The organism is Streptomyces mobaraensis (assembly GCF_020099395.1).
In the GTDB taxonomy this organism is placed as follows: domain Bacteria; phylum Actinomycetota; class Actinomycetes; order Streptomycetales; family Streptomycetaceae; genus Streptomyces.
The window spans coordinates 3,933,292-3,990,130 of the sequence record NZ_CP083590.1 but is presented as its reverse complement, the minus strand read 5'-3'; the positions used below and the strand labels follow the sequence as shown (position 1 = coordinate 3,990,130).

At 73.4% G+C, this 56,839-nt stretch carries 47 protein-coding genes and 10 tRNA genes (1 of these 57 cut by a window edge); 23 read left to right on the top strand and 34 right to left on the bottom strand.

All coding sequences use genetic code 11. From position 1 onward, the window contains the following. Positions 1–201: 201 nt before the first annotated feature. Positions 202–405 (bottom strand): cold-shock protein, encoded by a 204-nt coding sequence (locus tag K7I03_RS17430; RefSeq protein ID WP_004954428.1) that lies wholly within the window; start codon positions 403–405, stop codon positions 202–204. A 233-nt stretch (positions 406–638) separates the two neighbouring features. After that, positions 639–1,439, bottom strand: a complete 801-nt coding sequence (locus K7I03_RS17425) for a DUF6227 family protein (protein ID WP_185944405.1) — start codon at positions 1,437–1,439, stop codon at positions 639–641. A gap of 216 nt (positions 1,440–1,655) precedes the next feature. Between K7I03_RS17425 and K7I03_RS17420 the strand changes: the two genes are divergently transcribed. Beyond that, positions 1,656–1,985 (top strand): nuclear transport factor 2 family protein, encoded by a 330-nt coding sequence (locus tag K7I03_RS17420; RefSeq protein WP_224347091.1) that lies wholly within the window; start codon positions 1,656–1,658, stop codon positions 1,983–1,985. A 309-nt stretch (positions 1,986–2,294) separates the two neighbouring features. Beyond that, complete coding sequence (locus K7I03_RS17415; protein WP_185944403.1) at positions 2,295–2,666, top strand: winged helix-turn-helix domain-containing protein; 372 nt, start codon at positions 2,295–2,297, stop codon at positions 2,664–2,666. Between the two features lie 295 nt (positions 2,667–2,961). Here the strand turns inward: K7I03_RS17415 and K7I03_RS17410 are convergent. From K7I03_RS17410 to K7I03_RS17395, 4 genes are all read right to left on the bottom strand, one after another. Beyond that, positions 2,962–3,037 (bottom strand) — tRNA-Lys (locus K7I03_RS17410). Between the two features lie 159 nt (positions 3,038–3,196). Beyond that, positions 3,197–5,443: a DEAD/DEAH box helicase gene (locus K7I03_RS17405; RefSeq protein WP_185944402.1), complete on the bottom strand. Its 2,247-nt coding sequence runs from the start codon at positions 5,441–5,443 to the stop codon at positions 3,197–3,199. A 241-nt stretch (positions 5,444–5,684) separates the two neighbouring features. Continuing rightward, positions 5,685–6,245 carry a hypothetical protein gene (locus tag K7I03_RS17400; protein ID WP_185944401.1) on the bottom strand — a complete coding sequence of 187 codons (561 nt, stop codon included), beginning with the start codon at positions 6,243–6,245 and terminating at the stop codon, positions 5,685–5,687. Between the two features lie 286 nt (positions 6,246–6,531). Next, positions 6,532–6,882 (bottom strand): metallopeptidase family protein, encoded by a 351-nt coding sequence (locus K7I03_RS17395; protein ID WP_004947857.1) that lies wholly within the window; start codon positions 6,880–6,882, stop codon positions 6,532–6,534. A 174-nt stretch (positions 6,883–7,056) separates the two neighbouring features. On the opposite strand from K7I03_RS17395, the gene K7I03_RS17390 reads away from it, so the two are divergent. The 6 genes from K7I03_RS17390 (at position 7,057) to K7I03_RS17365 (ending at position 12,129) form a co-directional block, all read left to right on the top strand. Beyond that, positions 7,057–7,129, top strand: a tRNA-Glu gene (locus K7I03_RS17390). Positions 7,130–7,168: 39 nt separating this feature from the next. Continuing rightward, positions 7,169–7,243, top strand: a tRNA-Asp gene (locus K7I03_RS17385). Between the two features lie 24 nt (positions 7,244–7,267). Further along, positions 7,268–7,341: transfer RNA gene (locus K7I03_RS17380), tRNA-Phe, on the top strand. 244 nt (positions 7,342–7,585) lie between these two features. Beyond that, a complete protein-coding gene (gene hrpA / locus K7I03_RS17375) occupies positions 7,586–11,539 on the top strand; it encodes an ATP-dependent RNA helicase HrpA (RefSeq protein ID WP_185944400.1) in 3,954 nt (1,317 codons plus the stop codon). 116 nt (positions 11,540–11,655) lie between these two features. Continuing rightward, positions 11,656–11,730, top strand: a tRNA-Asp gene (locus K7I03_RS17370). Positions 11,731–11,919: 189 nt separating this feature from the next. Continuing rightward, complete coding sequence (locus K7I03_RS17365; RefSeq protein ID WP_185944399.1) at positions 11,920–12,129, top strand: DUF6274 family protein; 210 nt, start codon at positions 11,920–11,922, stop codon at positions 12,127–12,129. A gap of 500 nt (positions 12,130–12,629) precedes the next feature. Here K7I03_RS17365 and bldC read toward each other — a convergent pair whose 3' ends face one another. Together bldC and K7I03_RS17355 are read right to left on the bottom strand one after the other, a co-directional pair. Next, complete coding sequence (gene bldC, locus K7I03_RS17360; protein WP_003980577.1) at positions 12,630–12,836, bottom strand: developmental transcriptional regulator BldC; 207 nt, start codon at positions 12,834–12,836, stop codon at positions 12,630–12,632. A 475-nt stretch (positions 12,837–13,311) separates the two neighbouring features. Beyond that, positions 13,312–14,181, bottom strand: coding sequence for a hypothetical protein (locus K7I03_RS17355; protein WP_185944398.1), 870 nt, complete (start codon positions 14,179–14,181; stop codon positions 13,312–13,314). Between the two features lie 202 nt (positions 14,182–14,383). Here K7I03_RS17355 and K7I03_RS17350 point away from each other — a divergent pair, with 202 nt between their 5' ends. Further along, complete coding sequence (locus K7I03_RS17350; protein ID WP_274390177.1) at positions 14,384–15,517, top strand: Leu/Phe/Val dehydrogenase; 1,134 nt, start codon at positions 14,384–14,386, stop codon at positions 15,515–15,517. Between the two features lie 357 nt (positions 15,518–15,874). Beyond that, a complete protein-coding gene (locus K7I03_RS17345) occupies positions 15,875–16,129 on the top strand; it encodes a DUF3073 domain-containing protein (RefSeq protein ID WP_185944397.1) in 255 nt (84 codons plus the stop codon). A 76-nt stretch (positions 16,130–16,205) separates the two neighbouring features. Here the strand turns inward: K7I03_RS17345 and purM are convergent, their stop codons facing one another. The 4 genes from purM to K7I03_RS17325 form a co-directional block, all read right to left on the bottom strand. Further along, on the bottom strand, positions 16,206–17,303 hold the full coding sequence (purM, locus tag K7I03_RS17340; RefSeq protein WP_185944396.1) for a phosphoribosylformylglycinamidine cyclo-ligase: 1,098 nt from the start codon (positions 17,301–17,303) through the stop codon (positions 16,206–16,208). A 25-nt stretch (positions 17,304–17,328) separates the two neighbouring features. Beyond that, positions 17,329–18,846, bottom strand: coding sequence for an amidophosphoribosyltransferase (gene purF / locus K7I03_RS17335; protein WP_185944395.1), 1,518 nt, complete (start codon positions 18,844–18,846; stop codon positions 17,329–17,331). Positions 18,847–18,960: 114 nt separating this feature from the next. Further along, positions 18,961–19,794 carry a sterol carrier family protein gene (locus K7I03_RS17330; RefSeq protein ID WP_185944394.1) on the bottom strand — a complete coding sequence of 278 codons (834 nt, stop codon included), beginning with the start codon at positions 19,792–19,794 and terminating at the stop codon, positions 18,961–18,963. Between the two features lie 37 nt (positions 19,795–19,831). Next, a complete protein-coding gene (locus K7I03_RS17325) occupies positions 19,832–20,485 on the bottom strand; it encodes a TetR/AcrR family transcriptional regulator (protein ID WP_185944393.1) in 654 nt (217 codons plus the stop codon). A 79-nt stretch (positions 20,486–20,564) separates the two neighbouring features. Between K7I03_RS17325 and K7I03_RS17320 the strand changes: the two genes are divergently transcribed. Beyond that, on the top strand, positions 20,565–22,091 hold the full coding sequence (locus tag K7I03_RS17320) for an MFS transporter (protein WP_224347090.1): 1,527 nt from the start codon (positions 20,565–20,567) through the stop codon (positions 22,089–22,091). 147 nt (positions 22,092–22,238) lie between these two features. Here the strand turns inward: K7I03_RS17320 and purL are convergent, their stop codons facing one another. Genes purL through purS form a run of 3 tightly spaced genes read right to left on the bottom strand, consistent with a single transcriptional unit; the run spans position 22,239 to position 25,419 of the window. Continuing rightward, the gene (purL, locus tag K7I03_RS17315; RefSeq protein ID WP_185944392.1) at positions 22,239–24,488 is read right to left on the bottom strand and encodes a phosphoribosylformylglycinamidine synthase subunit PurL; all 2,250 of its coding nucleotides are present in this window, start codon (positions 24,486–24,488) and stop codon (positions 22,239–22,241) included. After that, complete coding sequence (gene purQ, locus K7I03_RS17310; protein ID WP_185944391.1) at positions 24,488–25,168, bottom strand: phosphoribosylformylglycinamidine synthase subunit PurQ; 681 nt, start codon at positions 25,166–25,168, stop codon at positions 24,488–24,490. Before purQ ends, purL begins: the two co-directional genes overlap by 1 nt. Further along, complete coding sequence (purS, locus tag K7I03_RS17305) at positions 25,165–25,419, bottom strand: phosphoribosylformylglycinamidine synthase subunit PurS (RefSeq protein WP_004947817.1); 255 nt, start codon at positions 25,417–25,419, stop codon at positions 25,165–25,167. Before purS ends, purQ begins: the two co-directional genes overlap by 4 nt. Positions 25,420–25,736: 317 nt before the next feature. On the opposite strand from purS, the gene K7I03_RS17300 reads away from it, so the two are divergent. The 8 genes from K7I03_RS17300 (at position 25,737) to K7I03_RS17265 (ending at position 29,051) form a co-directional block, all read left to right on the top strand. After that, a complete protein-coding gene (locus K7I03_RS17300) occupies positions 25,737–26,054 on the top strand; it encodes a histone-like nucleoid-structuring protein Lsr2 (protein ID WP_185944390.1) in 318 nt (105 codons plus the stop codon). Positions 26,055–26,300: 246 nt separating this feature from the next. Next, positions 26,301–26,372 (top strand) — tRNA-Gly (locus tag K7I03_RS17295). A 44-nt stretch (positions 26,373–26,416) separates the two neighbouring features. Further along, positions 26,417–26,491, top strand: a tRNA-Gly gene (locus K7I03_RS17290). Positions 26,492–26,532: 41 nt separating this feature from the next. After that, a tRNA-Gly gene (locus K7I03_RS17285) sits at positions 26,533–26,604 on the top strand. A gap of 78 nt (positions 26,605–26,682) precedes the next feature. Then, a tRNA-Gly gene (locus K7I03_RS17280) sits at positions 26,683–26,758 on the top strand. 36 nt (positions 26,759–26,794) lie between these two features. Continuing rightward, positions 26,795–28,342 (top strand): sensor histidine kinase, encoded by a 1,548-nt coding sequence (locus K7I03_RS17275; protein ID WP_224347089.1) that lies wholly within the window; start codon positions 26,795–26,797, stop codon positions 28,340–28,342. Positions 28,343–28,347: 5 nt separating this feature from the next. After that, entirely contained in the window at positions 28,348–28,944 is a 597-nt protein-coding gene (locus K7I03_RS17270; RefSeq protein ID WP_185944430.1) for a response regulator transcription factor, read from the top strand. A gap of 34 nt (positions 28,945–28,978) precedes the next feature. Next, positions 28,979–29,051, top strand: a tRNA-Gly gene (locus K7I03_RS17265). Between the two features lie 53 nt (positions 29,052–29,104). Here K7I03_RS17265 and K7I03_RS17260 read toward each other — a convergent pair. From K7I03_RS17260 to purD, 6 genes are all read right to left on the bottom strand, one after another. After that, positions 29,105–30,496 (bottom strand): HAMP domain-containing sensor histidine kinase, encoded by a 1,392-nt coding sequence (locus K7I03_RS17260; protein WP_185944389.1) that lies wholly within the window; start codon positions 30,494–30,496, stop codon positions 29,105–29,107. Next, positions 30,493–31,239 carry a response regulator transcription factor gene (locus tag K7I03_RS17255; protein WP_185944388.1) on the bottom strand — a complete coding sequence of 249 codons (747 nt, stop codon included), beginning with the start codon at positions 31,237–31,239 and terminating at the stop codon, positions 30,493–30,495. Before K7I03_RS17255 ends, K7I03_RS17260 begins: the two co-directional genes overlap by 4 nt. A gap of 111 nt (positions 31,240–31,350) precedes the next feature. Continuing rightward, entirely contained in the window at positions 31,351–32,253 is a 903-nt protein-coding gene (locus K7I03_RS17250; RefSeq protein ID WP_185944387.1) for a phosphoribosylaminoimidazolesuccinocarboxamide synthase, read from the bottom strand. Between the two features lie 68 nt (positions 32,254–32,321). Continuing rightward, entirely contained in the window at positions 32,322–33,686 is a 1,365-nt protein-coding gene (locus K7I03_RS17245) for a N,N-dimethylformamidase beta subunit family domain-containing protein (RefSeq protein WP_185944429.1), read from the bottom strand. A 537-nt stretch (positions 33,687–34,223) separates the two neighbouring features. Next, a complete protein-coding gene (locus K7I03_RS17240; protein WP_224347439.1) occupies positions 34,224–35,918 on the bottom strand; it encodes a hypothetical protein in 1,695 nt (564 codons plus the stop codon). A 490-nt stretch (positions 35,919–36,408) separates the two neighbouring features. Beyond that, on the bottom strand, positions 36,409–37,650 hold the full coding sequence (gene purD / locus K7I03_RS17235; protein WP_185944385.1) for a phosphoribosylamine--glycine ligase: 1,242 nt from the start codon (positions 37,648–37,650) through the stop codon (positions 36,409–36,411). Between the two features lie 295 nt (positions 37,651–37,945). On the opposite strand from purD, the gene K7I03_RS17230 reads away from it, so the two are divergent. After that, positions 37,946–38,662, top strand: coding sequence for an SLATT domain-containing protein (locus K7I03_RS17230; protein WP_185944428.1), 717 nt, complete (start codon positions 37,946–37,948; stop codon positions 38,660–38,662). 68 nt (positions 38,663–38,730) lie between these two features. On the opposite strand, the gene K7I03_RS17225 is transcribed toward K7I03_RS17230, so the two are convergent. From K7I03_RS17225 to K7I03_RS17210, 4 genes are all read right to left on the bottom strand, one after another. Next, on the bottom strand, positions 38,731–39,381 hold the full coding sequence (locus K7I03_RS17225) for a hypothetical protein (RefSeq protein ID WP_185944384.1): 651 nt from the start codon (positions 39,379–39,381) through the stop codon (positions 38,731–38,733). A gap of 146 nt (positions 39,382–39,527) precedes the next feature. Continuing rightward, on the bottom strand, positions 39,528–42,008 hold the full coding sequence (locus K7I03_RS17220) for a dolichyl-phosphate beta-glucosyltransferase (RefSeq protein WP_185944383.1): 2,481 nt from the start codon (positions 42,006–42,008) through the stop codon (positions 39,528–39,530). A 211-nt stretch (positions 42,009–42,219) separates the two neighbouring features. Beyond that, positions 42,220–42,891: a GntR family transcriptional regulator gene (locus K7I03_RS17215; protein WP_185944382.1), complete on the bottom strand. Its 672-nt coding sequence runs from the start codon at positions 42,889–42,891 to the stop codon at positions 42,220–42,222. A 120-nt stretch (positions 42,892–43,011) separates the two neighbouring features. Next, complete coding sequence (locus K7I03_RS17210) at positions 43,012–44,367, bottom strand: aspartate aminotransferase family protein (protein WP_185944381.1); 1,356 nt, start codon at positions 44,365–44,367, stop codon at positions 43,012–43,014. 427 nt (positions 44,368–44,794) lie between these two features. On the opposite strand from K7I03_RS17210, the gene K7I03_RS17205 reads away from it, so the two are divergent. Together K7I03_RS17205 and K7I03_RS17200 are read left to right on the top strand one after the other, a co-directional pair. After that, positions 44,795–44,998 carry a cold-shock protein gene (locus K7I03_RS17205; RefSeq protein ID WP_185944380.1) on the top strand — a complete coding sequence of 68 codons (204 nt, stop codon included), beginning with the start codon at positions 44,795–44,797 and terminating at the stop codon, positions 44,996–44,998. A 131-nt stretch (positions 44,999–45,129) separates the two neighbouring features. Beyond that, positions 45,130–46,920 (top strand): serine/threonine-protein kinase, encoded by a 1,791-nt coding sequence (locus K7I03_RS17200; protein WP_185944379.1) that lies wholly within the window; start codon positions 45,130–45,132, stop codon positions 46,918–46,920. 77 nt (positions 46,921–46,997) lie between these two features. Here the strand turns inward: K7I03_RS17200 and K7I03_RS17195 are convergent, their stop codons facing one another. Then, positions 46,998–48,284: an adenylosuccinate synthase gene (locus K7I03_RS17195; RefSeq protein WP_185944378.1), complete on the bottom strand. Its 1,287-nt coding sequence runs from the start codon at positions 48,282–48,284 to the stop codon at positions 46,998–47,000. A gap of 176 nt (positions 48,285–48,460) precedes the next feature. On the opposite strand from K7I03_RS17195, the gene K7I03_RS17190 reads away from it, so the two are divergent. Further along, positions 48,461–49,303: a diacylglycerol kinase gene (locus tag K7I03_RS17190; protein WP_185944377.1), complete on the top strand. Its 843-nt coding sequence runs from the start codon at positions 48,461–48,463 to the stop codon at positions 49,301–49,303. 171 nt (positions 49,304–49,474) lie between these two features. Here K7I03_RS17190 and K7I03_RS17185 read toward each other — a convergent pair whose 3' ends face one another. From K7I03_RS17185 to fbaA, 8 genes are all read right to left on the bottom strand, one after another. After that, positions 49,475–50,134, bottom strand: a complete 660-nt coding sequence (locus K7I03_RS17185) for a response regulator (protein ID WP_185944376.1) — start codon at positions 50,132–50,134, stop codon at positions 49,475–49,477. After that, positions 50,131–51,384, bottom strand: coding sequence for a sensor histidine kinase (locus K7I03_RS17180; RefSeq protein ID WP_185944427.1), 1,254 nt, complete (start codon positions 51,382–51,384; stop codon positions 50,131–50,133). Before K7I03_RS17180 ends, K7I03_RS17185 begins: the two co-directional genes overlap by 4 nt. Positions 51,385–51,468: 84 nt before the next feature. Beyond that, on the bottom strand, positions 51,469–52,254 hold the full coding sequence (locus K7I03_RS17175) for an alpha/beta hydrolase (RefSeq protein WP_185944375.1): 786 nt from the start codon (positions 52,252–52,254) through the stop codon (positions 51,469–51,471). Further along, the gene (gene kynU / locus K7I03_RS17170; RefSeq protein WP_185944374.1) at positions 52,251–53,447 is read right to left on the bottom strand and encodes a kynureninase; all 1,197 of its coding nucleotides are present in this window, start codon (positions 53,445–53,447) and stop codon (positions 52,251–52,253) included. Before kynU ends, K7I03_RS17175 begins: the two co-directional genes overlap by 4 nt. Beyond that, entirely contained in the window at positions 53,440–54,261 is an 822-nt protein-coding gene (locus K7I03_RS17165) for a tryptophan 2,3-dioxygenase (protein WP_185944373.1), read from the bottom strand. The genes kynU and K7I03_RS17165 overlap by 8 nt, the downstream gene beginning before the upstream one ends. A gap of 266 nt (positions 54,262–54,527) precedes the next feature. Continuing rightward, positions 54,528–54,941, bottom strand: a complete 414-nt coding sequence (locus K7I03_RS17160; RefSeq protein WP_185944372.1) for a DUF3151 domain-containing protein — start codon at positions 54,939–54,941, stop codon at positions 54,528–54,530. Between the two features lie 98 nt (positions 54,942–55,039). Continuing rightward, positions 55,040–56,539: a DHA2 family efflux MFS transporter permease subunit gene (locus K7I03_RS17155; protein ID WP_185944426.1), complete on the bottom strand. Its 1,500-nt coding sequence runs from the start codon at positions 56,537–56,539 to the stop codon at positions 55,040–55,042. Positions 56,540–56,737: 198 nt separating this feature from the next. Further along, positions 56,738–56,839 carry the end of a class II fructose-bisphosphate aldolase gene (gene fbaA / locus K7I03_RS17150; RefSeq protein ID WP_185944371.1) on the bottom strand. It continues 921 nt past the right edge of the window, so 102 of the gene's 1,023 nt are visible here — the last part of the coding sequence; the start codon falls outside the window, past its right edge; its stop codon occupies positions 56,738–56,740.

Below are 56,839 nucleotides of genomic sequence, written 5' to 3'. Positions count from 1 at the left end.
TTCCCTCAAGGGGGTGGCACGCCCGATGCGGGCTCCCACGTTCCGTATCCGGAGTGAGCCTGGGCGCGCTTGGTGCGGGGGGGGGGCACAATGGGGCCCGCACCCAAATGGTGCGGGCCCCATTGCGTGATGCCTCATGCGGGGCGCGTCCAGCGGTGTGGCGGGACGCGCCGCACGGAGAGCGGCCTAGGGCCGCGTGCGTCAGATGGTGACGATGTTCTCCGCCTGCAGGCCCTTCTGGCCCTGCGTGACGTCGAAGGACACCTTCTGGCCCTCGAGGAGCTCACGGAAGCCGGTGGAGGCGATGTTCGAGTAGTGGGCGAAGACGTCCGGGCCGCCGCCGTCCTGCTCGATGAAGCCGAAGCCCTTTTCCGAGTTGAACCACTTCACGGTGCCAGTAGCCATGTCTATCTCCTTAGGAATGGGATGGGCCCCACGCCGGAATAGACCGGCAAAACAAAAATGCGCCTTCGGCTACATGGCCGAGGCGCACACGAGTTCATGGGTACCACAACTGCAACTTCGTCGACACTAGCACACGCCGAACGGGCCGCGCTGTGACCCCGGTCTCACCCGGTACCGGCCGGGCGGGCGGGCGGCCCGGAACCGCCCACCCCTGCCGCTTCACCGCACCACGCCTATAACTCCACCCCCAGCGCCCGCGCGTGCCGATCCGCCGCCACTTCCGCCTCCGCCTCGTCCAGGTACACCTCGCACACCAGCCGCCCGTCGGACGTCATGTTGTGCTCCAGCTCCCAGAGCGAGACCTCACCCCCGCCCTCCAGCAGGAACGCGTGCTCGTAGAACCGGCACCAGGTGGCGTCCCGGTCGGGACCGCGCCGCCGCGGCTTGGTGATCAGCGCGATGTGGTGGCCCAGGGCGCCCCGCAGGATCTCGCCGACCACCTCGCCCGGCCCGTCCGGGTTCTCGGCCCGGCGCAGCAGCCGCCGGGCGTGGTCGGGGGACGCCTCGGAGACGTACTCGCGGCGGGGCCGCACCGGGCCCATGGCGAGCAGCAGCTCCTCGGCCAGCCAGGCCGGCAGTTCCTCGTCCTCGGCGCCGGGGCCGATGCCGCCGCCGATCCGCTCGTGGACCCGCCGCTCGGCCTCGTCGAGGGCGTCCTCGCGGGCGTACAGCTCGTACAGCAGTTCCCCGCGCGGCCCGGTGTCGTGCTCCAGCTCGTACAGCAGCAGGCTGCTGCCGTCCGCGAGGAGGAAGACGTGCCGGTACGTGTTGCACCGCAGCGGACGGTCGCCGTCGTTGCGCTGCCGGTACGAGCGGAGCTCGGCCTGGTGCATCAGCGCGGTACGCAGCCGCTCCAGCAGCGGCTCGGCGATCTCGAACCCGTTCTGCGCGCGTGCGAGCAGTCCGGCGACGTGCTCGGCGGGTGTCGGGCCACCACCCCGGTTCGCTCCCCCGCCCGTGCGCATCTGCTCCATGCCCCTCGACCTCCCGGCCTTCTCCTGCCCACCCCGCGCACTTACGGTAGCGGCGCGAACACGGGGCAGGGGCGGGTTCGCCGCATCCGCCGGGGCGCCCGTTTGACCGGCGAACGCGCGCCCCTCGGGCCCCCGGCCTACAGTCGAAGGCGTGTGCCGGGCACCGTGCGGGGCCCGTGGCACCGCCCACCGGGACCCGACGCGCAGGAGGCCGCCGTGACCGCCGCCCCGCCCCCCGAGGAACTCAGCGAGCCGGTCGTCCGCGCGCTCGTCGTCGCCATGCGCGACGGCGACCGGGACGCCTTCTACGCCGCCTTCGCCGCCAACGCCGAGCTCACCGACGACGGCGCCCTCCAGGACCTGCGCTCCTGGGCGGAACGAGAGGTGTTCGAGGCGCGCGGGCGGCTGGAGGTGGCGGAGGAGCGGCAGCACGGGCGGTACCTGCTCGGCCGCTTCCGCTCGGACCGGGCGGATCTGCACGGAACGTACTGGCACTTCCAGATCACCGACGGACGGATCACCCGGCTCGACGTCGGCCAGGGCTGAGAGGCCCGGCCAACGGGCCGGGGGCATCGACGAGCCGGGGACATCGACGAGCCGGGGACATCGACGAGCCGAGGGCACCGGCAGGCCGAGGGCACCGGCAGGCCGAGGGCACCGACGGACCGGAGGGCGCAGGCAGACCTAAAGGGCCCGGGCAGACCCGGAGAGCACAGGCGGACCCCGAGGGCACAGGACCCGCCAAGCGTGCAGATGTTGTGCACACGGCCGGCGCCGAGGCAACCCGCGCCCCGGCCCCCTCTTCTTACCGCCGGTGGGAGGCGACCGCCTTCCCGGGGTCAGAGGAGGACCGAGATGCCCCCGTACGAGACGCCCCTGCGCTCCCCGCGGACCCTCAGCCGTCCGCCGCGCCCCGCCGGCCACCGGGTCACCCTGGACTACCGGCGGCGCACGGCCGTCGTCGACGGCCGGGAACTGCGGCTCACCGGCCGGGAGTTCGAGCTCCTCGCGCATCTGGTCGGCCGCCCGGACCAGGTGCACACCCGGCGCCAGCTGCTGGCCTCGGTCTGGGGACCGACCTGCGTCGGCGGCGGACGCACCGTGGACGTCCACATCGCCCGGCTGCGCGGCAAGTTGGGGCCGGGGTACCGCGAGACGATCGTGACGGTGCGGCACGTCGGATACGCGTACGACCCGTCACGCGCGGCGGCGCCCGAGGTCCCGTGAGCCGGCGACCCGATGCCCGACCCGACGACCGGCCCGGCGACCGGGCGACCCGGCGCGGTGACGAAGTCCGTAAATCGCCGACCGTCACCGCGGAAGCGCGGGGCCTGTGCCGTGAATCACTCCCGGCCCCCGCGAAGGGCATTCGGACGGCGGCCCTCCGGAAGCCCGCCCGTCTCACCACCGCCGCCTTTGCCCGATCGTCGGCATTTCGGCCGGACATCGGACGGGACGACGATCCCGCCGGCCCCAATAACGCCACGAAGCCCAGGTCAGATGTCTCTGACCTGGGCTCCCGTGGTAGGCCGTGTGGGACTCGAACCCACAACCAATGGATTAAAAGTCCACTGCTCTGCCAATTGAGCTAACGGCCCGCACCCCGCAGCATAGCCCGGCGGGGCGCCGGATCCCGAGTCGTTATCCCCGGCACTTTTCCGGAAGGGCTCCAGGAAGGAGCCCTTCCGCTACCGGGGCGCCGTACGGGCCCTCAGTTCCGCTGGTGGGAAGGGTGCTTGCCCTTCCCGGCCGAATGATCAGCCGTTGCGCTTCCAGCGCGGCTTGTCGGCACGGCGGTCGAACGACGAGCCGGCGCCGCGGTGGTCGTCGCGGCGGCCGTAGGGGCGGTCACCGCCGCCGGAACGGAAGCCGGAGGACGGACGGTCGTCACGGCGGTCGCGGTTGAACGGACGGTCGCCGCCGCCGGAGCGGTAGCCACCGGACGGGCGGTCGCCGCCGGAACGGAAGCCGGAGGACGGACGGTCGTCACGGCGGAAGCCGCCGGAGTGCCGGTCGTCGCGACGGTCGCGGTTGAACGGACGGTCGTCACGGCGCTCGTCGCGGCGGAACCCGCCACGGTCGCCGCCACGGTCGCCGCCGCGGTCCTCGCGGTCGTCACGGCGGAAGCCACCGGACGGGCGGTCGTCGCGACGGTCGCGGTTGAACGGACGGTCGTCGCGACGCTCGTCGCGGCGGAAGCCACCCGACGGGCGGTCGTCACGGCGGAAACCGGAGGACGGACGGTCGTCACGGCGGTCGTCACGGCGGAAGCCGCCACGGTCACCCCGGTCGTCACGGCGGTCGTCGCGACGGAAGCCGCCACGGTCACCCCCGCGGTCGTCACGGCGGAACCCGCCCCGGTCGCCGCGCTCCTCGCGGTCGTCCCGGCGGAAGCCGCCCGAACGGCGCTCGAAGTTGCCCCGCTCGTCGCGGCGCTCGGTCTGCGCGGGCACCGCGGCGGCGGCAGCGGCCTGTTCCGCGATCCGGGCGGCCTCGGCGGCGGCCTCCTCGGCGGCGGCGGCCACGGCGGCCTCCGGGTCCTCGCCGCGCTCACGGGCGGCGCGGGCCAGCAGGCGGTCGGCCTCCTCGCGCAGCTCGGTGGCGCGGCGCTGGGCGCGCTCCAGCTGGCGGTTGAGGTCGGCCAGGTCGCGCTCCGCCTGCTTGGCGGCGTTCGCGGCCGAGTCGGCCTGCACCTCGGTGAGCGAGCGGGCGCCGGTGATGTCGGCGACCTCCGGGTCGAAGGCGCCGGCGCCGCCGACGATGTGGCGCGAGGCGTCCACGCCCGCGTCCTCCATCAGGCGGAAGATCTGCCGGCGCTGGTGCGGCAGGGCCAGCGAGACGACCGTGCCGGACTGGCCGGCGCGGGCCGTACGGCCGGAGCGGTGCAGGTAGTCCTTGTGGTCGCCGGCCGGGTCCACGTTGAGGACCAGGTCGATGCCGTCGACGTGGATGCCGCGGGCGGCGACGTCGGTGGCGACCAGGCAGTTGACGCGGCCGGCCTTGAAGTCCTCCAGGACGCGGGTACGGGCGCCCTGGGTCATGCCGCCGTGCAGCGCGTCGGCGCGGACACCGGAGTCGAGCAGCTGCTCGGCGACGCGGTCGGCGCCCATCTGGGTGCGGACGAAGATGATGGTGCGGCCCTTGCGGGCGGCGATGGCGGCGGTGACCGGCGCCTTGTCCTTCGGCTTCACGACGAGGACGTGGTGGGTCATCGTGGTGACCGCGCCGGCGGACGGGTCGACCTCGTGGGTGACCGGGTCGACCAGGTAGCGCTTGACCAGGGTGTCGATCTCGTTCTCCAGCGTCGCGGAGAAGAGCAGCCGCTGGCCGCCGGTCGGCACCAGGTCGAGGATCTCGGTGACCTCGGGCAGGAAGCCCATGTCGGCCATCTGGTCGGCCTCGTCGAGGACGGCGACCTGGACCTTGTCGAGCGAGGCGGCACCACGGTTGATGATGTCGCGCAGGCGGCCCGGGGTGGCGACGAGGATGTCGACGCCGCGCTCCAGGGCGTAGATCTGGTTGCCCATGGACGTACCGCCGCAGACGACCTTCATCTTGAGGCCGAGGACGTCGCCGTAGGGCTGGAGGGCGTCGGCGACCTGCATCGCCAGCTCACGGGTCGGGGTGAGGATCAGACCGCGCGGACGCTTCTTCTCGGTGTGACCGCCCGCGAGGATCGACAGCAGCGGCAGACCGAACGAGAGGGTCTTGCCGGAGCCGGTGCGGCCGCGGCCCAGGATGTCCTTGCCGGCCAGGGCGTCCGGGATGGTCGCCGCCTGGATCGGGAAGGGGGTGGTGACGCCGTTCTGGGCGAGCTTGCGGACGATGGCGTCGTCCAGGCCCAGGTCGGCGAAGGTGATCGTCGGCTCGGCGGCGACGTCGGTCGCGACGGCCTCGGCGGTCTCGACGAGCTCAGCGGCCTCGGCGGCCTCAGCGGCCTCAGCGGCCTCGACGATCGTCTCGTCGGCCTCGGGCATGACGGTCTGGTCAGTGGAAATGGACATGCGAAATGCGAAACCTTCCGGAGTTTCGGCACGCGCCCAAGCTCCGTGTCGGCTTCACAAATGACCGCCTCGATGCGGTCAGCCACGGCAAGGTAAGGAACGCGCCACACGGCGCGCATCTGACAGGCGCCGGGCAAATGGGATCAAACGATCTACCACCATACGCACTCGACACCGTCGAGCGCAACCCCACCCTCCCCCGCACCACCGTGACCCGCCCCACAGCGCTCCCGCCGCCCGCCTAGGCGACCGGCCCGGCCTGCGGCGTCGGATGCGGGGCGGGCGACTCGGTGGTGGGCGCGGGCGGCGACGGCGGAACCGGCGGATCCGGGTCGGGGGCCGGCCGGCTGGGCTGCGCGGGCGAGGCGGGCGGCTTCGCGGGGGCGGGGGACGCGCCCGGCGCCGGGGGCTTCTTCCGGTCGCCCGGCTTGGCGGGCTTGCCCTGCGGCGAGGGCGCCGCCGACCCCGCGTCCGCGCCGGCGGACGGAGCGGCGCTCGACGACCCGTCGCGCGCGTCCTTGACCCCCGGGCTCCCGTCGGCGCCCCGCACGCCCTTGGCGTCCGCCCGCTCCGGCCGGCCGTCCGGCGCCGTCTTCCCGCCGTCCGGCCGGGCCCCGGCCTCCCGCTGCCGCCCGGACGCGGAGGGCGTCGGCCGGCCGGGCTCGCTCACGCTCATGCAGCCGCCGAGGGCCAGGGTCGCCACGGCCACCGCCGCGAGGCGGGTGGCGGCCGACCGCAGCCGGCCGGACGCCGGGTGCACCCGGCCCGCGGGGGGTTCGGAGTGCACGGGAATCGCGCGCATGGGAGGGACCGCCTTCGGGACTCGCGGGGACAGGCTCCCTGCCCAACTGGCCCCACACCGCGCAGGACACGCGCCCCGCCGCACCGGCCCGAGACGGAACGCCCGCCTCCGGCCGTATACGCGCCGCGCGGCCCGCCGGAGCGGCGGAGAACACCACGGGCCGGGACGTACGACGCGCGTCCCGGCCGCCCTCGCGCCCGGCCGGCACCCCGCCCGGCCGGCACCCCGCGCGGACGACCGCGCCCGCGGCCGGCGCGCACCGCCGGTCCCGCGCGGCCGCCCGGCCTCAGCCGTACCCGAGCGCGTGCAGCCGCTCGTCGTCGATGCCGAAGTGGTGCGCCACCTCGTGCACCACGGTGACCTCCACCTCCGCCACGACCTCCTCCCGCGTCGCGCACATGCGCAACGTGGGGCCGCGGTAGACGGTGATCCGGTCGGGCAGCACCCCCGCGTACCACTCGCCGCGCTCCGTCAGCGGCGTCCCCTCGTAGAGCCCGAGCAGCTCCGGGTCGTCCGCCGGGGGCTCGTCCTCGACGAACACGGCGACGTTGTCCATCAGCCGCGTCAGCTCCGGCGGGATCCGGTCCAGCCCCTCGGCGACCAGCTCCTCGAACTCCTCGCGCGTCATCTCCAGCACGCTCGCCATTGTCCGCCACGGAGGGCCGCGGCGCGGGGCGCGCGCGGGGCCTTCTCCGGGCGCCACCAGCCCCGCCGCCCTTGGCCTCGGCAAACCGTTTTGGCGTTCGCTCCCGACATCCCATATGCTTCTCACGTCCCCGAGGCGCCGCAAAGCGCCCAGGTGGGCCATTCAGCCCTCATCGTCTAGTGGCCCAGGACGCCGCCCTTTCAAGGCGGTAGCACGGGTTCGAATCCCGTTGGGGGCACGCTGTACCGTGTGCGAGACTAGTGCTCGCACATAGCAAGGTCCTGTGGAGCAGTTTGGAGTGCTCGCCACCCTGTCAAGGTGGAGGCCGCGGGTTCAAATCCCGTCAGGACCGCTGCAAGCGCCTCGGTGCTTGCGTGGCTGGGTAGCTCAGTTGGTACGAGCGTCCGCCTGAAAAGCGGAAGGTCGCCGGTTCGACCCCGGCCCCAGCCACTGTGAGGCCCCCGTCTTCGGACGGGGGCCTCAGTGTTTGTGGTGCCCCGGTCCCTCCCCCCAGAGGGGCACCTCCATTCACCGTTTCCCGGGGAGGGCCCCGGACCCCCCGAAACCGCGCTCCGCGCGGTTGTCCTCAAACGCCGGACGGGCTGAAAACAGCCCGTCCGGCGTTTGAGGACGCCCCGGCCGCTCCTAAATGCGTTCGCCGCTTCGTCCCGCCTGGTGCGATCCTGGGGTCCGTATGTCTACGCAGCCTGCCCTCACCCCCGCCGGCCTCGCCGCGCGCCTGTCCGAGCTGTCCCTGCGCGACGCGCAGCGGCTGGGCCGCAGGCTGGACGGTGCCCGCCGGATCCGCAAGCCCGAGGCCCGGGAGGCGGTCCTCGCCGAGATCGACGCCGAGATCGGCCAGGCCGAGGAGCGCGTGGCGCGCCGCGCGGCCCGGGTGCCGGCCGTCACGTACCCCGAGCAGCTCCCGGTCAGCCAGAAGAAGGACGCGATCCTGGAGGCGATACGCGACCACCAGGTCGTCATCGTCGCGGGTGAGACCGGTTCCGGCAAGACCACGCAGATCCCCAAGATCTGTCTGGAGCTGGGCCGGGGCGTCCGCGGTCTGATCGGGCACACCCAGCCCCGCCGGCTCGCCGCCCGTACGGTGGCGGAGCGGGTCGCGGAGGAGCTGCGGACGCCGCTGGGCGAGGCCGTCGGCTGGAAGGTCCGGTTCACGGACCAGGTCGGGCCGGACACCATGGTCAAGCTGATGACCGACGGCATCCTGCTGGCGGAGATCCAGACCGACCGCGAGCTGCGCCAGTACGACACGATCATCATCGACGAGGCGCACGAGCGCAGCCTCAACATCGACTTCATCCTGGGCTACCTCGCCCAGCTACTCCCCCGCCGCCCCGACCTCAAGGTCGTGATCACCTCGGCGACGATCGACCCGGAGCGCTTCTCCCGGCACTTCGGCGACGCCCCGATCATCGAGGTCAGCGGGCGGACGTACCCGGTCGAGGTGCGCTACCGGCCGCTGCTGGAGGAGCAGTCCGAGGACTCCGACCGCGACCAGATCACGGCGATCTGCGACGCGGTGGACGAGCTCCAGCGGGAGGGCGACGGCGACATCCTGGTCTTCCTCTCCGGCGAGCGGGAGATCCGGGACACGGCGGACGCGCTGGAGAAGAAGAAGCTGAGGTTCACGGAGATCCTGCCGCTCTACGCGCGGCTGTCCCACGCCGAGCAGCACCGCGTCTTCCAGCGCCACACCGGCCGTCGCATCGTCCTGGCCACCAACGTGGCCGAGACGTCCCTCACCGTGCCCGGCATCAAGTACGTCATCGACCCCGGCTTCGCCCGGATCTCGCGCTACAGCCACCGCACCAAGGTGCAGCGGCTGCCGATCGAGCCGGTCTCGCAGGCGAGCGCCAACCAGCGCAAGGGCCGCTGCGGCCGGACGAGCGACGGCGTCTGTATCCGGTTGTACTCGGAGGACGACTTCCTCTCCCGGCCGGAGTTCACGGACGCGGAGATCCTCCGCACCAACCTCGCCTCCGTCATCCTTCAGATGACGGCCGCCGGGCTCGGGGACATCGAGAAGTTCCCGTTCATCGACCCGCCGGACCGCCGCAATATCAAGGACGGCGTCGACCTGCTCCAGGAGCTGGGCGCGCTCGACCCGCAGCAGAAGGATCCGAAGAAGCGGCTCACGCCCCTCGGCCGCAAGCTGTCGCAGCTCCCCGTGGACCCGCGCCTCGCCCGCATGGTGCTGGAAGCGGACCGGAACGGCTGTGTCCGCGAGGTGATGGTGATCGCCGCCGCGCTGTCGATCCAGGATCCGCGCGAGCGGCCGTCGGAGAAGCAGCAGCAGGCGGACCAGCAGCACGCCCGCTTCAAGGACGAGACGAGCGACTTCCTCGCCTTCCTCAACCTCTGGCGCTATGTGCGCGAGCAGCAGAAGGCGCTGTCGTCCTCGGCGTTCCGGCGCATGTGCAAGTCGGAGTTCCTGAACTACCTGCGGATACGCGAGTGGCAGGACATCTACACCCAGCTGCGCACGGTCGCGAAGTCGATGGGCGTGCACCTGAACGACGAGGACGCGGCCCCGGAGCGCGTCCACCAGTCGCTGCTCGCCGGCCTGCTCTCGCACCTCGGCCTCAAGGACACCGAGAAGAACGAGTACCTGGGCGCCCGCAGCGCCAAGTTCGCGGTCTTCCCCGGCTCGGCCCTCTTCAAGAAGCCGCCGCGCTGGATCATGTCGGCGGAGCTGGTGGAGACCTCCCGGCTGTGGGCCCGGGTGAACGCCCGGATCGAGCCGGAGTGGATCGAGCCGCTCGCCCAGCACCTGGTGAAGCGCACCTACAGCGAGCCGCACTGGGAGCAGAAGCAGGCGGCCGTCATGGCGTACGAGCGGGTGACGCTCTACGGCGTGCCGATCGTGGCGCAGCGCAAGGTCAACTACGGCCGGATCGACCCGGAGACCAGCCGCGAGCTGTTCATCCGCAACGCGCTGGTGGAGGGCGACTGGAAGACGCACCACCAGTTCTTCCACGACAACCGCAAGCTGCTCGGCGAGGTCGAGGAGCTGGAGCACCGGGCGCGCCGCCGGGACATCCTGGTGGACGACGAGACGCTGTTCGACTTCTACGATCAGCGGCTGCCCGAACACGTCGTGTCCGGGGCGCACTTCGACTCGTGGTGGAAGCACAAGCGGCGTGAGGAGCCGGGGCTGCTCGACTTCGAGCACTCCATGCTGATCAACGAGAACGCCGAGGCGGTCACCAAGGACGACTATCCGGACTCCTGGCGGCAGGGCCGGCTGAAGTTCCGGGTGACGTACCAGTTCGAGCCGGGGGCGGACGCGGACGGCGTGACGGTCCACATCCCGCTCCAGGTGCTCAACCAGGTCTCCCCGGAGGGCTTCGACTGGCAGATCCCTGGGCTGCGCGAGGACCTGGTGACGGAGCTGATCCGCTCGCTGCCGAAGCCGCTGCGCCGCAACTGTGTGCCGGCGCCGAACTACGCGCAGCGCTTCCTGGACTGCGCCTCTATCCCCGACGGGGGCCCCGTCCAGGAGCCGCTGACCACCGCCCTCGCCCGCGAGCTGCACCGGATGACCGCCGTCCGGATCGAGGCCGACGACTTCGACCCGAGCCGCGTCCCCGACCACCTGAAGATCACCTTCCGGATCGTCGACGAGCGCAAGCGGAAGATCGCCGAGGACAAGGACCTGGAGGCGCTGCGCACCCGGCTGAAGCCGAAGACGCAGGCGGCCATCACCAGGGCCTTCGAGAAGGCCACGACGGCCTCCGGGAGCGCCGCCGGGCCCGAGCAGCGGTCCGGGCTCACCCAGTGGACGATCGGGGCCCTGCCGCGCACCTTCGAGACCCGGCGCGCGGGGCAGCCCGTCAAGGCGTACCCGGCGCTGGTCGATGAGGGCGCCTCGGTCGCCGTCCGCCTCTTCGACACCGAGGAGGAGCAGCGGCAGGCCATGTGGCGCGGCACCCGCCGCCTCATCCTGCTCAACCTGCCCTCCAACCCCGCCAAGTTCGCCCAGGACAAGCTGAGCAACCAGCAGAAGCTCGCCCTGTCGCGGAACCCGCACGGTTCGATCCAGGCCCTCTTCGAGGACTGCGTGGCGGGTGCGGCGGACAAGCTGATCGCCGGGCACGGCGGGCCCGCCTGGGACGAGGAGGGCTTCCGGAAGCTCTTCGACGCGGTCCGGGCGGACATCGTCGACGTGACGCTGGACACCATCCGCAAGGTGCAGGAGGTACTGGCCGCCTGGCAGGCGTGCGAGCGCCGGTTGAAGGCCACCACCAGCCCCGTGCTGCTCACCTCCCTCACGGACATCAAGCAGCAGCTCGCGGAGCTGGTGAAGCCCGGCTTCGTGACCGCCCACGGCGTCCGCCGGCTGCCCGACCTGCTGCGCTACCTGGTGGCCGTGGACCGGCGGCTGACCCAGCTGCCCACCAACGCGGAGCGGGACCGGGCGCGGCTGGCCAAGGTCAAGGAGATGCAGGACGAGCACGCCTGGCTGCTGGAGCAGTTCCCGAAGGGGCGGCCGGTGCCCCAGGAGGCCCTGGACGTCCGCTGGATGATCGAGGAGCTGCGGGTGAGCTACTTCGCGCACGCGCTCGGCACGGCGTTCCCGGTCTCGGACAAGCGCATCGTGAAGGCCATCGACGCCCTCGCGCCCTGACCTCGGGAGAGCGTCGGGAAGGCATCGGGACGGCCTCGGGAAGGCGAGTTCGACCGCACCCCCTGACCTGCTGTAGAGTCTTGCCACGCAGCACCGCGAAGGCGGGAAAGCAGCAAGGTCCTGTGGAGCAGTTTGGAGTGCTCGCCACCCTGTCAAGGTGGAGGCCGCGGGTTCAAATCCCGTCAGGACCGCATCGGAAGAGGCCCGTTCTCCGCGAGGAGAGCGGGCCTCTTCACTTGCCACCGATGGCGTGCCGCGTGGCCGAAACCCGACCCTCCCCCGCCCTGCCGGCGGGTGGCCGACGCCGCCCTCCCCTCCCGTACCGCTCCTTGACGGCGACACGTGCCAGGGGTACCCAGTCAGTGGGAGGTGCGCGCCCGATGACCACGACCAGCCCGACCGCGAGGACCCGGCACGAGACCGGGGCGCTGCTGCGAGCCCACCTCTCGGCGTCCGTCCGCTACCGCCATCTGACCCGTCACTGCGCAGTCTGCCACCGGCTGCTGCGGCTGGCCCTGGAGACCGCGCCCGGCGCCCCCGGGGGCGCCCAGGGCGGCCCGGGGGACTCCGGGGAGGGCCCGGCGGCATGACGGACGGCGTGGGTCCCCGAAACGGCGGACGACCGGCCGTACGGTACGGACGTAGGACCGGCGGCGGCGCACCGCGGCCGGCCTTTCCCGGGAACAGACGGGACGGTCGGCTTCTCTATACCGGCCCGGTGACAGGCGGCAACCTCGGGATGCTGTGACGGGAGTCACCGAAAGAGTTACGGAGATGACGGAACTCACGCCCTGGTCATCACCGGTCAATTTAATATGTGCAATTGCACCGGCCGCTCAACCATTCCCGAATGGAAGCCGGCGGTACACCAGGGGGTTCCGCGGCACCGCGACGGATCCGGGAGCGCACAAAAAAAGACCGCGCTGGACCCGGCGGAGCCCAGCGCGATCGACGACGTCACCCGTTCCGGGCGCGGATCCCTGTTGGGGGCAGGTCTCCGCAGTCGTGTGGTGCCTGGTGGAACATGTGGAGCTGAGGGTGGGCGGTCACCGGGTTGGGGGCCCCGGAAAACGCCCGGTCATACGGTGGTTCAGGACTCGCTGCGCTGCTGCGGGATGCCTGCCAGCAGCGCCCGGACCTCCGCCTCGCGGTAACGGCGGTGGCCTCCGAGCGTACGGATCGACGTGAGCTTGCCTGCCTTCGCCCACCGCGTGACCGTCTTCGGGTCCACGCGGAACATCGTGGCAACCTCAGCCGGGGTCAACAGCGGCTCGGCATCAGGGGTGCGAGCGGTCATGAGCGGCCTCCTCGGGAGAACCGAGTTCAGGATCGGTTCTTTCCTCTAAATTCTGCACCTTGACCCGCGTTGCCCGAAATGGCGGACGCGGGCCGAGTCGGTTATAGGACGAACGGCTTGTCCTCGGCACTACAACTACACCATCTGTCCAGCCACGTCGGCCAAACCGATGGAATTGCCCTCTCAGGTGTTCAACCTCGACGGAAGCCGATGGACCATGCCATAGCGGACAGTCACGCCACCGTGACGATCAGTCACAGCGGGATCAGGGGTCACCAGACCCGCCAAGGAGTGCAATACCGATCCATCCACCCTTACTCGGACGGAAGGAGTCCTTCCCGGACTCCTTGTCCTATTTTGCCACGAGGGTGGGCGATGGGCGCAAGACCTGACGTAAGTGCGTTAGATCACGGTTGCGGCAATTGGCCGGATCAGGACCTAGGTCCTGGAATCGCCAAACTCCCGCCACCATCGCTCAGTTCGCGAACTGACGATCCCGCACCGCGCGCCAACGCTCCGTCAGCCGCTCGTACGCCTCGCCCGCCCGGACGCCGTCCCCGGCCCGGAGCGCGGCCAGCCCCTCCGCCGTGTCCGCCGCGGAGCGGTCGTCGGCGAGCCGCGCCTCCGGCACCATATGCACCAGCCCGCCGTAGTCCAGCTCCACCAGGGACCGCGGATGGAACTCTTCCAGCCATCTGCCCACGTCCACCAGGCCGTCGATCAAGGGGCCCTCCTCGATGGCGTCCCGCAGCGTGCGCAGCCCGCGGGCCACCCGCCGCCGGGCCTCCACCATCGCCGTCCGGTAGCGCAGCACCAGCCCCTCCCGCACCGGGCCGCCCGGACCGCCGGCCGTCTCCGACGCCTTGCCGTACTCGCGTTCCTCGTCGGAGAAGAGTACGAACCAGCGCAGCGGCACCTGCCAGGTGGCCGTCCTGATCCACGGCCGGGCGTCGGGGTTGCGCTCCAGCCAGCGGGCGTAGTCCGCCTCGGCCTGGCGCCGCACCACCGGCGGCAGGACGGCGTCGAGCACCGGCGCGGGGAACCGCTCGGCGAGCTCCTCCAGGGCCAGCCAGCCGCGCAGCCGGGTGCGCCAGGGGCAGACGCAGACGACGCCGTCCCGGACGGTCACGAAGGCGTCGCCGCTCTCGTGCACCGGCACCGCCACCGGCGGGGTGGGCAGCAAGTCGGCGAGCGAGCGCCGGAGTTCGTCCTGCGCGGTGGGGAGCGTCGCGCGCCGGGCGTACTCCTCCCAGTACCGGCGCTCGGCCCGCGGGAAGGCGCTCAGCGGCTCGTAGACCCGCAGATAGGCCGCGTACGGGACGGTCACCGACGACGCCAGACCCACGCTCGCTCCCTCAAGCAGCAGGACACCTCGGGGAGCCGTGCGGACCTCCCCGTACGGAGCGAATCGTCCCACGGGACGGGGGCCCGGGAGAGTGATCCTCGGCACCGGACCCTTCCGCGGGGCCGGCAGGCCCTACCCTCGTGCCAACCGGCCCTCCTCCACCCCCGGGAGGGCGAAGCGCGAGACATATGGAGTCACCACCGTGACTGACGTACGTCCCACCTCCCCAGCCGAGTCCGAGAGCGTGCTGCACACCCTGTTCGGCTCCGAACTCGGCGGGCACGAGCAGGTCGTGCTCTGCCAGGACCGCGAGACCGGCCTCAAGGCCGTGATCGCCCTCCACTCCACCGCCCTGGGCCCGGCGCTCGGCGGCACCCGCTTCCACCCCTACGCCTCCGAGGAGGAGGCCGTCCGCGACGCCCTCAACCTCGCGCGCGGCATGTCGTACAAGAACGCGCTGGCGGGTCTGGAGCACGGCGGCGGGAAGGCCGTGATCATCGGCGACCCGGACACGATCAAGACCGAACAACTGCTGCTCGCCTACGGCCGGTTCGTGGCCTCCCTCGGCGGCCGCTATGTCACCGCGTGCGACGTCGGCACGTACGTGCGGGACATGGACGTCGTCGCCCGGGAGTGCCGCTGGACCACCGGCCGCTCCCCCGAGAACGGCGGTGCCGGCGACTCGTCCGTGCTCACCGCGTTCGGTGTCTTCCAGGGCATGCGGGCCGCGGCGCGCACCCAGTGGGGCGAGCCCACGCTGCGCGGCCGGCGGGTCGGCGTCGCCGGGGTCGGCAAGGTCGGGCGCTACCTGGTGCGGCACTTGGTCGAGGACGGTGCGGAGGTCGTCGTCACCGACGTCAAGCAGGCCGCCGTCGAGGCGATCACCGAGAAGTTCCCGCAGGTCACGGCGGTTTCGGACGTCGACGTCCTGGTGCGCTCGCCGCTTGACGTCTACGCCCCCTGCGCCCTCGGCGGTGCCCTCGACGACGCGACGGTCGCGGCGCTCACGGCGACCGTCGTCTGCGGCGCGGCCAACAACCAGCTCGCCCACCCGGGGGTCGAGAAGGACCTCGCCGACCGCGGCATCCTCTACGCCCCCGACTACGTCGTGAACGCCGGCGGCGTCATCCAGGTCGCGGAGGAGCTCAAGGGCTTCGACTTCGACCGGGCGAAGGCCAAGGCGGCGAAGATCTACGACACCACGCTGGCCATATTCGAACGGGCGGCGGCGGACGGCATCCCGCCCGCCGCGGCGGCCGACCGGCTCGCCGAGCAGCGGATGGCGGAGGCGCGCGGAAGCCGGACGGCCGGGGTGCCGCGTCAGGTACGGCAGTGACGGCCGGGACGGCGGGGACGTAGTCGGCACTCACCCGGCCCGTTCGGGTGGTCGGGGCCCGCACAGTGGTCCCGACAGACCCGCCATCGGGGGCGGCAAGCGAGACATCGCTCACCACCCCTCGGCGGGTCGCCGGGCGGGACGGGTTAAAATCGCAGCTGACCAGCGGGGACGGGGCGCCCCTAAGGTTGTGCTCCGTGGCACGTCATGCGGGCGACGTACCGTATGGCCGCGGAAGCAGGTACCGTTGAAGTCCTACAGGCCGGATTCCTCTGCGGGAATCCGCTCTGACTCATGACAGTGAACGCGTGTCAAGACTCTGGGGCCGTCGAGCCCCGTAATTGAGGGGGTCGAGCCATGGGGCGCGGCCGGGCCAAGGCCAAGCAGACAAAGGTCGCCCGCCAGCTGAAGTACAACAGCGGTGGGACCGACCTCTCACGCCTGGCCAACGAGCTGGGCGCATCGCCGGTAAAGCAGCCGCCGAACGGTGAGCCGCTCGACGATGAGCTGGACGACGACCCGTACGCTCAGTACGCGGCGCGTTACAACGACGAGGACGACGACGACGAGCAGCACTCGTCCGGTCAGTCCGCCTACCGTCGCCGCGCTTGACGCGATAACGCGATAGCTTTCTCCGACCCGGTCCGGGGCCCCGCCCCGGACCGGGTTCTGTGCTGCCCGGGCCCGGTCAGGCCGTGCGGCCACCGTCGGTACCGCCGTCGCCGTAGTCACCGGTCAGCACCGCGGCCCCGGCACGGTCGCCGCGCCCGGTGATCTCGCCGGCGACCCAGGACTCGACGCCCCGGTCGGCCAGCGTGGTCAGGGCGGCGTCGACCGACTCCGCGGGCACGACGGCCATCATGCCGACGCCCATGTTGAGGGTCTTCTCCAGCTCCAGGCGCTCGACCCCGCCCACCTCGCCGACCAGGGTGAACACCGGGTCCGGCGTCCAGGTCGCGCGGTCGACCTCCGCGTGCAGATGGTCCGGGATCACCCGGGCGAGATTGTTGGCGAGTCCGCCGCCGGTGATGTGCGAGAAGGCGTGCACCTCGGTCGTCCGGGTGAGCGCCAGGCAGTCCAGCGAGTAGATCCGGGTCGGCTCCAGCAGCTCCTCGCCGAGGGTGCGGCCGAGCTCGGGGACCTCGCGGTCCAGCGACCAGCCGGCCCGGTCGAGGAGCACATGGCGTACCAGCGAGTACCCGTTCGAGTGAAGTCCGGAGGAGGCCATCGCGATGACGACGTCACCCTCGCGGACCCGGTCCGCGCCGAGCAGCCGGTCGGCCTCGACGACTCCGGTGCCGGCGCCGGCCACGTCGAACTCGTCCGCGCCGAGCAGCCCGGGGTGCTCGGCGGTCTCGCCGCCGACCAGCGCGCAGCCGGCGAGGGTGCAGCCCTCGGCGATGCCCTTGACGATCGCGGCGACCCGCTCGGGGTGGACCTTGCCGACGCAGATGTAGTCGGTCATGAACAGCGGCTCGGCGCCGCAGACCACGAGGTCGTCGACGACCATGCCGACCAGGTCGTGGCCGATGGTGTCGTAGACGCCCATGCGGCGGGCGATGTCCACCTTGGTGCCGACGCCGTCGGTGGCGGAGGCGAGGAGGGGGCGCTCGTAGCGCTTGAGGGCGCTGGCGTCGAAGAGGCCGGCGAAGCCGCCGAGGCCGCCGACGACCTCGGGGCGGGTGGCCTTCTTCACCCATTCCTTCATGAGTTCGACGGCGCGGTCGCCCGCCTCGATGTCGACGCCCGCGCTTGCGTAGCTGGCACCAGTGGTCTCAGGAGACATTGTCTTGAGATCTTTCGTGTCGTTCTTACGGGCGGCGCAGGGCGTCCGCGGCGTCGTGGCCGCCTGCGAGCTCGGTCTCCAGCAGGTGCTTGCCGAGCAGCTCGGGGTCGGGCAGGTCCATCGGGTACTCGCCGTCGAAGCAGGCGCGGCAGAGGTTCGCCTTGGGGATGGCCGTCGCCTCGATCATGCCGTCGATAGAGATGTACGCCAGGGAGTCGGCGCCCAGGGACTTGCCGATCTCGTCGACCGTCATGCCGTTGGCGATCAGCTCGGCGCGGGTGGCGAAGTCGATGCCGAAGAAGCAGGGCCACTTGATCGGCGGGGACGAGATCCGGATGTGGACCTCGGCGGCGCCGGCCTCGCGAAGCATCCGGACCAGGGCGCGCTGGGTGTTCCCGCGGACGATGGAGTCGTCCACGACGACCAGGCGCTTGCCGCGGATGACCTCCTTCAGCGGGTTGAGCTTCAGCCGGATGCCGAGCTGGCGGATGGTCTGGCTGGGCTGGATGAAGGTCCGGCCGACGTAGCTGTTCTTGACCAGGCCCGCGCTGTAGGGGATCCCGCTGGCCTCGGCGTAGCCGACGGCGGCCGGGGTGCCGGACTCCGGGGTCGCTATCACCAGGTCGGCCTCGGCCGGGGCCTCGGCGGCGAGCCGGCGGCCCATCTCCACCCGGGAGAGGTAGACGTTGCGGCCCGCGATGTCGGTGTCGGGGCGGGCGAGGTAGACGTACTCGAAGACGCAGCCCTTGGGGCGGGCCTCGGCGAACCGGCTGGTCCGGACGCCGTTCTCGTCGATGGCGACGAGCTCGCCGGGCTCGACCTCGCGGACGAAGGCCGCGCCGACGATGTCCAGGGCGGCGGTCTCGGAGGCGACCACCCAGCCGCGCTCCAGGCGGCCGAGGACCAGCGGGCGGATGCCCTGCGGGTCGCGGGCGGCGTAGAGGGTGTGCTCGTCCATGAAGACGAGCGAGAAGGCGCCCTGGACGGCGGGGAGGACCTTGGCGGCCGACTCCTCGACGGTCAGCGGCTTGCCGTCGTCGTCGGTCTGGCCCGCGAGCAGGGCGGTGACCAGGTCCGTGTCGTTGGTCGCGGCGACCTGGGTGGCCCGGCCGCCGTCGCGCGGCAGCGCGGCGACCATCTCGGCCAGCTCGGCCGTGTTGACCAGGTTGCCGTTGTGACCGAGGGCGATGGAGCCGTGGGCGGTCGCGCGGAAGGTCGGCTGGGCGTTCTCCCACACCGAGGCCCCGGTGGTGGAGTACCGGGCGTGGCCCACGGCGATATGGCCGCTCAGTGAGCCGAGGGAGGTCTCGTCGAAGACCTGGGAGACCAGGCCCATGTCCTTGAAGACCAGGATCTGGGAGCCGTTGCTCACCGCGATGCCCGCGGACTCCTGTCCACGGTGCTGCAGCGCATACAGCCCGAAATAGGTGAGTTTGGCGACCTCTTCACCCGGAGCCCAGACACCGAAGACGCCGCAAGCGTCCTGGGGGCCCTTCTCGCCGGGGAGCAGGTCGTGGTTGAGTCGTCCGTCACCACGAGGCACACCTCGAGTCTATGGCAGGGACGAGGTTCATCCGAACCGGGGACGACCGGGGATGGCTCACACCACGGACAGCAACGCCCCGTCACACAGCCCCGGATCGGGACGCACGCGCGCTCAGCCGAACAAAGGGAGTTGTCCGGACAGATCGGCCCGTTCGCCGCTCGCGGTGACCAGCGCGTCCTCGACGGCGGCGGTCCAGTCGGCGCGGCCTGAGGCCAGCCGGATCCAGGTCAGCGGGTCGGTCTCGACGACGTTCGGCGGGGTGCCGCGGGTGTGCCGGGGGCCCTCGACGCACTGGACGACGGCGAAGGGCGGGATCCGGACCTCCACCGAACCGCCGGGCGCCGCGCCGGCCAGCGCGTCGGCGAGCATCCGGGTGACGGTGGCCAGGGCCTGCCGCTCGTGGGCGAAGGGCACCCCGGTGGCCGCGGCGAGGTCGTCGGCGTGGACGACGGCCTCCAGCAGGCGGGTGAGCGTGTAGTCCGCGACGGTCATCGGGCCCAGCACGGTGGCGAGCGGCGCGGCGGGGTCGGCGGCCGCGACGGCGGCGGAGAGCCGGCCGGCGGCCTCGTCCAACCGGGCCGCCGCGGCGGCCGGTTCGTCGCCCAGGGCACGGGCGGCGGCCGGTGCGGCGGCGGCGACGGGCTCGGCCCCGGACCGCATGGCGGCCAGGTAACCCCGCAGGTCCACGCGGGGGTCGGCGGGGCCCGGCGCGGGCTGAGCGAGGCGGACGGGCAGGGACTCCAGGGCGAGGGCGAGGTGCGCGATCAGATCGCGGACGGTCCAGGCGCCCAGCCGGGTGGGCGCCGCCAGCGACGCGGCGGCGTCGGGGCCCGCGCAGAGGGCGGCCACCGCGCGGCGCAGGGCGGTCAACTGGCCGTCCAGGGCGGCCCGGACCTTGGCGGGGTCGTAGGTGCGGGGCTTCGGCTTGCGCTGCGCGGCGGTCATGGGCTGAGCGTAACCAGCGGGGGCCGCAGTGAGGTTTTCAGCCCGCCGTGTCCGGGCGTACCGCTCCGTAGTCGCCGAGGCCGAACTCCAGCATGTCGAAGGCCCGTTCCGCCAGCTCCCGGGCCTCGTCGGCGAAGGAGGCGGCGGACTCCCCGGCCAGCAGCCGCCGCTGGTTGAGGGCCACGAGGCCGTACCGCAGCCCGATGATCTGGCCGGCGAGGACGCGGGCCATGGCCGGGTCGCCGAAAGGGGCCAGTTCTTCGGCGAGCAGCCACTCGCTGCGGTGGGCGATCTCCCGGGCGCGGGCCAGCAGGACGGGGGTCTCGACGATGAGCCGGCGCAGCCGGAGGGCGAAGGGGGCGTCGGACATGCCGACCGCCGGGTCGGAGGCGTCGACGGCGGCGAGGAACTGCCGGCGGACCGCGTGCACCACGGACTCGCCGGGGGCGCGTTCGCGGACCGCGCGGGCGACGTCGTCGACGTGGTCCTCCAGGGCGCCGACGAGGATGTCCTCTTTGCTGCCGCAGTAGTTGAAGACCGTCATCTTCGAGACCTCCGCGGCGGCGGCGATCTCAGCGACGGAGACCTTGTCGTAGCCGCGTTCCTCGAAGAGCTCGACGGCGACCCGCATCAGCTTCTGGCGGGTCTGGAGCTTTTTGCGTTCCCGCAGCCCCGGCTGCCCTTGCGTCATAACGGAACTGTACCAGGATGAATTTTGAGCCGGGAAAAAGAATTGACCGAGTACACGTTCATGTCTCAGGCTGTCCCCCATGACCGCACCCATGTCCGCCGCCCGGCGGCGTACCGGCTTCGTCGTCTGCCTCGTGACGATGCTGCTGGCCGTACTGGACCAGAACATCGTCTCGGCCGTCACCGTCCCGATCGCCGAGGAGCTCGACCCGGCCCACGGCATCGACCGCATCCCCTGGCTGATCACGGCGTTCGCCCTCGCCGCCACCGCCGCCCTGCCGCTCTACGGAAAGCTCTGCGACAGCCTGGGGGCCAAACGCGTCTTCCTGGGCGCGGTGGCGGTCTTCCTCGTCGGGTCGGCGCTCTGCGGCACGGCCGGCTCGATGGAGCAGCTCATCGTCTTCCGGGCCGTGCAGGGCATCGGCGGCGGCGGGCTGATGAGCGTCACCATGGTCGTCATCGCCCAGCTGAAGGACCCCGCGAAGAAGGGCGCCGGCAAGGGCTCCGCCGTCGGCGGCCTCGTCGCCGGCGCCGGCATGGCCCTGGGCCCGCTGCTCGGCGCGTACCTCGCCGACCACGCCGACTGGCGCTGGATCTTCTACGTCAACCTGCCTCTGGGGGTCGCCGTACTGGCCGTCGCCACGGTGGTCCTCCGCCTCCCCGCGCCCGGCGCCCGGCACCGCATCGACTACCCCGGGGCCGCGCTGGCCGCCGCCTTCTCCACCGCGCTGCTGCTGGTCACCGAGTGGGGCGGCCGGGAGCACGCCTGGGGTTCGCCGGTCATCCTCGGGCTGATCGGCGGGGCGGCGGTGCTGCTGGCGCTGTTCCTGTGGCGACAGGCCACGGCCGCCGAACCGGTGCTGCCGCTCGGGCTGTTCCGGATCCGGACGGTACGTCTCGCGTTCGCGGTGCAGGCCCTCGCGGGGGTGGCCTTCATGGGCTCGATCGTCTACGTGATGCTCTACCTGCAGATCGCCCGGGGCGTCGCACCGACCGACGCCAGCCTCTTCATGCTTCCCCTGGCCCTCGGCATGACCGGCGTCGGCCTGCTGACCGCCCGGCTCGACCGGTCGCCGCGGACGACCGTGCTCTCCGGGACGGCCTGCGCCGGCGCCGCCATGGGACTGCTGGCGCTGTCCGGCACGGGTACGGACCTGTGGGCCGTGCGCGGCGAGATGCTGCTGCTGGGTGTCGGGTTCGGGCAGCTTCTCGGGCAGCTCATCGTCATGGTGCAGCAGGCCGTGCCGGTGCGGCGGCTCGGGGTCGCCACCACCGGCATCCGTTTCTTCCAGACGCTGGGCAGCGCGCTGGGGACCGCTCTGTTCGGGACGGTGCTCGCTCGGGTGTACGCGGCGGAGGGGCCGGGTGGGTCGGCTAGCGGGATCGCGGCCCTTCGCGGGGCCCAACGCGCCGATGCGGTCGAGGCGTTCACGTCCGCGGTGGACGTGGTGTTCCTTTGCGCGGCGGGGGCGATGGTGCTCGCTCTGGTCCTGGCGTCGCGGCTGCCGCGGGGTGCGGCCGTCGAGGAGGCGAGCCCCGGTCCCTCCCCTTCGCCGATTCCTGGGGCACACCCCGGACCCCGCAGCAACGCGGCTGCGCCGCGTTAGTCCTCAAACGCCGGACGGGCTGAGTGGCGCGCCCGGGCGCGAAATCAAGCCCGTCCGGCGTTTGAGGACAACCGCGCGGAGCGCGGTTCCGGGGGTGCGGGGGCTTGCCCCCGCAAGAAACGGTGAAGGGGCGGGGTTGGGGACCCCCTACCCGAACAGCCCCGGCAGCGTCGCCTCATGCGCCTCGCGCAGCTCCGCCAGCGGCAGCGTGAACTGCCCCTGGACCTCGACCGTGTCGCCGTCCACAACGCCGATCCGCGTCGCGGGCAGGCCCCGCGCCCCGCACATGTCCGTGAAGCGGAGCTCCTCGCTGCGCGGTACCGAGACGACCGCCCGTCCCGCCGACTCCGAGAAGAGGAAGGTGAACGCGTCGAGGCCGTCCGGGACGACCAGGCGCGCGCCCTTCCCGCCGCGCAGGCAGGACTCGACGACCGCCTGGACGAGACCGCCGTCCGACAGGTCGTGCGCGGCGTCCACCATCCCGTCCCGCGACGCCGAGATCAGGATCTCGGCGAGGAGCTTCTCGCGGGCCAGGTCCACGGCCGGCGGCAGGCCGCCGAGGTGGTCGTGGATCACCTGGGACCAGGCGGAGCCGCCCAGTTCGTCCTTGGTGTCGCCCAGGAGGTAGAGGAGCTGGCCCTCCTCGGCGAAGGCCATCGGCGTGCGGCGGGCGACGTCGTCGATGACGCCCAGCACGGCGACGACCGGCGTCGGGTGGATGGCGGTCTCGCCGGTCTGGTTGTAGAGGGAGACGTTGCCGCCGGTGACGGGCGTGCCGAGCTCCAGGCAGCCGTCCGCGAGGCCGCGGGTGGCCTCGGCGAACTGCCACATGACGCCCGGGTCCTCGGGGGAGCCGAAGTTGAGGCAGTTGGAGATCGCCAGCGGGCGGGCGCCGGTGGCGGCCACGTTGCGGTACGACTCCGCCAGCGCCAGCTGCGCGCCCGCGTACGGGTCGAGCTTGGCGTAGCGGCCGTTGCCGTCCGTGGCGACGGCGACGCCGAGGCCGGTCTCCTCGTCGATCCGGACCATGCCGGAGTCCTCGGGCTGGGCGAGGACCGTGTTGCCCTGGACGAAGCGGTCGTACTGGCCGGTGATCCAGGACTTGGACGCCTGGTTCGGGGACGAGACGACCTTCACCACCTGGGCGCGCAGCTCCTCGGCCGTCTCCGGCCGGGGCAGCTTGTCGGCGCCGTCGGCCTGGAGGGCGTCCTGCCACTCGGGGCGCGCGTACGGGCGCTCGTAGACCGGGCCCTCGTGGGCGACGGTGCGCGGCGGGACGTCGACGATCTGCTCGCCGTGCCAGAAGATCTCCAGCCGCTCGCCGTCGGTGACCTCACCGATGACGGTGGCGATGACGTCCCACTTCTCGCAGATCTCCAGGAAGCGGTCGATCTTGCCGGGTTCGACGATCGCGCACATGCGCTCCTGCGACTCGCTCATGAGGATCTCCTCGGGCGAGAGCGTGGCGTCGCGCAGCGGGACGGTGTCCAGCTCGACGCGCATGCCGCCGGAGCCGGCGCTGGCCAGCTCGCTGGTGGCGCAGGAGAGGCCGGCGCCGCCGAGGTCCTGGATGCCCTCGACGAGGTCCTCGCGGAAGAGCTCCAGGGTGCACTCGATGAGGAGCTTCTCCTGGAAGGGGTCGCCGACCTGGACGGCCGGGCGCTTGGCCGGGCCGGTCGAGTCGAAGGTCTCGGAGGCGAGGACGGAGACGCCGCCGATGCCGTCGCCGCCGGTGCGGGCGCCGTAGAGGACGACCTTGTTGCCGGTGCCGGACGCCTTGGCGAGGTGGATGTCCTCGTGCTTCATCACGCCCACGCAGAGCGCGTTGACCAGCGGGTTGCCCTGGTAGCAGGGGTCGAAGACGACCTCGCCGCCGATGTTGGGCAGGCCCAGGCAGTTGCCGTAGCCGCCGATGCCCGCGACGACGCCCGGCAGGACGCGCTTGGTGTCGGGGTGGTCGGCGGCGCCGAAGCGCAGCGGGTCCATCACGGCGACCGGGCGGGCGCCCATGGCGAGGATGTCGCGGACGATGCCGCCGATGCCGGTGGCCGCGCCCTGGTAGGGCTCGATGTACGACGGGTGGTTGTGCGACTCCACCTTGAAGGTGACCGCGTAGCCCTGGCCGACGTCCACGACGCCCGCGTTCTCGCCGATGCCGACGAGGAGCGCGTCGTTTGCGGGGGCCTTCTCGCCGAACTGGCGGAGGTGGACCTTGCTGCTCTTGTACGAGCAGTGCTCGGACCACATCACGGAGTACATGGCGAGCTCGGCGCCGGTGGGCCGGCGGCCCAGGATGGCGCGGATGCGCTCGTACTCGTCCTGCTTGAGACCGAGTTCGGACCAGGGCTGCTCGACGTCGGGGGTCTCGTTGGCGTGCTTGACGGTGTCGAGAGTCATCAGGCGTTGACCAGCTTCTTGAGGATCGACGTGAAGAAACCGAGGCCGTCGGTGCGGCCCGTGCCGATCAGCGGCTCGACCGCGTGCTCGGGGTGCGGCATCAGGCCGACGACGTTGCCGGCGGCGTTGGTGATGCCGGCGATGTCGCGGAGCGAGCCGTTGGGGTTGCCGTCCAGGTAGCGGAAGACCACCCGGCCCTCGGCCTCCAGCTCGTCCAGGGTCCGCTCGTCGGCCACGTAGCGGCCGTCGATGTTCTTGAGCGGGACGGAGATCTCCTGGCCCGCTTCGTAGTCGGCCGTCCAGGCGGTGTCCGCGTTCTCGACGCGGAGCTTCTGGTCGCGGCAGATGAAGTGCAGGTGGTTGTTGCGGAGCATCGCGCCGGGCAGCAGGTGGGTCTCGGTGAGGACCTGGAAGCCGTTGCAGATGCCGAGGACGGGCAGGCCGCCCTTCGCCTGCTCGATGACGGTCTCCATCACCGGAGAGAAGCGGGAGATGGCGCCGGCCCGCAGGTAGTCACCGTAGGAGAAGCCGCCGGGCAGGACGACCGCGTCGACCTGGTGGAGGTCCTTGTCGCGGTGCCAGAGGGGTACGGGCTCCAGGCCGGCGATGCGGACGGCGCGCTGGGTGTCGCGGTCGTCGAGGGTGCCGGGGAAGGTGACGACCCCTACGCGTGCCGTCACGAGCCGGCCTGCTCGACTCGAACGGTGAAGTCCTCGATCACGGTGTTGGCGAGAAACGTTTCCGCCATCTCGTGGATCCGGGCGAGGGCGGCGTCGTCGACCGGGCCCTCCACCTCGAGTTCAAAGCGCTTGCCCTGACGGACGTCGGCGATCCCCTCGAAGCCCAGGCGTGGCAGCGCGCGCTGCACCGCCTGCCCCTGCGGGTCGAGGATCTCCGGCTTGAGCATGACGTCGACTACGACGCGTGCCACTGGCACTCCCGGTGGTGTGGTGCGTGAGCTGAAGCGGTGAAGCCAGCGTACCCGCCCGAAAAATCTACGCGGGTAGATATCACGGGCGGTCCGAGCGCTTTACCGCACCCTCTCCCCCGGGTCCCACCGAAAAAATCCGGGAAAAACCCCGGAAGACCACACGGTTCCCATTGCACCCGGGCGGGCGGACGGAATTAACTGGGCCCCGTCAGGCAATACCCTTTGCGGAACCTCGGAAAAGGCATTGCCCGAGAACCACCTAAACCCATGCATCGCCGCAGGTCAGCGCGGCGGTACAGGCTGAAAGGACCCATTCCGTGGCGCAGCGTGTGGTAGTGACGCTCTTTGATGACATCGACGGGGGCGAGGCCGCGGAGACCGTCACCTTCGGCATCGACGGCAAGTCGTACGAGATCGACCTCAGCACCGCCAATGCGAAGAAACTCCGGCACGCGCTGGAGCCTTACCTGGACGCAGGACGGAAGCGCTCCCGCTCCGGGAAGGCGTACCGCCGCACCTCCGTCGAGCCGGACCCGGCGGCCGTCCGGGCCTGGGCCCGCTCGCACGGCATGGACGTGCCGCCGCGGGGCCGGATCCCGAAGAAGGTCTACGAGGCGTTCGAGGCCGCGAACTGACGAGCGGGGCGCTCGGCGTTCGGGGGATGGCGCGGCCGGCGTCCGGGGCGGCGCGGCCGGCGCCGTCCCCTGCCGGGTACCCCCCGCAGGGGTGAACCGCGCCCCCGCCCCCCGGGCCGGGCGTCCGGATCCGGCCACCCCTCAGATTCCGGCCCCCGCACCGGATTTGCATTCCCCCCCGCATGATCCGCTAGAGTCTGGAACACGCCGAGGGGCGAGGCCGAAAGGCCGAACCCCACGAGACGCGCGGGTGTAGCTCAGTAGTAGAGCGCCCCCTTTCCAAGGGGGAGGCGCAGTGTGCGATCCCTGTCACCCGCTCTCGCCGTTCATCGGTCCGCTTCGGCGGCTCGATGGGTGGACGCGCGGGTGTAGCTCAGTAGTAGAGCGCCCTCTTTCCAAGAGGGAGGCGCAGTGTGCGATTCCTGTCACCCGCTCCAGCCGTTCACCGGCCCACGTTCGTGGTCCGGAGGATGGTCTCGCGGGTGTAGCTCAGTAGTAGAGCGCCCCCTTTCCAAGGGGGAGGCGCAGTGTGCGATCCCTGTCACCCGCTCTCATCACTCGTCCCGACCACCCCGGTGGATCAGGTAGAGTGGTGTTCGCACCGCCCGGTGAAGCCGGTCGGGAGCATGCGGACGTAGCTCAGTTGGTAGAGCGCAACCTTGCCAAGGTTGAGGTCGCGAGTTCGAGCCTCGTCGTCCGCTCCAGAGAAAGACCCCGGTCCCCGTGGCCGGGGTTTTTTCATGCCCGACGACAGGGGGTCGATCATGGGGGCCGCGGGGGCCAGGGGCGTCACAGGGGTACGGACGCGCGTCGGCGGCTGGCGGGGGCGGAGCAGGATCGCCCAGGTCGACAGCTATATGCGCTGGACGCTGTACCTGCTGCCGGGCCTCTTCCCGCTCACCCCCACCCTGGCCCTCTTCGGCGGCTCCGGCGGCTTCCGGGCCGGTGACCTCGTCCTCCTGTTCCTCGGCTGGGCGCAGTGCGGTGTGGGCGCGGTCCTGTTCCGGCGGGCGCTGGAGCACTACCGGACGCGGCACCCCGCGCCCTGGCGGTGGCTCGCCCTCTCCGGCGCGCTTCTCTTCCTCTCCGTGGTGCAGCTGGTCGCCCTGGTGCGGGCGGACGGGCCGGAGCACCTCACGTCGCGGCCGATGGTGCTGATGGGCGGGGCGCTGGTCTTCTTCGGCGCGCTCAGCCTGGTGGCGCCCCGGGTGCGGACGTACCTGTGGTGGTGCCTGCTGGGCGGTGTCGCGGCGGCCGTCGCCATCCTGCCGTTCGGCGGCCGGGCCGCCGGCGCGGCGATCACCATGGTGATGGTCTGGTTCGCCGCCCTGTGGGCACTGGCCACCGTGCGCAGTACGGGCTGGATGCTGGCGGTGATGTGGGAGGCGGAGAACGCCCGGACCGTCCAGGCGCGGCTGGCCGTCGCGGAGGAACGGCTGCGCTTCGGCCGGGACATGCACGACGTCCTCGGCCGCAACCTCACGGTGATCGCCCTCAAGAGCGAGCTCGCGGCCGAGCTGGCCCACCGCGGCTCGCCGGCCGCGCTGGAGCAGATGGCCGAGGTGCAGCGCATCGCGCGGGACGCGCAGCGCGACATGCGCGAGCTGGTGCGCGGCTACCGGCAGGCGGACCTGCACACGGAACTCGTCGGCGCGCGCGGCGTACTGGGCGCGGCGGGGATCGCCTGCCGCATCGAGGACGCCTCGGGGGACGCGCTGCCGGACGCGGTGCAGTCCGTCCTGGCGTGGGTGGTGCGCGAGGGCACGACGAACGTGCTGCGGCACGCGGAGGCGCGGCGCTGCGCGGTACGGCTGCGGGTCGGCGGGGCCTCGGCGGTGCTGGTGATGGAGAACGACGGGGCCTCCTCGGGTGACCGGTGCGACTCGGGTGGCACGGGTGGTTCAGGTGGTTCAGGGCTGGCCGGGCTGCGGGAGCGGGTGACGGCTCTCGGGGGCACGTTGGAGGCCGGGCCACGGGGTCGGGGGACGTTCCGGCTGACGGTGGAGGTGCCGCTGGCGGCGGTGGAGGGGCCGCCGGTGGTGGAGGAGGGGCCTGCGGGGGGCGTCGCGGGAGCGGACATCGCGGGAGTGGACGTCGCGGGTCCGGACGTTGCCGGACCGGACGTTGCGACGGTGGCCGGTGCCACGACGACCGGTGTGGCCGTACCGACGGCCGTCGCCCCGGCGGCCGTCGACGGTGGGCCGGACGCGCCGGCCGTCGGGGCACCCGACGGAGAAGGGCCGCCCGAGCCCGCCGCCCTCAGCCGGGACCGAGGAGGAAACGCGTGATCACCCTGCTGCTTGCCGACGACGAACACCTCATCCGGGGGGCGCTCGCCGCCCTGCTGGGCCTGGAGGACGACCTCCGGGTGGTCGCGGAGGCCGCCTCGGGAACGGAGGCGATCGCCATGGCGCGGGCGCACCGGCCCGACGTGGCGGTGCTGGATCTCCAGATGCCGGGGGCGGACGGTGTGACAGTGGCCACAGCCCTGCGGGCCGAAGTCCCCGGCTGCCGCAGCATGATCGTGACGGGGCACGGCCGGCCCGGGCATCTGAAGCGGGCCCTGGAGGCGGGGGTCCGGGGGTTCGTCCCGAAGACCGTCTCGGCCCGGCGGCTCGCCGAGATCATCCGTACCGTGCACGCGGGAAGCCGTTATGTCGACCCGGAGTTGGCGGCCGACGCGATCAGCGCGGGTGATTCGCCGCTGACCGCGCGGGAGGCCGAGCTGCTGGAGCTGGCGGAGGACGGGGCGCCGATCGCGGAGATCGCGGAGCGGGCCCGGCTGACGCCGGGGACGGTCCGGAACTACCTCTCGGCGGCGGCGGCGAAGCTGGGTGCCGAGAACCGGCACGCGGCGGCGCGCATCGCGCGGTCTCAGGGTTGGCTATAGTGGTACCCGCACCGCACGGAAACGCGCGGGGCATGCGGACGTAGCTCAGTTGGTAGAGCGCAACCTTGCCAAGGTTGAGGTCGCGAGTTCGAGCCTCGTCGTCCGCTCAGAGTGAAGGCCCCGGTCCTGGTGACCGGGGCCTTCGTCGTGTGTCCGTGGTTCACTCCGCGGCCGGGAAGCGGAGGCGGAAGAGCGCGCCCGGGCCGCTCTCCGGCCGTTCCGCCGTGAGTTCGGCGCCGTGGGCGCGGGCGATCTGCCGGGCCATGGCCAGGCCGAGCCCGGAGCCGGGCAGCGCGCGGGCCTGCCGGGAGCGGTAGAAGCGGTCGAAGACGTGCGGCCGGTCCTCGTCGGAGATGCCCGGTCCGTGGTCGCGGACGGTGAGGTCGACCGCGTCCGGGCGCCGGTCCAGGCGGACCTCGACGGTGGCGCCGGGCGGGCTGAACTTGGCGGCGTTGTCCAGCAGGTTGGCCAGCAGCCGGGCGAGCCGGGCGGGGACGCCCGGCACGGTGACGTCCGTCACGTTCCCGGTGTGCAGGGTGAAGGGTGTGGCCGGCCAGTGACCGCGCGCGGCGGTCACGCAGCTCTCCGTGAGCAGGTCGAGCCGTACCCGCTCGACGAGTTGGCGCGGCTCCTCGTCGCGGGCCAGCTCGATCAGGTCGTTGACGAGCCCGGTCACCTCGCGGAGCTGGCGGCCCAGGGCGCCGGCCGCGCGGTCGCGCTGGGCGGGGGTGAGCCGTTCGGCGCGGGCGAGGAGTTCGGCGTTGGTGCGGAGGGCGGTGAGCGGGGTGCGCAGTTCGTGCGAGGCGTCGGCGACGAGGCGGCGCTGGGCGGCGACCGCGTCCTCCAGTTCGGCCAGCATGGTGTTGAAGCTGGTGGCGAGCCGGGTGATCTCGTCCCGCGAGTCCTGGGGCAGCACCTCGTCCGGCGGCAGGGCGATCCGGTGGGCCGGGTCGCGGGTGGCGGCGATGCGTTCGGCGGTGGCGGTGAGCCGGGAGACCGGGCGCAGGGCGGTCCGGGACGCGGCGTAGCCGAGGCCGGCCGCCAGCAGCACCCCGGCGCCGCCGACCGCGCCGAGCAGCAGCCCGGCCTGTTCCACGCCCTTGTCGACGGTGTCCGAGCGGACCGCCACCTGCAGGGCGCGGCCGTGGCCGAGCGGGGAGGTGAGCATCCGCAGCGAACGGCCGTCGCGGACGATGTCGCTGTAGTAGGCGCCGAGGGTGCCCGCGGCGACGCGGCGGGTGGCGCCGGTGACCGGCAGCACCAGGCCGCGCTGTCCGGGCGCGCCCGGGTCTGCGGGGACGACCTGGGCGCAGGCGGGGGCGGCCAGCCAGGCGCACTCGGCGTAGAGCACGCCGGTTCCGCTGCCGCGCGCCTGCTGGGCGAGGGTGCCGGACTGCTGCTTGAGCTGGAGGTCGAGCTGGTTCCTGATCTCGTAGCGGATCACCACGTACGCGGCGGCGAGCACGCCCAGCGCGACGAGGGCCACGGCGGCGGAGGTGACGACGGCCAGGCGGGTGCGGAGCGGGCGGCGGCGGAACGCTCGGGGGATCACCGGTCGGCCAGCCGGTAGCCGATGCCGTGCACGGTGTGCAGCAGGCGGGGGGCGCCGCCCGCCTCCAGCTTGCGGCGCAGGTAACCGATGTAGACGGAGAGGGAGTTGGACTCCGGGCCGAAGTCGGCGCCCCAGACGTGCTGCTGGATGGTGTCGCGGGGCAGCACCTGGCCGGGGTGACGGAGGAACAGTTCCAGCAGGGTGAACTCGGTGCGGGTGAACTCCAGGGGCGTTCCGCCGCGCTCGCCGGAGCGGGTGGCGGGGTCGACGGTGAGGTCGGCGTACCCGAGCCGGCCGGGCGCGTCCCCGGGTCCGTCGGCCGCGCCGGACGGGCCGGGGGCGGCGCGGCGCAGCAGGGCGCGCAGCCGGGCCAGCAGCTCGTCGAGGGCGAACGGTTTGACGAGGTAGTCGTCCGCTCCGGCGTCCAGGCCCGCGACCCGGTCGGAGACGGCGTCGCGGGCGGTGAGGACGAGGATGGGCGTGCGGTCGCCGAGTTCGCGCAGCCGGCGGCAGACGGCGAGGCCGTCGAGGACGGGCATGGCGAGGTCGAGGACGATCGCGGCGGGCGGGGCGGCGGCCACGGCGGACAGGGCCGCGAGCCCGTCGGCGGCGTCGCGGACGTCGTAGCCCTCGACGGCGAGGCCGTCGACGACGGCGGCGCGGACGTCGGGGTCGTCGTCGACGACGAGCACGGCGGGGCCGACGGGACCGGCAGGACTGACGGGAGGGACAGGAGCGGCCATGGTGTCCCACTGTGGCAGAGGGAGTCTGAGAGACCTCTTAGGACTCTGCTGTAGTGGCCGGTCCGGGCGGGCCCGGATGAGCCCGCCCGCGTCCGTCAGCCCGTCAGCCCGTCACGCCCAGCGGGTGAGCGTCAGCCGCTCGTACGCCTCCACGTAGCGGGAGCGCGTCTGCTCGACGACGTCCTCCGGCAGCGGGGGCGGCGGCAGTTGGCCGTGCCGGTCCCAGCCGGCGGCGGGCGAGGTCAGCCAGTCGCGGATGTACTGCTTGTCGAAGGACGGCTGCGGGCGGCCCGGCTGCCACTGGTCGGCCGGCCAGAAGCGGGAGGAGTCGGGGGTCAGGACCTCGTCGGCGAGGACCAGCTCGCCGTCCTCGGCCCGGCCGAACTCGAACTTGGTGTCCGCCAGGACGATGCCGCGGTCGCGGGCGATGCCGCGGGCGCGGTCGTAGACGGCGAGGGTGATCTGGCGGAGCTCGGCGGCCGTCTCGGCGCCGACGCGCCGGGCCACCTCCTCGTAGGACACGTTCTCGTCGTGCTCGCCGACCTCCGCCTTGGTGGCGGGGGTGAAGATCGGCGAGGGGAGTTCGGCGCCGTCGGTCAGGCCCTCGGGGAGGGCGAGGCCGCAGACGGTGCGGGTCTCCTCGTACTCGCGCAGCCCGGAGCCGGCGAGGTGGCCGCGGGCCACGCACTCGACGGGGAGCATGTCGAGGGAGCGGCAGACGAGGGTGCGGCCCGCCCAGTCGGCGGGGGCGCCGGGCGGCAGCTCGGTGGAGAGGACGTGGTGCGGGACGAGGTCGGTGAGGCGGTCGAACCACCAGAGGGAGAGCTGGGTGAGGATGCGGCCCTTGTCGGGGATCTCGGTGGGCAGCACCCAGTCGTAGGCGGACATGCGGTCGCTGGCGACCATCACCAGCCGGCCTTCCGCGTCGCGGTAGAGGTCGCGCACCTTGCCGGTGTGCAGATGCACAAGGCCCGGCACCTCTACGGGTTCGGGCTTCTCGACGAATCCGGACACGCGTCCTCCTGGTGGTTTGTCCAAACGCCTCGATTCTGCCGTATACGCCTGCCCGGCCGGAGCGGGGGTCAGGCCCGTTTGCAGATGTGGTCCAGGAGGTTGGCGGTGGCGCGCTGGACACGTGGGTCGGCATGGCCGGGACGGTCCAGGGCGGGAGCCCAGCCGGAGGTGCCGGAGGCGAAGACCAGGGCGCCGCCTGGGGCCCGGTACAGGGAGGTCTCCTGGTGGCGGCGGACCCCGTCGGCGTCGCGGTACGGGGAGTGGGCGAGCAGGATGCGCTCGGTGTGCGGGGGGAGGGCGGTGCGCGGGTGGTAGCGGTCGGCGTCGCCCGCGACCAGGCCGGGCAGCTCGTCGCCCTCGGCGGCGCCGGTGCCCTCCCACAGCCAGTGGTCGGTGTTGCGGACGACGAGGGGGGCGGGCCGGGGGACGCGGCCGGCGTGCTGGATGCCGAGCAGCTGCTGCTCGGGGGCGATGTCGCGCCAGGGCGCGGCGCGGCTCCCGGAGCGCTGTCTGCGGCAGGTCAGCAGCCGGTCGGGGCCGGCCGGCGAGGGCGCGGTCACGACCTGCCGGGCCAGGGCGCCGGCGCCGAGGAAGACGAGCGAGGTGCCGGCGTCGCGGGCGGCCTCGACGGCTCGGCGGAGCGGGGCGGTCCAGTACCGGTCCGGGCCGGGGAAGACCAGGCCGCGGTAGCGGGTGGGGTCGACGCGGCCGGCGTGCAGGTCGGTGGCGTGGGCGTAGCCGAGGTCGTAGCCGTAGCGCTCGGCCCAGCGGATGACGTCGTAGACGGGCCCGGCGTCGGGCGGCAGCCCGGTGCCCGCGTACGGGCGGTCGGCGCTGACCGTGACGGCCGCGTCCGCCTCCCCGAGCAGCCGCCCGCGCTCGTCCCAGGCGTGCCGCAGCCCGGCGCCGGTGCGGCCGTCCTCGGGGTAGACGTTGTGCGCCTGCCAGGTGAGGTCGGGGAGGACGAGCAGCAGGTCGGCGGCGGTGCCGTCGCGGACGGTGAACGGGACGTGCGCCCGCTCCCCGTCCGCCGCGGCGAGGACGGCGACGTACGCGCCCGGCGGCCAGTGCGGCGGCACGTCCAGCCGCCAGGACAGCCACCAGTGGTGACAGGCCACGGCCCGCCCCGCCACCAGCGGCGGCGGCTGGGTCAGCCCGTCCAGCGGCGGGCTGACGGCCATCCGCGCGGCGCCGTGGCCCGCGTAGTGGCCGACGCGGTACACCTCGACGGTGAACGGGCGCGGCGGCTCCACGGTGACCCGGAACGCCACGGACTCGCCGGGGGCGACGGCGGCGTCGGAGGTGAAGCCGCGGATGGGGCGGTGGACGTCGTCGGCGGCGGCGTACCAGGGCCGGGAGTCCGCCGCCGGGGAGCCGGCCGCCAGCCAGGTGAGCGGGGGCTCGGGGAAGGGATCGGCGGCGGCGCGGGCCAGGGCGGCGGATTCCCAGGCGCGGCGGGGGCCGCGGGCCGCGCCGGCCGGGCCGGTGGGGCCGTTCGGGCCGTTCGGGCCGGGCGCGGCCGGCTCGCGGGTGTCCGCGACTCGGGCGTCCGGGACTCCGGTGTCCGGCCTCCGGGCGTCCGGGACGCGCGGGCGGCGCCGGGTGCGGGCGGGCGTGGCGGGCGTGGCGCGCCCGGGAAGCCGCCGGGCCGGCCGGGCCGCCTCGCCCGGCGGGACGCGGTCCGCGCCGGGCCGGCTGCCGTCCGGCGGTGGGGGCTCCGCGGCGTCGCGGGCCGGGCCGGAGTCGGACAGGTGGGGCGGGCGTGGTTCCCGGGCCGTTCGGCCGGAGGTGCCGTCGGACAGGTGGGGCGGGCGTGGTTCTTGGGCGGTTCGGCCGGGGGTGGCGTCGGGGGCTCGGTTCCGGGGGGGCCTGCGGGACTCGTCGGTCTTCCGTGCGGCGCGGCCCCGGTGGTCTTCCCGGTCGTCCGGGCCGTTCGGGCCCCCCTGGTTCACGCCGTCCCCCTCGCGTCCTCAGCCCAGCCGTACGGGTTTTTCCGGGCGGACCCCGACCTCGCCCAGCCAGGCGCGCAGGGGTTCACCGTCGCCGTCCTCGACCAGGGAGAGGACGGTGCGGGCCAGGTCGGCGCGGCGGGTGCCGCCGACGAGGAGGGCGGGGCCGTCGAGCCAGTCCAGGCCGGGGGTGGCGCCCGCGGTGTCGACGGCGGCGCAGCAGATCATCGCCGTCACGTGGTCGGTGAGCAGCTCGCGGCCGCTGCGCGGGGGCTGGAGCGGGAACAGCGGGGCGAGGCCGTCCAGGCCCGGTTCGCAGCTGGCCGGCGGGGTCTCGGGGCCGGCGCCGGCCTCCCGGGCGAGCTCGGCGCTGAGCCGGTGGCCCAGCCGCTCCCCCACGCCCGGGCCCGCCGGGCCGGTGAGGCGGTCGAGGACGCGGTCCACCGTGGGCGGGACGGGTGGAACGGGTGGGATGGGAGTGGCGGGCCCTTCCTGGGCGGGCGGGAGGGCGGGCGCGGTGCCGGGGGCCGTGACGTCGTCGAGGACGTCCTCCAGGACGCGGTGCAGCCGGGCCGCCTCCACCCGCCATTTGCGGTCCACGACCTCCTCCGGGTACTGGCTCCAGCTCACCGGGGACCAGTCGGGGCCCGGCTCCGGGGGCCCGCCGTGGAACAGCCGGGCGGCCAGCAGGGAGGCGGCCTCGTCGATGACGCCCGGTTCCTCCAGGAGGTCGCAGGCGGGCCGCTCGCCGAGGCGGGAGGCGAAGCCCTCCGCGAGCCGGTCCCGGCGGGACAGCTCGGTGAGCGCCGAGACGACGCCCGCGTCCAGCCGGGACGGCCAGCGGCCCATCCGCCAGGCGGGCAGGGCGACCCGGTTGAGCAGCCGGTCCCAGCCCGCGTAGGCCAGGCCGACCTGCTCCTGGGCGACGACCCGCAGCCCGTAGTCGACGGTCTGGGCGCGCTCGGACGCCGCCGCCGCGACGCCGCGCTCCATCTCGGCGGCGTGCTCGCGGCAGGACCGCAGCAGGAGGCGGGCCGTCCAGCCCACGAAGGCCAGCAGCGGGCGGCCCGCGGCGACCGCGACGGCCGCGTCGAGGCCGCGCACGAAGCGGCGGGCGGCCGCTATGTCCGGGTGGGCGGCCGGGCCCGTGCCCGCCACCACCGGGGCCAGCAGGGCGCGCAGCTCGGCGACGCGCATCCACCACAGGAACGGCGAGCCGATCACCAGGACCGGCGCGGCGGCCGTCCGGCGGCGCGGCAGCGCGCCGGTGCGTCCGGCCCCGGGCACGGCGGCGCGGTGCGCCGGGTGGGTGCGGTCCTCCAGCCAGCTGTCGCAGTCCGGGGTGAGCGCTATGGCCGAGGGGGCCGGGACGTCCATCCGGTCCGCGAGGTCGCGCACCAGGCGGTAGAGGTCCGGGGCGGTCTCCTCGGGGATCGGCACGGTGGGGCTGAGCGCGGGCCGGGCCCGGGCCACCACGGCGGCCACGATGCCGGCGACGGCCAGCGCGGCGAGGGCCGCGGCGACGACGGCGGGACGGGCCGCGTCCCCGACGCTGCCGTCCGGGATCCGGCCCATGAGCGTGCCGGCCAGCAGCACCACCGCTGCTGCCGCGGGCAGCAGGGCGACGGCCAGCGCGGTGCTGCGGACGCGCAGGACCGCCAGGGCCCTGAGGCGCGCGGTGTGCGCGCCGGCTTCCGTACCTGCCACGAGACCGATCACCCCCAGTCGCCTGTAGTGCTCCGGCCGCCAGTTACCACCCCCCACTGTGGCACCGGCCTCTGACATCGCAATGCCGGTGGGCCAGTTGCCGGACGTCGCGGCGGGTGGCCTGCGCGGCACCCTAGTGGGGCGTGGGGCGTTCGTCAGCCGGTTGGCGGATCGGTCACTCGATGGAATGGCTTTGCCCAAGGGTTGGGGCAGGGGGCGGGGCGCCTGCGACGGGCGGCGCCCCGGTCCCTCCCCCAGAGGGGGGACCCCCACTTCGCCGATTCCTGGGGCTGCGCCCCAGACCCCCTTTTTCGCGGCTCCGCCGCTCGTCCTCAAACGCCGGACGGGCTGAATAGCGCGCCCTGGCGCACCACTCAGCCCGTCCGGCGTTTGAGGACAACCGCGCGAAGCGCGGTTGCGGGGGTGCGGGGGCGGAGCCCCCGCAAGAAACTGGGGGCACCTCCCAGCGGTAGCTGGGGGAGAAAGGGCGGGGCCGGGACTACTCCTTACCCGCCGCGATGTCCGTCCGGTACTGCGCCCCGCGCATCCGCACCCGCGCCACCGCTTCGTAGACCCGCTCCCGCGCCGCGGGAATGTCGGCCCCCGTGGCCGTCACGGACAGCACCCGCCCCCCGGCGCTGACCACGGCGCCCGAAGCGTCGCGCGACGTCCCCGCGTGCAGGACGTACGCGTCGGAGACAGCCGCCGCCTCCTCCAGCCCCTCGATGACGTCACCGGTACGCGGCGTACCGGGGTAGTTGTGCGACGCGACGACGACCGTGACCGCCGCGTCGTCCGCCCACCGCAGCGCCGGGAACGAGCCGAGCGTCCCGGTCGCGGCCGCATGCAGCAGCCCCGCCAGCGGCGTCTTCAACCGCGCGAGCACCACCTGCGTCTCCGGATCGCCGAAGCGCGCGTTGAACTCGATCACCCGCACCCCGCGCGAGGTGATCGCCAGCCCCGCGTAGAGCAGGCCGGAGAACGGCGTGCCGCGCCGCCGCAGTTCGTCGACGGTCGGCTGGAGGACGGTTCGCAGGACCTCGTCCACCAGGCCGGGGTCGGCCCAGGGGAGCGGGGAGTAGGCGCCCATGCCGCCGGTGTTCGGTCCCTGGTCGCCGTCGAGGGCGCGCTTGAAGTCCTGGGCGGGCTGGAGGGGGACGACCGTCTCGCCGTCGGTGACGGCGAACAGGGACACCTCCGGGCCGTCCAGGAACTCCTCGATCACCACCTGGTCGCAGGCGAGCGCGTGGGCGCGGGCCACGTCGACGTCGGGGGTGACGACGACGCCCTTGCCGGCCGCGAGGCCGTCGTCCTTGACGACGTAGGGGGCACCGAACGCGTCGAGCGCGGTGTCGATCTCGGCGGGGGTGGTGCAGACGTAGCTGCGGGCGGTGGGCACGTTCGCCGAGGCCATGACGGACTTGGCGAACGCCTTGGAGCCCTCCAGCCGGGCCGCCTCGGCGGACGGCCCGAAGGCGGGGATGCCGCGCGCGCGGACGGCGTCGGCGACCCCGGCGACCAGCGGGGCCTCCGGGCCGACGATGACGAGGTCGGCTTCGAGGGAGGCGGCCAGTTCCGCCACCGCCGAGCCGTCGAGGGCGTCGACCGGGTGCACCTGGGCGGTCTCGGCGATGCCGGCGTTGCCGGGAGCGCAGTGCAGGGCGGTGACGTCGGGGTCGAGGGACAGGGAGCGGCACAGGGCGTGTTCGCGGGCGCCGCCGCCGATGACGAGGACCTTCACGGGTGTCACCCTATTGCCTTCCGGAACGATCAACGCCGTGCGTCCCGGCTCCCCCACCTCTCCCGTCAGGCCTCGTCAGAACGTTTCGCCGCACCCGCCCCGTCACGTCCACACAGGCCACCCACTCTTTCGGGTGAGGGGGATATCGCCCCCTATACCCGATTCCCTGGCACTTACGGGCGGCAAAGGAGCGATCCGGTGCACAAGGCCAACCGTTCGGCGGTAGGAAAGAGGCGGTGACAGGGGTACGGAGCAGCAGCGGTGTAGAGGGAGTGCAGGGGTGAGCCAGCCTGAGATGCAGCCCGAGGGGCTCCCCAAGGAGCAGGACGGGAGGCACCGGGGAGATCTGCGCGGCCGGACCTTCCCGCTCGGCGACTGGGGGGAGCCCGCTCAGCGACTCGACGAGCTGTACCGGTGGGTGGAGAGCGGCGCGCTGCTCCTGGCCGACTGGTATCTCGCCGACCGCGCCTGGAAACGCCGTTGGGCCCGCGCCCTGCGGGTGGCCGCCGCGGTCTTCGCCGTGGTCGGCGCCGCGCTGCCGCTGCTGGAGCTGACAAAGGCCATCCGCACCGGTTCCACCTGGGCGTTCCTCGCCCTGCTGGGCGCCGTCGCGTGTGTCGCCTGCGATCGCTACTTCGGGCTGACGACGGGCTGGATGCGCGCGGTGTCCACGGCGCAGGCGGTGCAACGGCGGCTGGAGGCACTGCAGTTCGACTGGGCGTCGGAGTGCGTGCGCGAGGTGCTGGGCCCGACCGAGGGGACGGCGAGCGAGGCGGCCGAGCGCTGCCTGACCGTGCTGCGCCGCTTCTCCGAGGACGTCTCGGAGCTCGTCCGCGCCGAAACCGCCGACTGGATGGTGGAGTTCCGGGCCGGCCCGGCGCCCCTGCTGACGCAGTCGCTGGTCGCCTGGGGGCCGCGCGGGGAGAACGGCGGGCCCGTCGGCCGGTTCCCGCTGCCGCCCGGCTCCCGGCCGAACATGCCCCGGCAGCGCCCGCCGGAGTCACCGCGCTGAGAAGACGGCACACGTCCGGCCCGGTACGTCAGTACCGGGCCGGACCGTTTCCGCCAGGGCCCGGCGGGTCAGCTGAACACGATCATCGAGCCCTGCCCCAGGCTGCGCGTGACCGCCGCGTGCAGCCCCAGCCAGACGTGCCGTTCCCGGGCGAACGGGCTGTCGTCCGCCGGCCCCGGCGCGGCCCGTTCGTCCAGGGTCGTGGGCTGCCGGGGGGCGGCGGGCGCGGCCGGCGGGTTGCCGGGGTCGATGCCGAGCACCGGTGCCACGCTGAGGAGTTCCCGCAGCAGACCATGGCTGGATCCCAACGGTCCGCCGCCCTCCAGCAGTTCGTCGCTCGTCAGCGGATGCGCGAAATCGACGGGCACGTAGGCGCCCGCGTGGTCGTAGTGCCACACCAGGTGCGACTGCTGGGCCGTGGTCTCGAACATCTCCAGCAACTGCTCGTAGTCCCCGCCGAGTTCGTCGACCGGCGTGACGGTCAGCCCGCACAGGTTCAGCAGATGGGCGCGGCGCAGGAAGTGGAGCGCGTCGTAGTCGAAGCCCGCGACCGGGGCCACGTCCCCGGACAGGCCCGGCATATAGCCGAAGACGGGGACGGGGGGCAGTCCGGCCGCGCCGAGGGCCCGGTCGTAGACGGCGATCTCTTCGGCGAAGGGGTTGTCGGGGCTGTGGCACAGCACGTCGACGAGGGGGACAAGCCAGAGGTCACATGCCACGTGAGCTCACTCTCTGTTCGCCTTCAGTGCGATGGTCGGGCCAGGGTAGTGCCGCTCAGCTGGTTGTCACACAGGGGCGACGGACATGGAGGAGCGGATTCCGTCCGGTTTCGGGCACGCCCCGATCCCCTCGGGGACAACCGGGTTCACACCCCCGGCACCCCGTCCCGCACGTCCCACACCCAGACGCCGCCCACCCGCTCCGGCGCCCGCCCGGTCAGCCGGTGCAGGGTCTCCCGCAGCGGAGCCCCCTGCTCCTGCGGCGGCAGGACGATCGCGTCGGCCCGCCAGGTGGCCAGGTCCCGGCCGAAGGCGCGCCGCGTCCGCTCGTCGACGTCCGCCGTCCGGCCGGTCTCACGGACCTTCTTCAGCAGCTCGGACGTGACCGTGGGCACCGGGCCGTAGATGCCGCGCCGGTCCGGCCCGTAGGGCCCGTTGAAGTAGCCGCCGGGCAGCGCGAAGCCGAAGTCCGCCCGCACCTGCCAGTCCAGCGCCGCGACCTGCCCCGGGTCGGGCACCGGTACGGGCACCAGCGTCCGGCCGGTCCGGACGTAGTCCCGCCAGTGCCCGTCCGCGACGAACGCCGGGACCGGCGCGCGCTCGACGGTCCGGTACGGCGTCGGCAGCAGCGGCACCAGCGCCGCGGCCAGCGCCGCCCAGGCCAGCATCCGGCGGCTCCGCTCCCGCTCGCCGCGCGGCCGGCGGGCCGCCGCCCGGTCACAGGCCAGGGCGAGGAGGATGCCGAGGGCCGGGACGCAGACCATGGCGGTACGGGACTCGATGACGGACTCGAACAGCGGCAGCTCGCCCACCACCCGCCAGGGTCCGGGCAGCGTGTGGACCGTGCCCGGCAGCGGGATGTCCCGGCCGAGCGACAGCACGGCGGCGGCCAGGGCGGTGAACCCCAGGGCGCGCACCAGCGGCAGCCGCCGCATCCGGACGACGAGGACGGTCGCGAGCAGCACCAGCGGCCAGCCGAAGAACGCGTTCTCCTCGGTCCGGTTGAGGGACAGGGCCGCCGCCTTGTGCTCGTCTCCGGCCAGCGACCGGGTCGCGAACTCCAGCAGCGCCATCGGGTTGTTGCCGACGGACCCGTGGAGCACGCTGTGGTAGCTCTGCGCCCCGAAGAACTGCCGGTACAGCGGCACGGCCAGCAGCGGCACCGCCACCGCGGCCGCGATGCCCAGCCCGCGCAGCAGCGGCCCGGCGGCCGCCCGCGCCGCCGAGGGCGCGGCGACGGCGTACCCGAAGGCGAACAGCAGCAGCCCGGTCACGGCCAGCAGCAGCACCTCCTCGCCGAGGAAGACCTGGTAGACGAGGAGCAGCCCGAGGATCACCCCGTCGCGCCGGATCCGCCGGCCCGCGCAGAGCCGCAGCGCCCGCTCGATGATCAGCGGGATGACGAACAGGACGGCGAAGTTGGGGTGCGCGGTGCCGTGCGAGACCATCGGCGGCGCGAAGGCGCAGAACCCGCCGCCCAGCGCCGCCGCCCACCGGGCGCGGACGAAGCGTTTCGCCAGCAGCCGGTACCAGGCCCAGGCCGTGGCGGCCACCCCGCCGGTGAGCACCACCGCCCAGGTGACGTGCGGGCCCAGGGCCAGCGTCAGGGGCGCGAGGGGCACGGAGACACCGAGCATGGCCGTGTTGGCCATGAGGTTGACGCCGTAGGGATGGTTCTGGAGGTCGGTGAAGAGCGGATCGCGCAGGTGGGCGACGTTGTCCGCGGTGACCGCGAAGAACCACTCCCACTGCTGCTGGTCGGAGGCGGAGTCCACGAGGTACGCGGCGTTCGGCGCGGCCCACAGCCCGCCGTACAGGAAGAGGGCGAGCAGCAGGTAGAGGCCGGCGATGGCGGGCCCGGCCGGGTGCACCGCCCGGATCCGCAGCCGGACCAGGTCGCCGAGGACGGCGGCGTACGCCGGCGGGCGCACCTTGGAGCCGGGCCGGTGGTCCCAGCGGACGGGCACCTCGGCGACCGCCCAGCCGCGCTGGCGGAAGAAGCGCAGGATCTCGACGTCGAACGCCCAGCCGTTCAGCCGGGACGCGGCGAACGCGATCCGCGCCCGCTCGCCCTCGAAGAGCTTGAACCCGCACTGGGTGTCCCGCACCCCGGGCGCGGCCAGGGCGCGGATGACGCCGGCGCCCGCCCGGCCCATGGCCTCGCGCAGGGCGTGCTGGCGGATGCCTATGCGCGAGCCCGGCAGCGCCCGGGAGCCGACGGCGGCGGCGGCGCCCTCGTCCAGCCGGGCGGTCAGGAGCGGCAGCTCCGCGATGGGCGCGGCCAGGTCGGCGTCGGTGACCAGGACGCGCCGGCCGCGCGAGGCCAGCACGCCGGTGCGGACGGCGTGCCCCTTCCCGCGGTTGGCGGGCGAGCCGAGCAGCCGGACGCGCGGGTCCTCGGCGGCGGCGGCCCGGACCACGTCGGCCGTGCCGTCCGTCGACCCGTCGTCGACGACGATCAGTTCCCAGGTGTCCGGTCCCTCCGCGTCGAGGTGGGCGCGGATCGCCTTGAGGCTGGGGGCGAGGCGGTCCTCCTCGTTGTAGGCCGGGACGACCACGGACAGGCCGACGGAGCCGGCGGCGGGAGGTCCGTCGGCGGGCGGCGGCGGAGGGTTCTGGGACGTCATGCTTTCCAGACGTGTCCGGGTGATCGTTGGGTTGCACACCCAGATGCGATCGGCCCGGAAAAGTGACCGAAAATACTCGTCACGCCGGGCGCTTCGCCCGGGAGTGTCCGAAATTCGCCCCTACGTCGGCTCGCGTCCCCTGCCCCGCCCGCGCTCCTCACGACGCCCGCGTCCCTCACGACGCCCGCGCCCCGCATCCCGCCCACGCCCCTCACCCCGTCAACGACCTGATCAGCGTCAGCGCGTGCGTGTTGTACCCCGTGATGATCCGCTGCACCGCCCGGCCCTCCTGCCGGGCCAGCGCCTCCACCATCTCGACGTGCCCGCACCACAGCCGTCCGCGCAGGTCGCCGACCCGGCGCAGCAGCGGCACCATGAAGACCCAGCACTGCACCCGCACCCGGTCCAGGAAGTCGGAGATGTAGGGGTTGCCGACGAGGGCCGCGAACTCCCGCCAGAAGCGGAGGTCGTAGCCGATGAGGATGTCGAGGTCCCCGGCGTTCGCGGCCCGGGACGCCTCCTCGGCACGCCGCCGGACAGAGGCCAGCACGGCCGGGGTCGCGGCGCCCAGGGCCTGCTCGGTGGCGTGCCGGAACATCCCCTCCAGCATCATCGTGCGCGCCTCGACCATGGCGAGGAAGTCCGCGTACGAGAACTGCCGCACCCGGTAGCCCTTGTGCAGCTCGACGTGGAGCAGGCCCTGGGAGCACAGGTCGAGCAGCGCCTCGCGGACGGGGGTGGCCGAGACCCCGTAGCTCTCGGCTATCTCCTTGACGGTGAACTGCCGTCCCGCCGGGAGCCGGCCCGCGATGACCTCCTCGCGCAGGGCGTCGGCGATCTGTGAGCGCAGCGTCGTGCGCTTGACAGCGTCGCTGCCGGGCATGGTGTCCGTCTCCCCTTCCGTGACCGCGCGCCGGCGCGCGAACGGCCCTCGCAACAAGATAGGCGAGGGCCGCCGGGGAGCGTACCGGCCCGTCCGTGCCCGGAGGGGTCCCGGTGCCCGTCAGCCGGTGTGCGCGTCGGCCACGGTGAGCGCCTCGTCCAGCAGGGCGAGGCCGTCCTTGGCCTCCGTCTCGGTGACGGTGCACGGCGGGACGGCGTGCGTCCGGTTCATGTTGACGAACGGCCACAGCCCCGCCGCGCGGCAGGCGGCGGTGAAGGCGGCCATCGGTGCGTTGTCCTCGCCGGAGGCGTTGTACGGCACCAGGGGCTCCCGGGTGGCGCGGTCGCGGACCAGCTCCAGCGCCCAGAAGACGCCGGTGCCGCGCACCTCGCCCACCGACGGGTGCCGCTCGGCGAGCTCGCGCAGCCCGGGGCCGAGGACCTCCTCGCCGATGCGGGCGGCGTTCTCGACGATGCCCTCCTCGGCCATCGCCCCGATCGTCGCCACGGCGGCGGCACAGGCCAGCGGGTGCCCGGAGTAGGTGAGGCCGCCCGGGTAGGGGCGCCGGTCGAAGGTCGCGGCGATCTCGGCGGAGATCGCGACGCCGCCGAGCGGGACGTAACCGGAATTGACGCCCTTGGCGAAGGTCAGCAGGTCCGGGACGACGTCCCAGTGGTCGGCGGCGAACCAGCGGCCGGTGCGGCCGAAGCCGGCCATCACCTCGTCCAGGACCATGACGACGCCGTACTTGTCGCACAGCTTCCGCACCCCGGGCAGATAGCCGGGCGGCGGCACCATGATCCCCGCCGTGCCGGGCACGGTCTCCAGGACGATCGCCGCGACGGTCTGCGGCCCCTCGAAGACCAGCACGTCCTCCAGGTGCCGCAGGGCCCGCTCGCACTCCTGCTCCTCGGTCTCCGCGTGGAACGGGGAGCGGTAGAGGAAGGGCGCCCAGAAGTGCACCACCCCGGCGGAGGCGGTGTCGGACGGCCAGCGGCGCGGGTCGCCGGTGAGGTTGATCGCGGCGGCGGTCGCGCCGTGGTACGAGCGGTAGGCGCTGAACACCTTGGTCCGCCCGGTGTGCAGCCGGGCCATGCGGACGGCGTTCTCGACGGCCTCCGCGCCGCCGTTGGTGAAGAAGATCTTGTCGAGGTCGCCGGGCGTCCGCTCGGCGATCAGCCGGGCCGCCTCCCCGCGGACGTCGACGGCGAAGCCGGGCGCGATCGTGCACAGCCGCGCGGCCTGCTCCCGGACGGCCTCGACGACCTTGGGGTGCTGGTGACCGATGTTGGTGTTGACGAGCTGGGAGGAGAAGTCGAGATAGCGGTTGCCGTCGTGATCCCAGAAGTACGAGCCCTCGGCGCCCGCGACGGCGAGCGGGTCGATGAGGGCCTGGGCGGACCAGGAGTGGAAGACGTGGGCGCGGTCGGTGGCCTTGACGGCGGCACCTCGGGACGGATCGGGCTGCGTGCTCACGGGCGGCGACCTCGGCGGTTCGGCGGTTCACTGGCGGGGCTCCCATGCGATGCCGGCCATGGGGCTGTCCTGCGCTGACGCGGGCCCAGCGTACGGTCCCGGCACGCCCGGAGGCACCGGCACACTGTCCGGAACCCGGCACGCGCGGCGACACACTGCCGGACCCGCGCACCCCGTACGAGCCCGCCGCGGCCCCGCGAATCACCGCTCCGGAAATCCCGATTCGCCTCGGTTTCGCATGCTACGTTCGTCGCGAGTTGCAGTGGTGGTACCCATATGACATGTGCGCCCGACGGTCTGTGACCTCGGGCGCACTTCTCTTTCCGGACCCCGGCCCCCGGCCCTCCGGAACCCCCTCCCAGCCCCCGTCCCCCCGGAATTCCGCGCCGTGCGGAAATCCCGCGCACCCACCTATCGAGGAGTCACCTTGGCTACCGGCATCGTGAAATGGTTCAACTCGGAGAAGGGCTTCGGCTTCATCCAGCAGGACGGCGGCGGCGCCGACGTCTTCGCGCACTACTCCAACATCTCGACCACCGGCTTCCGGGAACTGACGGAGGGCCAGAAGGTCACCTTCGACATCACCCAGGGCCACAAGGGCCCGCAGGCGGAGAACATCATCCCCGCCTGAACCGGCCGCACCCGGAACAGAGGGCCGGAGCCCCGCACTTTCCCGCGCGGGGCTCCGGCCCTCTTGCCGTACGACTATCCTCCGGCTCTGGAACAACGGGGGAAATCACGGGGGGAAGGAGTGCTGACGGCATGGATGCCCTGTCGCCCGAAGACCCACGCACACTCGGCGCCTACCGGCTGCTCCGCCGGCTCGGCGCGGGCGGCATGGGCCGGGTCTATCTGGCCCGCTCGGACCGCGGCCGTACGGTCGCGGTCAAACTCGTCCAGCCGGAGCTGGCCGGTCAGGAGGAGTTCCGCGACCGCTTCCGGCGCGAGGTGCGGGCGGCCCGCCGGGTGGGCGGGGAGTGGACCGCCCCCGTCCTGGACGCCGACACCGAGGCGGCGGTCCCCTGGGTCGCCACCGGCTACATCGCCGGGCCCTCCCTGCGACAGGTGATCGGACGCGACTACGGGCCGCTGCCCGAACGTTCCGTCCGGATCCTGGCGGCGGGGCTCGCCCGCGCCCTCCAGGCCGTCCACGCCGCGGGCATCGTCCACCGCGACCTCAAGCCGTCCAACGTGCTGATCACGCTCGACGGGCCGCGCGTCATCGACTTCGGCATCGCGCGCGCCCTGGAGACCGTCACCGACGGGGACGGCCTCACCCGCACCGGCGCCGCCGTGGGCTCCCCCGGCTTCATGTCGCCCGAGCAGGTGCGCGGCCGCGAGGTGACGCCGGCCAGCGACGTGTTCTGCATGGGCTCGGTCCTCGCCTACGCGGCGACCGGGCGGATGCCCTTCGGGACGTCCGACAGCGGCGTCCACGCCCTGATGTTCCGGGTCGCGGAGGAGGAGCCGGACCTCGCCGGCGTTCCGGAGCCGCTGCTGCCGCTGATCACCGACTGCCTGGCCAAGGACCCCGCCGCCCGGCCCACCACCGAGCAGGTGCTGGAGCGCACCGGCGCCCGCGAGGAGCTGGCCGACCTGCGGTCCGCCGAACCGTGGCTGCCGGCCGGACTCGTCGCCCAGCTCGGCCGGCACGCGGTGGGGCTGCTGGACGCCGAGGACCCGGTGGAGGCCGAGCCGCCGTCCGGCTCCATACCCGCGTCCGAGCGGCCCACGGACGTCGTCCCGCGGCCCACCCCCGGGAACACGCCCCCGCCCGCCCGGCCGCCGGCGGACCCGCCGACGATGACGGCCGTCACCACCTCCACCGGCTCTCACACCCCCCACACCCCTCACACGGCCCCCGGCCCCTTCGGCCAGCCGCCTCCGCCGCCGCCCGGCTACGGCTACCCGCAGCACCCCGGCCCGTACGGCCCGCCGCCCGCCGGATACCAGCATCCGCCGGCGTCCCGGTCCCGCAAGCCGCTGGCCCTCGTCGCCATCGCGGCGGCCGGGCTGCTGGCGGGCGCCGGGACGGTGTACGTGGTGAAGCACCAGTCCGGGAACCAGGCGTCGCCCACCCCGACGACGGCCCCGCCCGCCCCGAACAGGGGCGGCACCGGCAAGCCGGGCCCGACCACCGGCACCACGCCGACACCGTCCACCAGCCCGTCCTCCACCCCGGAGGCCACCGGCGTGGCGCGGTACAAGGGCGTCTGGCAGTCGGAGTTCGGCGGCGACGGACGCCGCAACAAGCGCGTCCTCTTCGTCCAACCGGGCGTCTCCGGCTCGCGGGTCGAGATCACCGGCGACGGCGTCCTGGACGACGGCACCAGCTACCACTGCGTCTGGCAGGCCTCCGTGACCGGCGGCGCCAACGCCACCGTCCCGGGGCCGCTGCTGCTCGGCCCGTCCACCGTCACGGAAGCCCAGCCCAAGTCCGCCTGCCAGCCGGGCTCCTCCTCGGAGCTGGTCCTGCAGCCGGACGGCCGGATGCGCCGCGACTTCATCGACTCGGGGACGAAGGACGCGTCGCTGGTGTACACCAAGCAGTGAAACGGAAGCGCCCCGGTGGTCACGGTGACCACCGGGGCGCTCTCGGGCGTTTCGCCTGCGTCCGCCCTACGTCCGCCCTACGACAGGAACGAGTTGATCTCGATCGTCTCGGTGCGGCCCGGGCCGACGCCGATCGCGGAGATCGGGGCGCCGGACATCTCCTCCAGCGCCTTCACGTACGCCTGCGCGTTCTTCGGCAGGTCGGAGAAGGTCTTGGCCTTGCTGATGTCCTCGGACCAGCCCGGCAGCATCTCGTAGACCGGCTTCGCGTGGTGGAAGTCGGTCTGGCTGTAGGGCAGCTCCTCGACGCGCTTGCCGTCGATCTCGTACGCGACGCAGACCGGGATCTGCTCCCAGCCGGTGAGCACGTCGAGCTTGGTGAGGAAGAAGTCCGTGAGGCCGTTGACGCGGGTCGCGTAGCGGGCGATCACCGCGTCGAACCAGCCGCAGCGGCGGTCGCGGCCGGTGGTGACACCGCGCTCGCCGCCGATGGTGCGGAGCTTCTCGCCGTCCTCGTCGAACAGCTCGGTCGGGAACGGTCCGGCGCCCACGCGGGTGGTGTACGCCTTGAGGATGCCGATCACCCGGTTGATCTTCGTGGGGCCGACGCCCGCACCCGTGCAGGCGCCGCCCGCGGTCGGGTTCGAGGAGGTCACGAAGGGGTACGTGCCGTGGTCGACGTCCAGCAGGGTGCCCTGGCCACCCTCGAAGAGGACGACCTTGCCCTCGTCGATGGCGTTGTTCAGGATCAGCGTGGTGTCGGCCACGAACGGCTTGATCCGGTCCGCGTAGCCGAGCATCTCCTCGACGATGCGGGCCGGCTCGATCGCGCGGCGGTTGTACAGCTTCGCCAGGATCTGGTTCTTGAAGTCGAGGGCCGCCTCGACCTTCTGGGTCAGGATCGACTCGTCGTAGAGGTCCTGGACCCGGATGCCCACGCGGTTGATCTTGTCGGCGTAGGTCGGGCCGATGCCGCGGCCGGTGGTGCCGATCTTCCGCTTCCCGAGGAAGCGTTCCGTCACCTTGTCGACCGTGGTGTGGTACGGCGTGATCAGGTGCGCGTTACCGCTGACCAGGAGCTTCGACGTGTCGACGCCGCGCTCGTTCAGTCCGCTCAGCTCGGAGAGCAGGACCGCCGGGTCGACGACGACGCCGTTGCCGATGACCGGGGTGCACCCCGGCGAGAGGATCCCGGAAGGGAGGAGATGCAGCGCGTATTTCTGGTCACCGACGACCACCGTGTGACCGGCGTTGTTGCCGCCTTGGTAACGCACCACATAGTCCACGGAGCCACCGAGCAGGTCGGTGGCCTTTCCCTTGCCCTCGTCACCCCACTGAGCACCGAGCAGCACAAGTGCGGGCACAGGCGTACACCCCTTCCGGGCGGGGCATGTCCAACGTGCGACGGGTGGCGTAAGCCCATGTTTCAGGGCGTCCACCACCGCGAGAGCCGTCGAACCGGTGCCCCGGATAGACGAAGCCCCTGGCGCAACAGCGACAGGGGCTCTTGCACCGAGAGGTTACCTGAGGAAGGACGAACGTGTCGGCTGCAGACCCGACTGGACAGCAGCTGCTGATCGTCGTCGACCCGGTCGCGCGGCGCGTGGACGGTGAATCCGTGCGGATCGCCAAGGACGTGCTGACGGCCGGGTCGATGGCCAGAATCTGCCTCCCGGACGGCCCCGGCGAGGTCGCCAGGGCAGTCGCCCGGCGCGGCCGACGGCGGATGGTCGTCGTCGGCGACGACCGCGCCTTACTGCGGGTCGTCGGGCTGCTGCACCGGGAACGGGAGCTGATGGACGCGTCCCTCGCCTGGGTGCCCGTCGGCCCGCTCCCCGCTCTGTCGGTCGCCCGCGCGCTGGGCGTCCCCCTGGGCGCCGTGGCGGCGGCCCGGGCGGTGCTGGACGGCGTCGAACGGCGGCTGGGACTGCTGGCCGACGAGGACGACGGCGTGGTGCTCGGCGGGCTCTGGGCGCCCGCGGAACGGCCGCGGACCCGGACCGGCTACCCGGCGACGGCCCGCCCGGCGGCCCGCCCGTGGTGGTCCCCCGCCGCGCGGACGGCCCGCACGGCGCTGGCCCTGCTCTCCCGCCCGGCGGCCCGGCCCGTGACCGGCCCGCGGCTGCGGGTGGAGGCGGACGGGGTGCTGCTGGCCGACGAGGACCATCCGCTGGAGCGGGTGGCTGTCGCGGCGGTCGGGGGCTTGGCGGAGGTGTCCGTGCAGCCGCAGGGAGCTGCCGGGCCGCTGCGCTGCCGCGCGCGGTCCGTCACCCTGTCCGGTCCCGACTTCCGGTACCGGGCCGACGAGCGGTTGCGGGGGCCGGTGGGGGAGCGGACGTGGACGGCGGTGGGGGAGGCGTGGCGGCTGACGCTGCCGGGGTGAGGGGCCCCGGTCCCGCCCTTTCGCCGTTTCCTGGGGCTACGCCCCAGACCCCGTGATCGCGGCTTCGCCGCTCGTCCTCAAACGCCGGACGGGCTGAGAAATCAGCCCGTCCGGCGTTTGAGGACAAGGGGGTCTGGGGGAGGGTCCGGGGCACCCACCCACCGCAGGCGCCTACCCACCCGGCGTGATCAACCCCGCCTCGTACGCGAACACCGCGGCCTGCGTCCGGTCCCGCAACCCCAGCTTCACCAGGATCCGGCTCACATGCGTCTTCACCGTCGACTCCGCCACCACCAGATAAGAGGCGATCTCCGCGTTCGACCGCCCCTGGGCGACCAGTACCAGCACCTCCGTCTCCCGCTCCGTGAGCTCCCCGATCCGCTCCTGCGTCGGCTGCCGGGGCGTGCCGAGCCGGGAGAACTCGTGGATGAGCCGCTTGGTGACGGTCGGGGCGAGCAGGGCCTCGCCGGCGGCGACGACGCGGACGCCGTCGGCGAGCTGCCGGGCGGAGGCGTCCTTGAGCAGGAAGCCGCTCGCCCCGGCGCGCAGCGCCTGGTAGACGTATTCGTCCAGGTCGAAGGTGGTGAGGACGAGCACCTTCGCGTCCGCGTCCGCGGCGACGATCTCGCGGGTGGCGTCCAGCCCGTTGAGGCCGGGCATCCGGATGTCCATGAGGACGACGTCGGGCCGCAGCTCGGCGACCTTCTCCAGCGCCTGGTGCCCGTCCACGGCCTCGCCGACGACCTCGATGTCGGTCTGGGCGTTGAGCAGGACGGAGAAGCCTTCGCGGACCATCATCTGGTCGTCGACGATCAGCACCCTGATGCTCATGCGGCGGCCTCCGCCCGGACGTCGACGGGCAGGAAGGCGCTGACCTCGTAGCCGCCGTCGGCCGTCGGCTCGGCCGTCATCTCCCCGCCGAGCATCCCGACGCGTTCGCGCATGCCGAGGACGCCGTGACCGGCGCCGGGCGACGGCTTGGCGGTGCGGTCGGGCGGCCCGTTGACGACGCGCAGGCCGAGCCCGCCGAGGACGTACGCGACCTCGACGCGCGCCGTGGAGCCGGGCGCGTGCCGCAGGACGTTGCTCAGCGCCTCCTGGACGATCCGGTACGCGGAGAGTTCCACGCCCTGCGGCAGCGGCCGCACCGCGCCCGTGACGACGTGCTCGACGGTGAGCCCGGCCTGCCGGACGTTGGCCAGCAGCCCGTCCAGCGCGTCCAGGGTGGGCTGCGGGGCCTCCGGGGCGTCGAGGACGTCGGAGCTGTCGGAGCGGATGACGCCGAGGACGCGGCGCAGCTCGGTGAGGGCGGCCACGGCGTTCTCCCGGATGGTGGCGAACGCGGCGGCGAGCTCGGGCGGGGTGTCCTGGACGCGGTAGGGGGCCGCCTCGGCCTGGATGGCGACGACGGACATGTGGTGCGCGACGACGTCGTGCAGCTCGCGGGCGATGGTCGTGCGCTCCTCCAGGACGGTCCGCCGGGACCGCTCGACCTCGGTGACGGCCGCCTGGACGGCCACCTGCTCCCGGGATTCCCGCAGCACGCGGAACGCGAGGACCGCGAAGAGCAGGACGCCCGAGATGACGAGGTACTCGAAGAGCGAGGGGCCGGCGATCACCGGGTGGATCACGGTCAGGAAGACCCCGATGCCCGCCGTCGCCAGCCACATCTCGCCGGCCACGCGCGGCCGGCTGCGCATCGCGACGAGCAGCATGACCAGCGCGTGGACGGCGAACGGGATCGACATCGACAGGCCGGACCCCATGACCGCGACGCTCGACAGGAAGATCACGGCGACCGAGCACCACCACGCGCCGATCGGCCGGACCAGGGTCAGCAGGATGGGCACCCCGACGAGCAGCGAGGTCATCGGCGTCCCGCCCTGCGCCAGCGCCTGGAACATCAGGAACACGGTGAACGTCACCAGCGCGGTGTGCGGCAGCCACCGGACGTACCGGCGGGTCGCGCGCGGCACCACGGCGAGGAGCCGGCTACGGTCCGCGAGCGGCGCCAGCGGTCGGAAGGCGAAGGCGTCGGCGAAGAGGTCGCGGTGGATGCCGTCGAGGGCGCTCTTCAGCATGAGCAGCTCACTGCGGAGGGTCGTCCCGGAGGAATGGTTCACGCGTTCCACCGTAAGCACCCGGACGGCGTACGTCGTCCCCGTTCATGGGGATCCGTCGGCATCCGTCTCAAGTACTACGCGGCCCGCTTCCGGCTCGGGCCCGATGCTCTCCGCGACGACCCGCAGCAGCGCCTCGCACGCCGCCGTGCCGGGGGTGACCGGCGCGTAGTGCCCGACGCCGGGCAGGACGCGCAGCTCGGCCGTGCCCAGCAGCCGGGCGGCGACGGCGTAGCGGTGGGACAGCTCCACCGGCACCTCGGGGTCGGCCGAGCCGTGCAGCAGCGCGACGGGGACGCGGGGCCGCAGCAGCGCCGGGTCGGCCTCCGCCGCCGGACGGTCGCCGAGCAGCGCGTCGACGGCGCCGCCGCCGGTCCCCAGCCGCCGGGCCAGGGCCAGGTCGGCGACGGCGGCGACGGCCACCACCGCGTCCACCCCCGCGTCCACCCGCGCGGCGGCGCACAGCGCGAGGTGGCCGCCGGCCGAGTGGCCGACGAGGACGTGCGGCCGGGTGCCCGGCGGTCCGGCGGCGAGGGCGGACCGCACGTCGTCGAAGGTGGCGGGCCAGCCGCCCCCGCCGCCGACCCGCCGGTACTCGGCGAGGGCGGTGTCGAACCCGCGCGCGGCCAGCGCGGCCGCGAGCGGGGCGAGGTGCCGCCGGTCGTACGCGGCGCGCCAGAAGCCGCCGTGCAGCAGGGTGACGCGGACGCCGTTGGGCATGCCGCGGGGCAGGTAGTGGTCGACGAGCTGGTCGGGGTGCGGGCCGTAGGCGGTGGTGGCGTCGGGCGGGACGTACGGGAGCCCGAACAGCGCCTCTTCCTCGCCCTTCACAGCACCTCCGCGAGGGTCCGTGCCGCCCGCTCGGTCTCCGTGAAGGTGGTGTACAGCGGCGCGAAGCCGAACCGGAGCACGTCCGGGCGGCGGAAGTCGCCGACGACACCGCGCCGCACCAGCGCGGCCATGACGTCCTCCGCTCCCGACGGGCAGCGCAGCGACACCTGGCTGCCGCGCTCGGCGTGCGCGGCGGGAGTCACGGGCTCCAGGCGGCCGGGCGGGACGAGCGCGGCCACGCGGCGCAGGAAGAAGTCGGTGAGCGCGAGGCTCTTGGCGCGGACGGCGGCGAGGTCGACGCCGTCCCAGACGTCCAGCGCGGCGTCCAGTGCCAGCAGGGAGAGGATCTCGGGCGTCCCGGTCCGGCCGCGGGCCGCGCCGTCGGCGGGCCGGTAGGCGGGGTCCATGCCGAAGGGGTCGGCGTGCGAGTTCCAGCCGGGGAGCGGGGAGTCGAAGCGGTCCTGGTGGTCGTGGCGGACGTAGAGGAACGCGGGCGAACCGGGGCCGCCGTTCAGGTACTTGTACGTGCAGCCGACCGCGAGGTCCACGCCGTGCTCGTCCAGCCCGACGGGCAGCGCGCCCGCGCTGTGGCACACGTCCCAGACGGCGAGCGCGCCGGCGGCGTGCAGGGCGGCGGTGGTGCCGGGCAGGTCGTGGAGCCGGCCGGTGCGGTAGTCGACGTGGTTGACCAGGGCGGCGGCGGTCCGCGGGCCGGCCGCGGAGGCGAGGTCCGACGCCGGGACGGCGCGGATCCGGCAGCCCGTCAGCCGGGCGGCGGAGGTGGCGATGTAGCCGTCGGTCGGGAACGTCGCGGCGTCGACGAGGATCTCGTCGCGGCCGTCGCCCGCCAGGCGGACGGCGGCGACCACGGCCTTGAAGACGTTGACGCTGGTCGAGTCGCCCACCACCACCTGCCCGGGCGCGGCCCCGACCAGCCGTCCGATCCGGTCGCCGACGCGCTCGGGCGCGGCCCACCAGCCGGACTCCTCCCAGGAGCGGATCCGCAGCCGCCCCCACTCGCGGCGGACGACGTCGGCGAGGCGGGGGGCGACGGTACGCGGCAGGGCGCCGAGCGAGTTGCCGTCGAGGTAGACGGTGTCGTCGTCGAGCTCGAACGCGGCGCGCCTGCCGTGGAGTTCGTCGGCGGCGTCCAGGCGGGCGGCCTCGGCGGCGGACGCGTCGATGTCAGACACGGCCGCGCGCCGTCCACAGCTCGGGGAACACCGTCTTCGCGGCCCGCTTCTCCAGCCAGGCGACGCCCGACGAGCCGCCGGTGCCCGGTTTGGCGCCCATCGCCCGCCGGGTGGCGACCAGGTGGTCGTTGCGCCAGCGCCACACCCGCTCGGCGATCTCGGTCAGCTGCTCGCCGAGCCGGTACGCGTCGCCGCCCTGGCCGTCGGCGTAGACGCGCCGCCACACCTCCTCCACGCCCGGGTCGGGCTCGTAGCGCGCCGTCACGTCCCGGTCGAGCACCGCGCGGGGCACCGGGTGGCCGTGCCGGGCGAGCCAGCGCAACGCCTCGTCGTACAGCGACGGTTCGTGCAGCGCCTTCTCCAGCCGGGCGTGGACGCGCGGCACGTTGCGGTAGGGCACCAGCAGGGACGTGGTCTTCTCGCCGAGCAGGAACTCCACCCGGCGGTACATGGCCGACTGGAACCCGGACGCCTCGCCGAGCGCCGGCCGGAACCGGTTGAACTGGGCGGGCGTCAACCGGGCGATGGGCTCCCAGGACGCGTTGAGCGACCCCAGCTCGTGCACCGACCGCTCCAGCGCGGCCAGCACCGTGGGCAGCTCGTCCCGGCGCAGCGCGCGGGCGGCGGTCTCCCACTCGTGGACGAGGAGCGTGAACCACAGCTCCATCACCTGGGTGGTGACGAGGAACGCGAGCTCCCCCGGATCGTCGGTGACCGGGTGCTGGAGCGTGGAGAGGACCTCGGCGCGGACGTAGTCCTCGTAGGGCGTCGTGGCCTCGAACTCGAGGGAGGGGGGCGTGGGCGGCTGCGGCATCGTGGGCTCCTCGGCACTGCATGCGGCTTCCGGGTAGCGGTCCGCCCCTTTCCGTCGCGTGGAGCCCCGGTCCCCTGTTCGCATCATGCGTCCCTTGGGGCGCGCCCGCAAGGGGTGTGCCGGACGGGCTGATTAAGCCCGTCCGGCACTTGAGGACAACCGCGCGGAGCGCGGTTTCGGGGTCTGGGGCGGAGCTCCAGGAATCGGCGAAGGTGGGGGTCCCCCCTCTGGGGGCGGGACCGGGGCACCAGCCCGCCGCAGGCGCCTCAGCCCAGCGTGTTCGCCGCCGTAGGCGAACTGTCCCGCAGGAACCCCGAGCACCGCTCGTACTCCTCCTGCTCCCCGATCGCCTGCGCGGCCCGCGCCAGCGCGTGCAGCGCCCGCAGGAAGCCCCGGTTCGGCTCGTGCTCGAACGGCACCGGCCCGTGCCCCTTCCACCCGCTGCGGCGCAGCGCGTCAAGGCCGCGGTGGTAGCCGGTGCGGGCGTAGGCGTACGACTCGACGACCCGGCCGGCCTCGAACGCCTCGTCGGCGAGCTGCGCCCAGGCGAGCGAGGAGGCGGGGTACTTGGCGGCGACCTCGGAGGGCGCGGCGCCGGAGGCGAGCAGTTCGCGCGGCTCGGGGTCGTCGGGCAGGTGGGTCGGGGGCGGTCCCCCGAGCAGGTTCTGGTGAATGGCCATGGGCTCCAGTCTGCACTGTCGCCGCGGGGGCGCCAGGAGAGGCGTCACCCCGGCTCCGGCGGCTCCGGGGCTCCGGGGCTCCGGGGCTCCGGCGGCGACTACGCCCCCGGTCCCGGCCCTGGCCCCGGCTCCGGCGGCCCCGGCGGCCGGCGGGATCCGTTCTCCCCGGGATCCAGCGGAGGCGAGGTCACCCCGCAGTGAAAGTCGCACTCCGGGTGGCAGCCCCCGCGCCGCGGCTCCCGGATCGTCGTCCAGGCCAGCACCGCGCCCACCACCAGCGACCCGGCGCACCAGGCCATCGCCCGCCGGAAGGCGCTCCCGAAGGCGCCGGGGTCGCGGTACGCCTCGGGGCCCATCCCGGCGAGCAGCGGCAGTGCCGCCACCGCGACGAGGCCGGCGGCCCGGGCGGCGGCGTTGTTGATGCCGCTGGCCAGGCCGGCCCGGCCGACGTCGACCGAGGCCAGGACGGTGGCGGTGAGCGGGGCGACGAGGAGGGTCATGCCGAGACCCAGGACGACGAGGGCGGGCAGCACGTCCCGCCAGTAGACGGCGCCCGCTCCGGCCCGCGTCATCAGCAGCATGCCCGCCGCGCACAGCAGCGGCCCGGCGGTGAGCGGCAGCCGGGGGCCGACGGCCTGCCCGAACCGCCCCGCGCGAGAGGAGAGCAGCAGCATCAGGACGGTGGTGGGCAGCAGCGCGGTGCCGGCGGCCAGCGCGGACCAGCCGGCGACGATCTGGAGCTGGAGCACGGAGAGGAAGAAGAAGCCGCTGAAAGCCGCGTAGACGCAGACGGTGACGGCGTTGACCGCCGAGAAGGTGCGGATCGCGAAGATGCCCGGCGGCAGCATCGGGTCGGCGAGGCGCCCCTCGACGTACACGAAGAGGGCGCCGAGCAGCACTCCGGCGACGGCCGGGCCGATGACCCAGGGGGACGCTCCCCGGTCGGGCGCGGCGATCAGGGCGTAGGTGACCAGGGCGAGGGCCAGGGCGCCGAGGGCGGCCCCGGCCGCGTCGAAGCGCCCACGGGCCGTGGGGTCCCGGGTCTCGGGGACGTGGCGGAGGGCCACCGGGACGCAGACGGCCGCGACCGGCAGGTTGATCAGGAAGACCCAGCGCCAGCCGGGCCCGTCCACCAGCCAGCCGCCCACGAACGGGCCGATCGCGGAGGCCACGCCGCCCAGGCCGGACCAGGCGCCGACGGCGGCGGCCCGGTCGTCGGGCCGGAACACGGACTGGAGGAGGGCGAGGGAGCCGGGGGTGAGCAGGGCCCCGCCGACGCCCTGGAGCGCGCGGGCGGCGATCAGCACCCCGGCGTTCGGGGCGATCCCGCAGAGCAGGGAGGCGAGCGCGAACCACACCACGCCGACGACGAACACGCGGCGCCGCCCGAACCGGTCGCCGAGCGATCCGCCGAGCAGGATCAGCCCGGCGAGGGTGAGCATGTAGGCGTTCACCGTCCACTGGAGGACGGCCAGGTCGGCGCCCAGGTCGGCGCCGATGTGCGGCAGGGCGACGTTGACGACGGTGCTGTCCAGCATCGCCATGCCGGACCCGAGGACGGCCGTGAGCAGCACGAACCGTCCGGTGGCGGTGCCCATCCGGATCCCGGGGCCGGTGACCGCGTCCGGCGTACCGGGCGCGGTGGTCGCTCCCTGTTCCGTCGGGGGGCGCTCGGACTCGCTCATGCTCCGATGGTCTCCCGGGGCGCCCGGGGAGGCCATGCGAAAGGGCCCGGCGCCCAAACGCCAGACCCTTCCGCGATGCCCTGCCGACTACTCAAGCCAGTGCCCGTAGGCCTACTTGAGCTTGGTGCCCGTCGAACGCAGGTCGGCGCACGCCTTGGTGACGCGCTCGGCCATGCTCGCCTCGGCCAGCTTGCCCCAGGTGCGCGGGTCGTA

Excerpts from the sequence above, each read along its gene's own strand:
- K7I03_RS17425 (WP_185944405.1), bottom strand. The coding sequence starts at position 1,439 with ATGGAGCAGATGCGCACGGGCGGGGGAGCGAACCGGGGTGGTGGCCCG.
- K7I03_RS17325 (WP_185944393.1), bottom strand. The coding sequence starts at position 20,485 with ATGACGCAAGGGCAGCCGGGGCTGCGGGAACGCAAAAAGCTCCAGACC.
- K7I03_RS17345 (WP_185944397.1), top strand. The coding sequence starts at position 15,875 with ATGGGGCGCGGCCGGGCCAAGGCCAAGCAGACAAAGGTCGCCCGCCAG.
- K7I03_RS17180 (WP_185944427.1), bottom strand. The coding sequence starts at position 51,384 with ATGCTGAAGAGCGCCCTCGACGGCATCCACCGCGACCTCTTCGCCGAC.
- K7I03_RS17160 (WP_185944372.1), bottom strand. The coding sequence starts at position 54,941 with ATGGCCATTCACCAGAACCTGCTCGGGGGACCGCCCCCGACCCACCTG.
- K7I03_RS17220 (WP_185944383.1), bottom strand. The coding sequence starts at position 42,008 with ATGACGTCCCAGAACCCTCCGCCGCCGCCCGCCGACGGACCTCCCGCC.
- K7I03_RS17200 (WP_185944379.1), top strand. The coding sequence starts at position 45,130 with ATGGATGCCCTGTCGCCCGAAGACCCACGCACACTCGGCGCCTACCGG.
- K7I03_RS17230 (WP_185944428.1), top strand. The coding sequence starts at position 37,946 with ATGCAGCCCGAGGGGCTCCCCAAGGAGCAGGACGGGAGGCACCGGGGA.
- K7I03_RS17155 (WP_185944426.1), bottom strand. The coding sequence starts at position 56,539 with ATGGGCACCGCCACCGGACGGTTCGTGCTGCTCACGGCCGTCCTCGGG.
- hrpA (WP_185944400.1), top strand. The coding sequence starts at position 7,586 with ATGTCTACGCAGCCTGCCCTCACCCCCGCCGGCCTCGCCGCGCGCCTG.
- K7I03_RS17215 (WP_185944382.1), bottom strand. The coding sequence starts at position 42,891 with ATGCCCGGCAGCGACGCTGTCAAGCGCACGACGCTGCGCTCACAGATC.
- K7I03_RS17320 (WP_224347090.1), top strand. The coding sequence starts at position 20,565 with ATGACCGCACCCATGTCCGCCGCCCGGCGGCGTACCGGCTTCGTCGTC.
- K7I03_RS17330 (WP_185944394.1), bottom strand. The coding sequence starts at position 19,794 with ATGACCGCCGCGCAGCGCAAGCCGAAGCCCCGCACCTACGACCCCGCC.
- K7I03_RS17165 (WP_185944373.1), bottom strand. The coding sequence starts at position 54,261 with ATGCCGCAGCCGCCCACGCCCCCCTCCCTCGAGTTCGAGGCCACGACG.
- K7I03_RS17275 (WP_224347089.1), top strand. The coding sequence starts at position 26,795 with ATGCCCGACGACAGGGGGTCGATCATGGGGGCCGCGGGGGCCAGGGGC.
- bldC (WP_003980577.1), bottom strand. The coding sequence starts at position 12,836 with ATGACCGCTCGCACCCCTGATGCCGAGCCGCTGTTGACCCCGGCTGAG.
- K7I03_RS17255 (WP_185944388.1), bottom strand. The coding sequence starts at position 31,239 with ATGGCCGCTCCTGTCCCTCCCGTCAGTCCTGCCGGTCCCGTCGGCCCC.
- K7I03_RS17365 (WP_185944399.1), top strand. The coding sequence starts at position 11,920 with ATGACCACGACCAGCCCGACCGCGAGGACCCGGCACGAGACCGGGGCG.
- K7I03_RS17430 (WP_004954428.1), bottom strand. The coding sequence starts at position 405 with ATGGCTACTGGCACCGTGAAGTGGTTCAACTCGGAAAAGGGCTTCGGC.
- K7I03_RS17405 (WP_185944402.1), bottom strand. The coding sequence starts at position 5,443 with ATGTCCATTTCCACTGACCAGACCGTCATGCCCGAGGCCGACGAGACG.
- K7I03_RS17400 (WP_185944401.1), bottom strand. The coding sequence starts at position 6,245 with ATGCGCGCGATTCCCGTGCACTCCGAACCCCCCGCGGGCCGGGTGCAC.
- purM (WP_185944396.1), bottom strand. The coding sequence starts at position 17,303 with ATGTCTCCTGAGACCACTGGTGCCAGCTACGCAAGCGCGGGCGTCGAC.
- K7I03_RS17415 (WP_185944403.1), top strand. The coding sequence starts at position 2,295 with ATGCCCCCGTACGAGACGCCCCTGCGCTCCCCGCGGACCCTCAGCCGT.
- purL (WP_185944392.1), bottom strand. The coding sequence starts at position 24,488 with ATGACTCTCGACACCGTCAAGCACGCCAACGAGACCCCCGACGTCGAG.
- K7I03_RS17185 (WP_185944376.1), bottom strand. The coding sequence starts at position 50,134 with ATGAGCATCAGGGTGCTGATCGTCGACGACCAGATGATGGTCCGCGAA.